At 29.3% G+C, this 57,671-nt stretch carries 56 protein-coding genes and 1 pseudogene (1 of these 57 running past the window's edge); 5 read left to right on the top strand and 52 right to left on the bottom strand.

Going from position 1 to position 57,671, the window contains the following annotated elements:
- From HUU89_RS05565 to HUU89_RS05530, 8 genes are all read right to left on the bottom strand, one after another.
- Positions 1-240, bottom strand: the start of a protein-coding gene (locus HUU89_RS05565) for a Cof-type HAD-IIB family hydrolase (protein WP_175301203.1). 600 nt of this gene lie to the left of the window's left edge; 240 of the gene's 840 nt are visible here — the first part of the coding sequence; the start codon lies at positions 238-240; its stop codon lies beyond the left edge, outside the window.
- Positions 241-331: 91 nt separating this feature from the next.
- On the bottom strand, positions 332-2,425 hold the full coding sequence (locus HUU89_RS05560) for a heavy metal translocating P-type ATPase (RefSeq protein ID WP_175301202.1): 2,094 nt from the start codon (positions 2,423-2,425) through the stop codon (positions 332-334).
- Positions 2,426-2,427: 2 nt separating this feature from the next.
- A complete protein-coding gene (locus HUU89_RS05555) occupies positions 2,428-2,655 on the bottom strand; it encodes a DUF6110 family protein (protein WP_022002136.1) in 228 nt (75 codons plus the stop codon).
- 71 nt (positions 2,656-2,726) lie between these two features.
- Positions 2,727-4,340, bottom strand: a complete 1,614-nt coding sequence (locus HUU89_RS05550; RefSeq protein ID WP_175301201.1) for an amino acid ABC transporter ATP-binding/permease protein — start codon at positions 4,338-4,340, stop codon at positions 2,727-2,729.
- Positions 4,330-6,033 carry an ABC transporter ATP-binding protein/permease gene (locus HUU89_RS05545; protein WP_175301200.1) on the bottom strand — a complete coding sequence of 568 codons (1,704 nt, stop codon included), beginning with the start codon at positions 6,031-6,033 and terminating at the stop codon, positions 4,330-4,332. The genes HUU89_RS05550 and HUU89_RS05545 overlap by 11 nt, the downstream gene beginning before the upstream one ends.
- On the bottom strand, positions 6,026-6,349 hold the full coding sequence (locus tag HUU89_RS05540; RefSeq protein ID WP_175301199.1) for a nitrous oxide-stimulated promoter family protein: 324 nt from the start codon (positions 6,347-6,349) through the stop codon (positions 6,026-6,028). The genes HUU89_RS05545 and HUU89_RS05540 overlap by 8 nt, the downstream gene beginning before the upstream one ends.
- On the bottom strand, positions 6,342-6,704 hold the full coding sequence (locus tag HUU89_RS05535; RefSeq protein ID WP_175301198.1) for a YbaN family protein: 363 nt from the start codon (positions 6,702-6,704) through the stop codon (positions 6,342-6,344). The genes HUU89_RS05540 and HUU89_RS05535 overlap by 8 nt, the downstream gene beginning before the upstream one ends.
- Positions 6,705-6,840: 136 nt before the next feature.
- Positions 6,841-7,644 carry a metal-dependent transcriptional regulator gene (locus HUU89_RS05530; RefSeq protein ID WP_032091490.1) on the bottom strand — a complete coding sequence of 268 codons (804 nt, stop codon included), beginning with the start codon at positions 7,642-7,644 and terminating at the stop codon, positions 6,841-6,843.
- A 182-nt stretch (positions 7,645-7,826) separates the two neighbouring features.
- On the opposite strand from HUU89_RS05530, the gene HUU89_RS05525 reads away from it, so the two are divergent.
- A complete protein-coding gene (locus tag HUU89_RS05525; RefSeq protein ID WP_175301197.1) occupies positions 7,827-8,183 on the top strand; it encodes a hypothetical protein in 357 nt (118 codons plus the stop codon).
- An 11-nt stretch (positions 8,184-8,194) separates the two neighbouring features.
- On the opposite strand, the gene HUU89_RS05520 is transcribed toward HUU89_RS05525, so the two are convergent.
- The 3 genes from HUU89_RS05520 to HUU89_RS05510 all read right to left on the bottom strand — a co-directional run bounded on the left by HUU89_RS05520 (position 8,195) and on the right by HUU89_RS05510 (position 10,415).
- A complete protein-coding gene (locus HUU89_RS05520; RefSeq protein ID WP_147579897.1) occupies positions 8,195-9,067 on the bottom strand; it encodes a MurR/RpiR family transcriptional regulator in 873 nt (290 codons plus the stop codon).
- Between the two features lie 13 nt (positions 9,068-9,080).
- Positions 9,081-9,881: an MBL fold metallo-hydrolase gene (locus tag HUU89_RS05515; protein ID WP_175301196.1), complete on the bottom strand. Its 801-nt coding sequence runs from the start codon at positions 9,879-9,881 to the stop codon at positions 9,081-9,083.
- A 66-nt stretch (positions 9,882-9,947) separates the two neighbouring features.
- Positions 9,948-10,415, bottom strand: coding sequence for a DUF2798 domain-containing protein (locus HUU89_RS05510; protein WP_175301195.1), 468 nt, complete (start codon positions 10,413-10,415; stop codon positions 9,948-9,950).
- Between the two features lie 183 nt (positions 10,416-10,598).
- Here HUU89_RS05510 and HUU89_RS05505 point away from each other — a divergent pair, with 183 nt between their 5' ends.
- Entirely contained in the window at positions 10,599-11,360 is a 762-nt protein-coding gene (locus tag HUU89_RS05505; protein WP_175301194.1) for a ThiF family adenylyltransferase, read from the top strand.
- Between the two features lie 17 nt (positions 11,361-11,377).
- Here HUU89_RS05505 and HUU89_RS05500 read toward each other — a convergent pair whose 3' ends face one another.
- On the bottom strand, positions 11,378-13,267 hold the full coding sequence (locus tag HUU89_RS05500; RefSeq protein WP_032091496.1) for a sensor domain-containing diguanylate cyclase: 1,890 nt from the start codon (positions 13,265-13,267) through the stop codon (positions 11,378-11,380).
- Positions 13,268-13,435: 168 nt separating this feature from the next.
- Between HUU89_RS05500 and HUU89_RS05495 the strand changes: the two genes are divergently transcribed.
- Positions 13,436-13,702: a ThiF family adenylyltransferase gene (locus tag HUU89_RS05495; protein ID WP_217498438.1), complete on the top strand. Its 267-nt coding sequence runs from the start codon at positions 13,436-13,438 to the stop codon at positions 13,700-13,702.
- A 16-nt stretch (positions 13,703-13,718) separates the two neighbouring features.
- Here the strand turns inward: HUU89_RS05495 and HUU89_RS05490 are convergent, their stop codons facing one another.
- Positions 13,719-14,990: a serine dehydratase subunit alpha family protein gene (locus HUU89_RS05490; RefSeq protein ID WP_175301193.1), complete on the bottom strand. Its 1,272-nt coding sequence runs from the start codon at positions 14,988-14,990 to the stop codon at positions 13,719-13,721.
- Between the two features lie 107 nt (positions 14,991-15,097).
- Between HUU89_RS05490 and HUU89_RS05485 the strand changes: the two genes are divergently transcribed.
- Positions 15,098-15,979: a LysR family transcriptional regulator gene (locus HUU89_RS05485; protein ID WP_032091498.1), complete on the top strand. Its 882-nt coding sequence runs from the start codon at positions 15,098-15,100 to the stop codon at positions 15,977-15,979.
- Positions 15,980-16,004: 25 nt separating this feature from the next.
- Here HUU89_RS05485 and HUU89_RS05480 read toward each other — a convergent pair whose 3' ends face one another.
- The 10 genes from HUU89_RS05480 to HUU89_RS05435 form a co-directional block, all read right to left on the bottom strand.
- A complete protein-coding gene (locus HUU89_RS05480) occupies positions 16,005-17,477 on the bottom strand; it encodes a family 1 glycosylhydrolase (RefSeq protein ID WP_175301230.1) in 1,473 nt (490 codons plus the stop codon).
- 174 nt (positions 17,478-17,651) lie between these two features.
- A complete protein-coding gene (locus HUU89_RS05475; protein WP_254697705.1) occupies positions 17,652-18,149 on the bottom strand; it encodes a hypothetical protein in 498 nt (165 codons plus the stop codon).
- An 87-nt stretch (positions 18,150-18,236) separates the two neighbouring features.
- The gene (locus HUU89_RS05470; RefSeq protein ID WP_175301192.1) at positions 18,237-18,713 is read right to left on the bottom strand and encodes a heme-binding protein; all 477 of its coding nucleotides are present in this window, start codon (positions 18,711-18,713) and stop codon (positions 18,237-18,239) included.
- 182 nt (positions 18,714-18,895) lie between these two features.
- Positions 18,896-19,534, bottom strand: a complete 639-nt coding sequence (gene pgmB, locus HUU89_RS05465) for a beta-phosphoglucomutase (protein WP_175301191.1) — start codon at positions 19,532-19,534, stop codon at positions 18,896-18,898.
- Positions 19,531-21,219 carry a glycoside hydrolase family 3 protein gene (locus HUU89_RS05460; protein WP_175301190.1) on the bottom strand — a complete coding sequence of 563 codons (1,689 nt, stop codon included), beginning with the start codon at positions 21,217-21,219 and terminating at the stop codon, positions 19,531-19,533. The genes pgmB and HUU89_RS05460 overlap by 4 nt, the downstream gene beginning before the upstream one ends.
- The gene (locus tag HUU89_RS05455) at positions 21,216-22,583 is read right to left on the bottom strand and encodes a glycoside hydrolase family 1 protein (RefSeq protein ID WP_217498437.1); all 1,368 of its coding nucleotides are present in this window, start codon (positions 22,581-22,583) and stop codon (positions 21,216-21,218) included. Before HUU89_RS05455 ends, HUU89_RS05460 begins: the two co-directional genes overlap by 4 nt.
- Positions 22,576-23,865: a PTS sugar transporter subunit IIC gene (locus HUU89_RS05450; RefSeq protein WP_119363098.1), complete on the bottom strand. Its 1,290-nt coding sequence runs from the start codon at positions 23,863-23,865 to the stop codon at positions 22,576-22,578. Before HUU89_RS05450 ends, HUU89_RS05455 begins: the two co-directional genes overlap by 8 nt.
- 137 nt (positions 23,866-24,002) lie before the next feature.
- Positions 24,003-24,803, bottom strand: coding sequence for a MurR/RpiR family transcriptional regulator (locus HUU89_RS05445; RefSeq protein ID WP_032091505.1), 801 nt, complete (start codon positions 24,801-24,803; stop codon positions 24,003-24,005).
- A gap of 251 nt (positions 24,804-25,054) precedes the next feature.
- A complete protein-coding gene (locus HUU89_RS05440) occupies positions 25,055-25,564 on the bottom strand; it encodes a Gx transporter family protein (RefSeq protein WP_175301188.1) in 510 nt (169 codons plus the stop codon).
- A complete protein-coding gene (locus HUU89_RS05435; RefSeq protein WP_119363096.1) occupies positions 25,548-25,907 on the bottom strand; it encodes a NusG domain II-containing protein in 360 nt (119 codons plus the stop codon). The genes HUU89_RS05440 and HUU89_RS05435 overlap by 17 nt, the downstream gene beginning before the upstream one ends.
- A gap of 41 nt (positions 25,908-25,948) precedes the next feature.
- Between HUU89_RS05435 and HUU89_RS05430 the strand changes: the two genes are divergently transcribed.
- Positions 25,949-26,923: an FAD:protein FMN transferase gene (locus tag HUU89_RS05430; RefSeq protein WP_175301187.1), complete on the top strand. Its 975-nt coding sequence runs from the start codon at positions 25,949-25,951 to the stop codon at positions 26,921-26,923.
- A gap of 14 nt (positions 26,924-26,937) precedes the next feature.
- On the opposite strand, the gene HUU89_RS05425 is transcribed toward HUU89_RS05430, so the two are convergent.
- From HUU89_RS05425 to HUU89_RS05285, 29 genes and pseudogenes are all read right to left on the bottom strand, one after another.
- Positions 26,938-27,723 (bottom strand): RnfABCDGE type electron transport complex subunit B, encoded by a 786-nt coding sequence (locus tag HUU89_RS05425; RefSeq protein ID WP_147579909.1) that lies wholly within the window; start codon positions 27,721-27,723, stop codon positions 26,938-26,940.
- A gap of 12 nt (positions 27,724-27,735) precedes the next feature.
- Entirely contained in the window at positions 27,736-28,308 is a 573-nt protein-coding gene (locus tag HUU89_RS05420; RefSeq protein WP_032091510.1) for an electron transport complex protein RnfA, read from the bottom strand.
- The gene (gene rsxE / locus HUU89_RS05415) at positions 28,305-29,003 is read right to left on the bottom strand and encodes an electron transport complex subunit RsxE (RefSeq protein WP_052011134.1); all 699 of its coding nucleotides are present in this window, start codon (positions 29,001-29,003) and stop codon (positions 28,305-28,307) included. The genes HUU89_RS05420 and rsxE overlap by 4 nt, the downstream gene beginning before the upstream one ends.
- Positions 29,004-29,007: 4 nt before the next feature.
- Complete coding sequence (locus tag HUU89_RS05410) at positions 29,008-29,610, bottom strand: RnfABCDGE type electron transport complex subunit G (protein WP_119363092.1); 603 nt, start codon at positions 29,608-29,610, stop codon at positions 29,008-29,010.
- A complete protein-coding gene (locus tag HUU89_RS05405) occupies positions 29,607-30,524 on the bottom strand; it encodes an RnfABCDGE type electron transport complex subunit D (protein WP_175301186.1) in 918 nt (305 codons plus the stop codon). The genes HUU89_RS05410 and HUU89_RS05405 overlap by 4 nt, the downstream gene beginning before the upstream one ends.
- Before the next feature lie 9 nt (positions 30,525-30,533).
- On the bottom strand, positions 30,534-31,841 hold the full coding sequence (rsxC, locus tag HUU89_RS05400) for an electron transport complex subunit RsxC (RefSeq protein ID WP_119363090.1): 1,308 nt from the start codon (positions 31,839-31,841) through the stop codon (positions 30,534-30,536).
- Between the two features lie 164 nt (positions 31,842-32,005).
- The gene (gene bsh, locus HUU89_RS05395; protein ID WP_032091514.1) at positions 32,006-32,980 is read right to left on the bottom strand and encodes a choloylglycine hydrolase; all 975 of its coding nucleotides are present in this window, start codon (positions 32,978-32,980) and stop codon (positions 32,006-32,008) included.
- A gap of 108 nt (positions 32,981-33,088) precedes the next feature.
- Entirely contained in the window at positions 33,089-34,519 is a 1,431-nt protein-coding gene (pyk, locus tag HUU89_RS05390) for a pyruvate kinase (RefSeq protein ID WP_119363088.1), read from the bottom strand.
- 311 nt (positions 34,520-34,830) lie between these two features.
- The gene (locus HUU89_RS05385) at positions 34,831-35,142 is read right to left on the bottom strand and encodes a metalloprotease family protein (RefSeq protein ID WP_175301185.1); all 312 of its coding nucleotides are present in this window, start codon (positions 35,140-35,142) and stop codon (positions 34,831-34,833) included.
- A gap of 206 nt (positions 35,143-35,348) precedes the next feature.
- Positions 35,349-36,107 carry a Nif3-like dinuclear metal center hexameric protein gene (locus HUU89_RS05380; protein WP_147579913.1) on the bottom strand — a complete coding sequence of 253 codons (759 nt, stop codon included), beginning with the start codon at positions 36,105-36,107 and terminating at the stop codon, positions 35,349-35,351.
- Entirely contained in the window at positions 36,094-36,783 is a 690-nt protein-coding gene (locus tag HUU89_RS05375) for a tRNA (adenine(22)-N(1))-methyltransferase (protein WP_175301184.1), read from the bottom strand. Before HUU89_RS05375 ends, HUU89_RS05380 begins: the two co-directional genes overlap by 14 nt.
- Entirely contained in the window at positions 36,783-38,024 is a 1,242-nt protein-coding gene (gene rpoD, locus HUU89_RS05370) for an RNA polymerase sigma factor RpoD (RefSeq protein WP_032091518.1), read from the bottom strand. The genes HUU89_RS05375 and rpoD overlap by 1 nt, the downstream gene beginning before the upstream one ends.
- A gap of 3 nt (positions 38,025-38,027) precedes the next feature.
- Positions 38,028-39,779: a DNA primase gene (gene dnaG, locus HUU89_RS05365; RefSeq protein WP_175301183.1), complete on the bottom strand. Its 1,752-nt coding sequence runs from the start codon at positions 39,777-39,779 to the stop codon at positions 38,028-38,030.
- Between the two features lie 14 nt (positions 39,780-39,793).
- Positions 39,794-41,167, bottom strand: coding sequence for a glycine--tRNA ligase (locus HUU89_RS05360; RefSeq protein WP_175301182.1), 1,374 nt, complete (start codon positions 41,165-41,167; stop codon positions 39,794-39,796).
- Between the two features lie 122 nt (positions 41,168-41,289).
- Positions 41,290-42,204, bottom strand: a complete 915-nt coding sequence (locus tag HUU89_RS05355) for an alpha/beta fold hydrolase (RefSeq protein WP_175301181.1) — start codon at positions 42,202-42,204, stop codon at positions 41,290-41,292.
- A complete protein-coding gene (locus tag HUU89_RS05350) occupies positions 42,201-44,033 on the bottom strand; it encodes a YgiQ family radical SAM protein (RefSeq protein WP_175301180.1) in 1,833 nt (610 codons plus the stop codon). The genes HUU89_RS05355 and HUU89_RS05350 overlap by 4 nt, the downstream gene beginning before the upstream one ends.
- Positions 44,034-44,111: 78 nt before the next feature.
- Positions 44,112-44,861 (bottom strand): DNA repair protein RecO, encoded by a 750-nt coding sequence (gene recO / locus HUU89_RS05345; RefSeq protein WP_022002186.1) that lies wholly within the window; start codon positions 44,859-44,861, stop codon positions 44,112-44,114.
- Complete coding sequence (gene era / locus HUU89_RS05340; protein WP_032091523.1) at positions 44,851-45,747, bottom strand: GTPase Era; 897 nt, start codon at positions 45,745-45,747, stop codon at positions 44,851-44,853. Before era ends, recO begins: the two co-directional genes overlap by 11 nt.
- On the bottom strand, positions 45,744-46,139 hold the full coding sequence (cdd, locus tag HUU89_RS05335; RefSeq protein ID WP_022002188.1) for a cytidine deaminase: 396 nt from the start codon (positions 46,137-46,139) through the stop codon (positions 45,744-45,746). Before cdd ends, era begins: the two co-directional genes overlap by 4 nt.
- Position 46,140: 1 nt before the next feature.
- Positions 46,141-46,602 carry an rRNA maturation RNase YbeY gene (gene ybeY, locus HUU89_RS05330; RefSeq protein WP_032091524.1) on the bottom strand — a complete coding sequence of 154 codons (462 nt, stop codon included), beginning with the start codon at positions 46,600-46,602 and terminating at the stop codon, positions 46,141-46,143.
- Positions 46,580-48,640, bottom strand: a complete 2,061-nt coding sequence (locus HUU89_RS05325; RefSeq protein WP_175301179.1) for a cysteine peptidase family C39 domain-containing protein — start codon at positions 48,638-48,640, stop codon at positions 46,580-46,582. The genes ybeY and HUU89_RS05325 overlap by 23 nt, the downstream gene beginning before the upstream one ends.
- Before the next feature lie 66 nt (positions 48,641-48,706).
- On the bottom strand, positions 48,707-49,891 hold the full coding sequence (locus HUU89_RS05320; RefSeq protein ID WP_175301178.1) for an aspartate aminotransferase family protein: 1,185 nt from the start codon (positions 49,889-49,891) through the stop codon (positions 48,707-48,709).
- Between the two features lie 2 nt (positions 49,892-49,893).
- Positions 49,894-51,024, bottom strand: a complete 1,131-nt coding sequence (locus HUU89_RS05315; protein ID WP_032091526.1) for a M20 family metallopeptidase — start codon at positions 51,022-51,024, stop codon at positions 49,894-49,896.
- 9 nt (positions 51,025-51,033) lie between these two features.
- Positions 51,034-51,738, bottom strand: a complete 705-nt coding sequence (dapD, locus tag HUU89_RS05310) for a 2,3,4,5-tetrahydropyridine-2,6-dicarboxylate N-acetyltransferase (protein ID WP_022002193.1) — start codon at positions 51,736-51,738, stop codon at positions 51,034-51,036.
- 11 nt (positions 51,739-51,749) lie between these two features.
- Positions 51,750-52,580: a diaminopimelate epimerase gene (gene dapF / locus HUU89_RS05305; protein WP_175301177.1), complete on the bottom strand. Its 831-nt coding sequence runs from the start codon at positions 52,578-52,580 to the stop codon at positions 51,750-51,752.
- A gap of 393 nt (positions 52,581-52,973) precedes the next feature.
- Entirely contained in the window at positions 52,974-54,575 is a 1,602-nt protein-coding gene (locus tag HUU89_RS05300; protein WP_032091527.1) for an ABC-F family ATP-binding cassette domain-containing protein, read from the bottom strand.
- Positions 54,576-55,031: 456 nt separating this feature from the next.
- Entirely contained in the window at positions 55,032-55,976 is a 945-nt protein-coding gene (locus HUU89_RS05295) for an NAD(P)H-binding protein (RefSeq protein ID WP_117792971.1), read from the bottom strand.
- 84 nt (positions 55,977-56,060) lie between these two features.
- On the bottom strand, positions 56,061-56,420 hold the full coding sequence (locus tag HUU89_RS05290; protein ID WP_175301176.1) for a flavin reductase family protein: 360 nt from the start codon (positions 56,418-56,420) through the stop codon (positions 56,061-56,063).
- Between the two features lie 764 nt (positions 56,421-57,184).
- Positions 57,185-57,550: pseudogene (locus HUU89_RS05285) on the bottom strand (type II toxin-antitoxin system PemK/MazF family toxin); the annotation flags it as partial.
- Positions 57,551-57,671: the final 121 nt, after the last annotated feature.

Here is a 57,671-nt window from a genome sequence, read left to right as displayed (position 1 = left end):
ATGACTTTGACAATCAACTACTTTTGAACCATTGAAACATACAAATAAACCATGATGATTTTCCATATCCAATTCTTCAGCAAGTTTTAATAATCCACTTGTTGGTCTTCCTGAAGCTAAAACCAAACGTACCCCTTTATCTTGTGCTTTTAAAAGGGTTTCTTTAGTAAGTGGTGTAATGACTTTTTCATCATTGACTAAAGTCCCATCAATATCCATAATTATTACTTTAATTGCCATAATCTATCTCCTTTTCTATTAGTATAATAAAGCACTTTTACAACTTCAACATACTTTCATAAAAAGAAAAAGAAACAGAAAATATCTGTTTCTAATGTAATAATGAACGTGTTGAACCTGAAGCAATTAAGAATGTACTTCCATTATGAAGCATGGCGAGCATTTGTGGTGTAAGTAAACCTAATGCTCCTAAAACAATAAAGGATGTATTTAAACCAACAATCAAACGATATTGACTATGAATACGTTTAAATAAGCCTTCTGAAATCATTCTTAAAGCGACGATATCATTTAATGAATTTGATACAAGTGTAATATCTGCAAGTTCACGTGCAATATCTGAGCTATCTTGAAGTGAAATCGAAACATCTGCCATGGATAAGGCCGGTGTATCATTAATACCATCTCCTACCATCACAACGGTATTTCCTTCTTTCTTTAAACTTTCAATATAACTTGCTTTATCTTCTGGTAAAACTCCTGCTCTAAAATCATCTAAATTTAATTGTTTCGCAATTGCTTTTGCACAGTTAGGACTATCCCCTGTAAGCATAATGACTTTATCAAAACCAATATCACGAAGTTCTTGAACAACTTCTTTAGCTTCTGGTTTTAAAGGATCATAAATACTAATAATACCTGCAAGCTTTTTAGCAATAGCTAGATAAATAAGGGAACTTGAACCTTTACTTTCAAGTGAAGAAATCAAATCTTTAATTTCTTGTGTCATTTCTACACCTTCATCTTCAAAGACAAAATGACTGCTTCCAATAATAACATCTTCACCATTTAAGCTTGTCGAAATACCATGAGCAATCACATATTTTACTTCCGCATGTTCTTCACGATGTTTTAAGTTTTCAACTTCTGCTTGATGAACGATGGCATTAGCCACACTATGTGGGAAATGTTCTTCTAGACAAGCCGCAATTTTTAAAACTTCTTCTCTTGTATAATCTTGTAAAGGAACGACATCTAGTACAACAGGTTTGGCATGTGTTAAAGTTCCTGTTTTATCAAAAACAATCACATTTGCATCCTTCATGCTTTCTAAATGTTTTCCACCTTTAACTAAAACATTATGCATTGAGGCTTCTTGCATTGCTGAAATCACTGAAATTGATGTTGATAAACGAATCGCACAAGAATAATCCACCAATAAAAGAGCAGTAGCTCTTGTGAGATTTCTTGTAAATGCCCAAACACCAAAGAATCCTAAGAAACTATAGGGAACAATGGCATCAGCCATATGTTCTGCTTTTGATTGAATAGATGCTTTTAATGATTCATTGGTATCAATCATATCAATAATTTTAGCAATACGACTTTCATCTTGTAAGTTTCTAACTTTAACAAAAATCTTTCCTTCTTCAATTAACGTTCCCGCATAAACCGTATCATTTAATGTCACACGTTTGCTTAATGGTTCACCTGTAAAGCTTGATTCATTAACCATGGCTTCACCATCAATGATTTCCCCATCAATAGGAACCATGCTTCCTGTTTGAACAATAACAGTTTGTCCTTGTTTTAAATCAGACATCGCAATTTCTTGTTCTTGTCCATCTTTATAAATCCAAACTTTATCAAATTTATTCATCAAGCTATCACCTAATTGTAAAGTAACTTTTTGACGTGTGTAATCTTCTAATAATTCAGAAATTTTAAGCATCAACATAATATTGCTTGCTGTATTAAATTCTTTGCGTAATAAAGATATCCCAATACTTGTTGCATCTAAAACTGGAACATCAATACGTTTATTTCCAAGTGAAGCAATCCCCGCTTTAAAATAAGCAAGTGCTTTATAGATGGCAATTCCTTTACCAACAACATTTGGTAAAAAGAGCTTAACAGCATATCTCTTAGCAAAAATTTTAATTAATTCATGTTTAAAGCTTTGATCAAGTACTTGTAAATTTTGAGAACAATTTTTAGGAATTTCTCTATTTTGTAAAGTACTTAAATCATAACTTTTTAAATAACCAAATACTTCATTTTTATAATTTTCATCGAAAACCAATAGAAGACTTCCATTTTTATAATGTGCTTCTACATATCTTACATATTCAAGTTTTAAAAAATCGCTTTTTAAAATAGTTGCTTGTTCATTTGTAAAAGCATATTGTCCAAAACGGACACGTAATCTTCCATCGATTTCATGAACTATTTTAAAATTACTCATCATTATTGTGCCTTACTTTTTTCTACTGCTTCAGCATAGACATCTTGAGCATCTTCTTTAATAGAAGTAACAGTTGCTTCTACGTTATCTTTTACTTGCATTCCACTAGCTAATCCTTTAACAGCTAATTCTCTTGCTTTATTGCTTTTAGCGAACTTTGAAGTGACAACAGCAGTAACTGCTCCTCCTACAAATGTCCATAATTCTTTACTTTTAAAAAATTCTTTCATCTTAAAATCCTCCATTCTTTTTTACATTATACGATATTTTCTAAAAAAATAAATAATTTTTTATTTCGTTTCTATTTTTTTATCATTCCTTGCTCTATTTCAATAATTTCATCACATAAAGCAAGAGATGACTTTCGATGACTAACAATAATAATCAATTTTTCATCTTTAATTCGTTTTAAACTTTCTAACAGGGCTGCTTCATTTAAACTATCAATACGACTTGTTGGTTCATCTAATAAAAGAATCGGTGTTTTTCTTAAGAAAGCACGTGCTAGACCAATTCTTTGTTTTTGACCACCCGAAATATTTTCATCATAAATCGTTTGATAGCCTTGTGGTAAAGACATAATAAAATCATGAATTTGTGCTTGTTTACAAGCTTCTATTACATCTTCTTGACTATAAGCAGGATTTAATAAAGTAATATTATGATATAACGTATCTTTAAATAAAAATGTTTCTTGATCAACATAGCTGATATTTTCTTTTAAAGTGTGGCTATTGATATTTTCAATGGATTCATGATCAAATAAAATCTCACCTTCACCTTGATAAATACGCATCAATAATTTCAATAAAGTTGATTTACCACATCCACTTTTTCCAAGAAGACCATAGGTTTTACCAAATTCAAATGTATAATTGATTTGATGTAAAATTTCAGTAGACGTATTTGGATAATGAAATGATAGATTTTTTACTTCGATTGGTAAATTTAAAGTAGTATTTTTATTTGTAATTTCTTTAAGTAATGGTTCTTCATCTAATAGATTTAAAATACGTCTTGCACAAGGGAATACTTGATTCAAATTGTTTGCGAGATTTGCTAGGGCAATCGTTGGTCCAAAAGAAGATGATAGAGCCATCATTGGAATCAACAATTCTTTAGAAACATGATTCTTGATCAATAAAATAGCAATAACAATCGATAAAATAATCAGCCCATCAGAAAGTATTTGTTGAAAACTTTGATGTTTGATTAATTTTTGATGTGTTTGGGTTAAATTATTTTGATAATCCATCATCTGTTCAAAGCGTGTTTCTTGTTGACTAAATTGTATAATTTCTCTTTTTCCTAAGACTGTTTCCAAAACAAAAGTATTATAATTAGCAAGTAAAAAACGATAATTACTTCCCTCTTTTTGACTCACTTTATAAGTGATATATGGAATCAATATACCCATGATACCATAACAAACAAAAGCAAGTATCCCAAAAACAAAATGATAAGAATCTATAAAACAAATCATAATTATACTATAAATAAAGGCAATCATCACTGGCGAAATAGTATGAGCGAAGAAAACTTCTAAGAGTTCAACATCACTTGTCAACATTGCAATAATATTTCCTTTATCTTCATTTTCTAATTTAGCTGGTGCCAGTTCTCTTAATTTTTCAAAGACTAAATGCCGAATATGGGCCAATACTTTAAAGGCAATATAATGATTACATGCTTGTTCTATGTATCGTAAGATTCCTCTTGAAAATGCACAAAGAATAATTAATTTAACAGCAAGTGAAAAGGAAATTACTTTACAAAAAGCGAGAATGATAAAAACGGTAATAAAGGTTGCTGTTAAATGCCCTAACACACCTAAAATAATTGCCAATAACATAATCATAAAAAAAGGACGTACTAATTTTAATAAAGAAATAATTAATTTTGTCTTATCTTTCATTTTCAATAATCCTTTCTAAATTCTTTTGATTTTCCACAAGCTCTCTAAATAAATTAGCTTGTTTAAATAATTCCTCATAACTTCCTTGTTGAATCAATCTTCCCTCTTTCATCACAAAAGTAAGTTGACTTTCTTTACAATGAGCCATGCGATGTGTAATAAAAATAACAATTTTATCTTTAGCTAAACGTTTCATAATTTTTAAAATAATCTCTTCACTTTCACGATCAACATTATTCGTTGCTTCATCAAAAATATAAACATCACTTTCACGCAATAACGCTCTTGCAAGAGCTAATCTTTGTCTTTGTCCACCTGATAGATTTTTAGCTCCTTCATTAAGTTGAAACCTTAATCCTCCTTGATTTTCAAAGACCTCAAATAGTTTTACTTCTTTTAAAACAGCCATCATTTTTTCTTCATCAATACATCCTGACATTGCAAGATGATCAAAGACTGTCCCTTTTAAAATATATGTTTCGTCTTTGATCAACGTTATTTTTTGATAAAGTGTCATTGTTTCTGGTATTGTTTCTTGATTATAAAGAATTTTACCTTTTTGAATTGGATATAAATTCATTAGCAGTGAAGCAATCGTACTTTTCCCTGAACCTGATTCTCCTACAATCGTTAAAAACGTTCCCTTTGATAAAGAAAATGAAACATCTTTTAAAATAATTTTTTCATCATAGCCAAAAGTTACATGTTCAAAAGATAAAGTTGAAATCGATTCTTGATAACTTTCTTGAATATCATCCAAGCTATCCAATAGTTTAAAAATTTTATCTGCTGCCGCGTTTCCATTTTGTCCAATATGAAAATAACTTCCTAACATTCTTAAAGGTAAAAAGAATTCAATAGAAATCATTACAATAAAAACAAACATCATAAAAGTAATATGTTGATTTAAATATTCTTGTAACCCCAAAACAACTCCTAGGCCAAAACCACCATAAGCTACCAGATCCATCACACTAATCGAATTCAGTTGCATAATTAAAACACGCATGGTTTTCTTTCTAAAATCTTCTGCTTCCCTATCCATTTTATCTTGATAATATAAATCACTTTGATAATATTTTAAAGTTGTAAGTCCTTGTAAATTTTCTAAAAAAGAATCCGCTAATCCTGTATAACTATTCCAATATTTCGCTAATAACCTTTTAGCTATTTTTTGTACAACAACAATAGAAACAGGAATAAGTGGTACACATAAAAGCAAGATAAGCGCTACTTTTAAAGACATAAAACCAACAACGATAAATAAAGTAAGTGGTGCCAACATGGCATAAAAGAATTGTGGTATATATTTAGAAAAATAAATTTCTAATTGATCAATACCTTCACTTGTAAGTTGAGTAAGCGTCGATTCTTTAAAAACTGTTGTTTGTTTTTGATGATATATCTTATCAAAAACACTTTTTCTTAACTTTGTTTTAATCGTTTCAGTTAAAGATAATGCTTGTTTATTTTGTGTTGTTTGTAAAAAACATTTTAAAGCAAATAAACAAATCACACTTAATAAATAAAAAACAAGTGAAAAAGATTGTTTTAGATAAAGACAAGATAAAACATAACTATGTAAAAATGTCAGTAGAATATGACAAACTAAAACCAACCATTGAATCAAAACTAACCCATAAACATTTTTCATTTCCGCTTTAAAAGTTTTTAATAATCTTTTATTAAACATTTTTTCTTCTCCTTTCTTTAAGTGAAAGCCATCCATGTTTGATTGTTAGAAGTGGATAGTAAAAAAGCATATATTTTCCAGAAAAGCGCATCACTTTTTTTACTTGGCTTCGATATTCTTTTTGATAACAATGAACTTTACATCCACTACAAAAAGTTTTAGTTTCCATAAAAGGACATTTATCAATACGCAAACAAGCGTACTTATAAAGATCTTCACACATCTTACTTTCTTGAGGATGTTTTCTTTGATAAATATCAATCATTACCTTTAATATTCTTTTTTCATTTTCTCTTTTTTGATCTATTTTATTCATTAATAATCTCTACTTTCTTTAACATAATAAAATGATGAATACTCATTACCATCAATAAACATATCTTTCCAATCCATATAGGTGTAATCATTACAGCAATCAAAAAAATAAGTGTTACTGTAAATAATGACTGATTCCTTTTCTTTTTGGTTGTCTTTCTTTCAATGACCATTTCATTGATATATTTTTGATAAAGTTTTGTTTGAATTAAATATTCATGAAATCTATCTGAACTTTTTGAAAATAAAAAAGCACTTAAAAGTAAAAATGGGGTCGTTGGCAATATTGGTAAAACCACACCAATCGCTCCTAAAATAAATGATATAATTCCAAATATAATAAATAATATTTTCATGTTTCCTCCTATAGTTAGTTATACCTAACTGCTATCATCATATCTATTTAAAATAAAAAAACAAGCATTTGATTTGTTTCACCCATGAAACAAAATGCTGTTTTTTTCATGTTTTATAATACTTTTTCGTGTTTCATCAATGAAACAGTATTTTTAAAAGGGCAAGATTTTCTGGCATATGTCCTTTTAATAAATTAACCTTTAATTTAACCGTAAGCGATGTTTGCATCAATCTTTCTTCTTTTGTATAAAAGAAATTTAAATCTGTAATAGGTATATAGAAACAATCATTTTTTTCAAAACAATCACATTCCTTATTCTGAATAAGATATTTCATCGATTTTAATTTAGAAGAAATCGTAATTCTTTCTTTTAATAATTCTTTTTTCATTTCAATTGGTTGAAATACAAGAAATCCTTGATGGTGCTCAATTAAAAGATAGGCAGGATGCTCAAAACCTCGATTAGCCATTGAATGAACATTTGCATCTTTATAATGAAATAATGTAAAAGAAAAATTATATTTACCTGGTTCTAAATGATGTTCTAAATAATGTCCTGAAAATTCTACAAGGTCTCCCAGTTGATCAAAAACTTTATTAAAATGAATACGACTACAAATGCGTTCAATGGTTTCATCATTAAGTGTCGTATAGAGTTTGATAGCTTCTTGACGAGCCTCTTCTTCATTTAGGTGACTTGTTTCTTGTAGCCAATAGGTTAGATTCTTTATTTTTTCTTGAATTTTTTCAATATATTCTTGTCCTTTTTTTGAAAGCTGACATTTACCTTTATCTAAAGTTAATCCTTGTTCATAAAAAGTATTGATCATTCTTGACATTGTTGCTTTTGAAACATTCATTTTTTTAGCTAGTAATGTGACTGTTATTTTTTTATTTTCATTCATTAATAATAAGCTTTTTATTTTTTCTGTTGTCATTTTAATCCCTCATATTGTAAATTAGCATAAGCTAACTAATATGTCAATGTTAATGATATTAACATTTAAAGCTCTTACATTTTTAGTAATTTGTTAATGGGATTTAAAATGATATCTAAATGCTTTATCTTTTTTATCATTCATTCTATAATATACTTGTATTAAGAAAGAGGGAATAAAATATGAGTATCAATGAAATTAATGAACAAGCAAAAGAATCTTTAAAAAAATATTTTAAGGACAGTCAAGACATCCAACATGATGATGACACTAAAAAACAATTAACAATTGAAGAAATGTATCAATCAGTTGATGATGAAATCAAAGAACAAGAAAAGAAATTAGAAGAATTACATCAAATGCGTCATGCATTACAACATAACGCTAAAGAAGCTTATGAAGCGGTTTATGGGAAAACTGATGAAGCAGCAGAAGTAAAACATACTACTGTTGAAGAAATGGAAAAAGAACATCACGAAAATGTTGAACATCAAATGGAATATGTCAATGAATTAAAAAATAAATCTTTAAAAAAATAGGTCAACTCGACCTATTTTTCATTTATATATTCATCTTCACTTTGACGATCATCAACATATGAAGCAACTACAATTTTCGTTTCTAGATTCTTTTTATAATCATACGAAAAGACACCTGCATATAAAATATCAAATAAATATTTTAAAGAGGTTGTTGAAGCAAAATCACCTATTTTAATATGTAACATTTCTCTTGAAGAAAGATACAAATGAACATCCGCCAATCTTGAAATAGAATTTTCTGCCATACAAGTAATTGAAATAAATGGAATATTTCTTTTATGATAAATTTCTGCAACTTCCACCATTTCTCTTGTTTGTCCTGAATAAGAAATAATGATTGCACAATGACTCTCATCGGCAAGACAGGCACTTCTTTTTTGACCCGTTACTTGATCAATGACTTGAACATCTTTACCAATATACATCATTAATGTTTTAAAATGTTTCGCTAGTAAAACATGATCGAGAACACCATAAACATCAATAACTTGTGCTTTTTGTAATAAGCGAACCGCTTCTTGTAGATCATCATGATGATTAAGTTGCTGTGTATCTTGAATGGTTTCTTTTTCTAATAAAGCAAGATTTTTTGTAATTGTCATCAAATCATCACTTAATAAAAAAGGAATAGAAGCATCTACATCTGTTTCTTCTAACATATAAGAAAGTTCTTTTAAATACGCACTTTTAAATTCATTAAAACCACTATATCCTAACTTCTTAGCAATTCTTACAAGCAAAGGAGCGCTTGTAAACGTATTCCTTGCTATTTCATTAGCAGACATTTTTTCAATATTCATTCCTTGATCAATAATATAATCAACAATTTCCTTCTCTGTTTTTGAAAAATGTGTATTTTCTATTTGATTGACAATGAGCATAAAAATCTCCTTTCTATAATTCTATTGTTTCTAAATCATTAGGAACATAAATCTTCCCACTAAAATAAGCTTTTCCTTCTTTTGTATAAAGTTCTTTACGATTTTCAATATTTTGATCTTCGCTGTGATATAAAACCACATTTTTTACTTTTAATTTTTCAGCAAGCTGACACGCATCTTTAACTGTTGAATGATGTTTTTCATAAGGATGAAAAATATCTGCTTGATCATATAAACAAAAAGCTTCATGTAATAAATAATCACTCTTTAAAGCATATTTTTCATTTTCTGCGTTATAAGGTTCATCCCCACAACATGTTAATTTTCTTTCTTGATCAAGTTCCATCATAAAACCAAATTGTTTAGCTTTCGTTGAATGAATATCAAAGAAAGTTACTTTCTTACCAATAATTTCTTTCGTTTGACCATCGTTTACAACCACAAGATGTAAACGGTCATGAATAAATTTTGTTTGCTTACTTTGTAAAAGCATTTGAGAAATCGTTTCTAACATCTCAATCACTTCTTGATGACCATAAATATAAGCTTCTCCTTCATATTTACCAGCTGCCATATTTTGACAAATCAAACGAATCATCCAAATCATCCCTAATAAATGATCAATATGTTTATGTGTGACAAAAATATGTTTTACATCTTTCCAATTGATCCCTGCTTTTTCAAGTTGATTTAAAACTGTATTGCCCCCACCAGCATCAACCATCAAATAATCATTTTCATTTTCAATGACAAAACAAGTATTATAGCACTTTGTCACAAGTGCATTTCCTGTTCCAAGCATTGTTAATTTCAAGTAAATCCCCCCTCATCCTCTTTTATTTTAGCGAAAGAATTTTTCTTTGTAAAATAAAAATAGAGCCTAAGCCCTATTTTCTCTAAATATTTTTCCAAAGACAAATCTTACGATTGGTCCAGCAAAACATAATTGTAAGAAAAATGCCATTGGGAAATTTAAAACTGTTGTTTGTAACCAAACAGCAATGATTTGACTTCCTGCATTTTTAAATAAAAGTGTTGCTGCAAATGACATACATGGACACATTAAAATAATAGATACCACTGAAATCGCAATTACTAAATGAAATGGATGACCATTTTCTAAATCAACAATTTGAAATGCTTTCTTTTTAGCTAAATGTCCAATAATGAAAAAATCTAAAATAAAAGCAATGGGTCCCATAATCACTAATTCATGAAAAGCATCTAAGAATACTTGATTTGTCATACCTCCTACATTTAAGGCAATGTTATAACAAATCATAAAATAAACCATCATGAAAACCATCATAATTGTAAAAATAATTTCTTGAAATTTTGTTTTTGGCATAAAAAAACCTCCTTATGATAATGAATTGTGTTGTTCGTTATCACTCAGGGAGTGTGCGTTTCCAATAGATACCAAATATTTAATTTAAAGCCGAGTGTTATTCTACAAAAATATTTTTTTAAAGTCAACAAAAAATATTGACTTCATCATATAAATGATCACTATACTTCATAGTGTTTTACTATGATTAAGGAAAACCAATTTTCAAGAACACAATTATTATATGGAAAAGAAGCCATGAATAAACTTCAAAATAGCCATGTAGCCAGTTTTGGTCTAGGTGGTGTCGGCGGTTATGTAGGCGAAGCGCTTGTAAGAAGTGGAATTGGCTCTTTTAATTTAATAGATGATGATAAAATTTGTCTAACAAATCTCAATCGTCAAATCATCGCTACATTTGATACAGTTGGTCAATATAAAACAGATGTCATGAAAGAAAGAATGTTAAAAATCAACCCAAAAGTCAACATTCAAACACATCAATGTTTCTTTTTACCAGAAAATGCTACTGATTTTTCATTTGAAGATTATGATTATATTATAGATGCAGTTGATACAGTTTCTGCAAAAATCGAACTTGTTTTAAAAGCCCAAGAACACAATATTCCCATTATTTCAAGTATGGGAGCTGGAAATAAAGTTGATCCTACCCAATTTAAAATCACAGATATTTATAAAACAAAAGTATGTCCTCTAGCAAAAGTCATGCGTAAAGAGCTCAAAAAAAGACATGTTAAAAAATTAAAAGTTGTTTATTCTGAAGAAAAACCAATTCGCCCAATTGATGATTTATCCATCAGTTGCCGAACACATTGTATACGCCCACCAGGAACAAAACGTAAATGTACAATTAGAAGAGATATTCCTGGAAGTAACGCCTTTGTTCCTTCCACTGTAGGATTAATTATTGCAAGTGAAGTTGTTAAAGATTTAACAACTATTTAAAATGGAAGATACTTAATCTATCTTCCTTTTCTTTTACGTTTATTTTCATACATCTTATAATCTGCAATCTCGATCATTCTTTGTAAATCAGTACTTTCTGTTCCATAACAAACACCATATGAAAATGCTAAATTTACACTATGATCATCTGCTAATAAAACGATTTGATCTCTTATTTCATTTAATTGATTAATATCATTATTTAATTTTTCCATTGAATCATAATGATGGAAAAAAGCAATAAATTCATCTCCACCCAAGCGTCCTACCAAACATTTTTCTCCCGAAATAGTTTTTAAAACATTTGTCATTTGTTTTAAATAAAGATCTCCACAATAATGTCCATAGACATCATTTATTTGTTTTAAGCCATCTAAATCTATAAATATCAAAGCATATTGAGCTATATTTTTATCTTCTAATAACTTATTGATTTTTATTTTTAAACCATTTCGATTATATATTTGTGTTAATTCATCGACATCTCTTTCTATTTCTATTTTCTTTCTTTTTATATAAGAGGTTGTGATATCTATCATAACGCCTAATGTATTATCTTGATCTTTTCGATCATTTATTTGTATATAATGTTTCATTTGAGGAAGATAATAAATATCTTTTTCAACTTGATGTGTATTTATTTTATTTAAAAAATCAATAAAATCATTAATATCTTCTTTAAATTGTGTGCATTGTTGTGAATTTAAAGAAAATATTTCTTTAAACCCATCTGATAAATACAATGTATTTAATTTTTGATTATATTCATAGAACCCAATAAGTTGATTTGTTTGGGTTAAAATATAATCCATTTTTTTATTATTAACTAATAAGCTTTGTTTCATTTCATTAATATAATGACTTAATTTTTGAAATTCTAAACTATTATTAATCGATACTTCCTCATCTAATTGACCTTTAGAAATCTTAGATAATTGATGATTAATTTGATTTATACTATCAATCACATAAACACGAATATACTTAATAATAAGTAATCTAAATAAAATAGATATAATAATTAAACAAACGATCATTTCTAAACAATTTTTAGGTACTTCCTTAAAAAGAACTCTTACAGGAATAATACAATAAATATAATTATTTTTTATTTTCTTTGAAACACAATAGGATAATTGTCCATCAATTTCAGTAAAAAAACCATTTTTTACTTCTTTAATTTGTGTATCTTTCAATCCAATACTAGAAGCTATATCTCCTATATGATGATGTGTTGTACCAACAATCTTATGATTTTTAGAATTGATTGCATAATATTGTGCTTCATTATTTACTCTAAATAATTTAAATAAATAAGATAATTGATTCTTTTTAGTTGCTTTAGAGGCATTTTCATGATTCATACCTACTTGTACAATAAATTCTTTATTCTCACTCCATAAAGCAGAATATTGCATTTTTATATGAGAAGCAGTATTTTCCATAATTTTTTGAGTCAGTTGTAAATTTTGATTAGAAAGTAATGGTTTAAAAAAGCTTAGTTGTTTACCTGAATCAAATGAATAACCATAATATTCAGGATGTGTCCCAGAAATAATAACACCTTGCTTATTAAAAATATGAATTTCATCAACTTCAACATACTGTGCTATTTTCTTTAATTCATCAATATTATATAGAGCATCTGGATTTTCTTGAAGACTATATGCAACAGCTTGAGCATTATCAATACAGGTTTGTCGATATTCTTTCTTTTGTTTATTTAAATCTTTTTGATTTTCATTTAAAATTTGTTCAATATGATAAAAAGTCGTTTGTGCTGTATAATTTGCTTCTTTTTTAGCTGTTATACAGTTAAAAAAAGTAACAATAATCATTAAAAAAAAGATAATAAGTAATGTGATTTTTTTACTTTCCTTTTGAATCAATTCCTTTAAACTTTGCATATTCATGACTTCCTTTAACTATTAAAAAGTATAGCACAACTCATTCTTTTTTACAAAATCAACTCTATAAACAAAAAAGAGATTTGCTTTTGCAACTCTCTTTATAATTCTTTTCCATTAGACTTACATACTTTTTGATCCCCATAGAATGAATCTTAAGGAGGAAGTATGTTAAATCAATTTTCAAGAACACAATTATTATATGGAAAAGAAGCCATGGATAAATTAAAAAATAGTCGAGTTTCTATCTTTGGTTTAGGTGGTGTTGGCGGATATGTTGGCGAAGCTTTAGTAAGAAGCAGAATTGGCTCATTTGATCTAATTGACGATGATAAAATCTGTTTAACTAATCCAAATCGTCAAATTATTGCTACTTATGATACTGTTGGAAAATATAAAACTGATGTAATGAAAGATGGAGTATTGTTAAATTAATACTCCATTTTGATTATTATTCATGAATCATCATCTTTATAATTTCTTTATTTGTTTCCTTCATTCCTTCTCTACCTAATCGCCCGACACTTTGAATCGTTGCCTCAACATCTTCCATCACAAGTCCGTCCCCTGATTTAAATTCTTGTCCATTTTTGTACATATGATAGCCTAAAATAGCCGCATCAATACTAGAAGCAATTTTTGCTGCACAAGAAGCTTTAGCTCCATCACAAACTATCCCCGAAACATTGGCAAGTGTATTAACAATTGTATGAATGACAGCTTGATAATCTTCATCGTATAAATAAGCAATTCCTGCACCAGCTCCAGTAGCGGCACTTACTGCCCCACAGTAAGCTGATAAAGTTCCAATACCACTTTTTTCATGAATCGCCACAAGGTTAGATAGAGCTAACGCTCTAAACATTTTTTCTTTTGAAACCTTTAATTCTTGAGCATAGATAATAACAGGCAAAGAACATGTCATACCTTGATTGCCACTCCCCGAATTAATAACAACCGGCAATTCGCAACCATTCATTCTCGCATCACTACCAGCTGCAGCATAAGCCTTCGCTTTATTTTTTACATCATTGCCAAAAGATTTTAAAAGAACTTTTCCAATATTAGCTCCATAATTATCATTTAAACCTGCACAAGCTATCGCATAATTATAATCTAGTTGTCTTTCTAAAATTTCTTGAATATCAATCAAATCGACAGTCGTTATAAAGTCATAAATATCTTTTATATCTAATAATGAGCGATCTGCTTTTTCCTTTTTTATAATACTTTTCTCTTTTTGAAGTATTTTTCCATTTTTTTCTATACAAACAACATGCATATGAGAATCACTTATTCTCACTTTTACATACTCTTTTTTATTCCAAACCGTTATTATGTAATCAAATACTTTTGAACTATCCAAAAAATGTTCTTCAAAATCTACTTTTTCTATATATTGATCAATTTCTTTCTTTGTTTTTTCATCAATTTGACTTAATACTTCTAAATATTTATCATCATTGCCTCCTATGATTCCAGCACAAACAGCTGCTTTAATTCCTTTTAAATGATGTGTATGAGGAACAATGACACTCTTTACATTTTTTATAATACTCCCACTTGCTTCTACAACAATTTTTGTAGGTAGATGATTTAACACTTTTCTAGCAAGACTTGCTCCATACGCTAATGAAATCGGTTCTGTACATCCCATAGCAGGAATCAATTCTTCTTTTAATATTTGAACATATGTTTGATATTTTTGTTCTGTCTTTTTCATATAAATACTCCTTGATTAATTGATAACTCTAGTTTAATATGAATGTGTTATCAAGTAAATTAAATGATTTTAATAGATATGTTTAATTTTTTTAATAGGAGACTCTTATGGAAATACAAGAACTTATTTCATTTACAACAATTGTTCAACAAGGTAGTTTTTCAAAAGCTTCTAAAAAGTTAGATTATTGTCAAGGATCTATCACCGTTCATATCAAAAATCTTGAAAGAGAACTTGGTGTACAATTGTTTGATCGTTTAGGTAAAAAGGTTACTCTTACAAATCATGGTAAAACATTTTATCAGCACTGTTTGAAGATACTTGATGATATTTCATGTGCGAAAGAAGCCGTTAATCCTTCATTAGAACTTAATGGTCATCTTACAATTGGAACTATTGATTCATTATGTTCTTCCATAGTTCCTCAGCTTATTTGTAAATATCATCAATACCACCCTCATGTATCTGTTTCAATTACAACAGATACAATTGAAGGACTTTTAAAAATGCTTAAAAATAACGATATTGATTTTGCATACTTAGTTGATAAACAACTTTTAGATACAGATTGGCTAAAAATATATCAATCTAAAGAAGAAGTTACTTTTGTAGCATCATGTCATCACCCAATCTGTAAAATCAAACAGCCAACAATTCAAGATATCCTAACTTATCCCATTATTTTAACAGAAAAAAATGCCAGTTATCGTCGCCTTCTCGAAGAAAAGCTTCATGAAGACAATTTAGAAATCAAGCCTTTTATCCAATCTAAAAATACAGATTTGCTTTTAGAACTATTGAAACTTGATCAATATATCAGTTTTTTACCAAAATATATTTTAGAAAATGATTTAAAAAATAAAACAATCATTCAAATTAATATTCCTGATTACCAAATTGATGTCTATCGTCAACTTCTCTGCCATAAAAACAAATGGCTTTCTCATGAAATGAAATCATTCTTTCAATTAATAAAAGAAAAATATTAAAAAAGAATTGCATTTTGCAATTCTTTTATAATTCTTCTCCGTTAGACTGACATACTTTTTGATACCAGTAGAAAGAATCTTTACGTGCACGGTGCAAATCACCATTTCCATCATCATCCATATCTACATAGATAAATCCGTAACGTTTTCTCATTTCACCAGTTCCTGCTGAAACCACATCAATACATCCCCAAGGCATATATCCCATTAAATCAACACCATCTTCATCAACTGCTTTTTTCATTTCAATGATATGTTGTCTCATATAATCAATACGATAAGGATCATGAATTGAACCATCTTCTTCCACTGTATCGATAGCTCCTAAACCATTTTCTACGATCCATAATGGTTTATGATAACGATCCCATAATTCATTTAATACAATACGAAGACCAACTGGATCAATTTGCCATCCCCAATCATTTGCTTTTAAATAAGGGTTTTTAACAGCACTTTCTAAGTTAGAAGCTGTTCTTTTAGCATCTACGTTTACAGTAGCAACACTTGTTGAATAGTAAGAAAATCCAATATAATCTACTGTACCAGCTTTTAATGTTTCTAAATCTCCATCTTCCATTTTTAATTCAATACCAGCATTTTTATATTCAATAAGTTTCCATTCTGGATAGAATCCTTTATTTTGAACATCTGTATAGAATGTACGTAATCTTTTTTCAGTAATACGTTTCCACATATTTTCTGGATTACAATCTTCTGGATAAATTTCTGAATAATTGATCATCATCCCAATTTGAAATTCTGGATTGATTTCATGACCACGAATTACTGTTTTTGCTGCAGCAACAAGCATATGATGAACAGCTTGTGCAACTTTATCTGGTCTAGATAAAGCTTCTGTAATTCCTAAGTTTGTGTAATCTTTACAGAAATTGATTTCATTAAATGTTAACCAATATCTAACTTTATTTTTATAACGATTGAAAATTGTTTCTACATAATTCATATAGAAATCAATTGTTTTTCTATTATACCAACCATCATATTCTGTTGCTAAATGAAGTGGTAAATCAAAATGTACAATTGTTACTTGTGGTTCAATACCATATTTTAACATTTCATCAAAAACATCATCATAGAATTTTAAACCTTCTTCATTAGGTTCTTTTTCATCCCCATTTGGGAAAATTCTTGTCCAGTTAATAGACAGACGGAATGATTTAAATCCCATTTCTGCAAATAATGCAATATCTTCTTTATAATGATGATAGAAATCAGTTGCCACATGGCTTGGATAATATGTATCTTCATCCACATATGGTACAGCACCATCAGGTACTTCAGTTCCACGACGATCAATAAATTTTGTTGATCCATCAGCAAGCTTTAAAGCCATACGTCTAGGAATATTATTTCTTCCATCTCCACCAGTGATGACATCTTGAATAGCAAGACCTTTACCACCACTTAAATATCCACCTTCATATTGGTTAGCAGCTGTTGCGCCACCCCAAAAAAATCCTTCTTTAAATCCCATTTGAATTCCTCCTGTTTGTTCTTTACTTATTATATTCATTTTATTGTATTCGGTTTCATTTTTTTCATAAAATGAAAACTCATTTTTCAAATGAAAAAGAATTCGTTATAACAAAAACAAAGGTAAGGGGTGATAAAAATTAAGAAATCAAATAAGAATGTCCCGCATGAATTTCTATTGCATCAAAACCAATGGTTTGTGTCTTTTAGCAGCCGTTGCATAATCATCTGCAATACTATAAATTTCTTCTACTGTTAAAGCACGAGAAATCGCTCCTCCTGCTTTATTAGGAGTTGCACTCGCAGAAACAGGTTGTATTCCAATACGACTTTCCATGGCACTTGCTCCTGCATGGTTTAATTGAATAGCTATTTTCGTACCATATTGATGAATGGTTTCACATAGTTTATAAAGACGAGGTATATAATTATCGGCATCTATACGTAATTGTGTTGTTCCATTACTTCTTTCTGGATATTTCACACAAGCATTTTCTACAATTAAAAGACCATCGCCTCCTTTAGCACGTCTTTCATAATAATTCATATGTAAAAAACTCATCTCACCATTTTGTTCACCAAAGTTTGTTCCCATTGGTGCCATGACTAATCGATTATCTAATGTCATATTTCTAATAGTGATTGGTTCAAATAATTTTTTATATTGATTCATATCATCATCCTCCATCAGTTAACTCTAACAAATTAAAAATAAGAGATAAATATAAAAAGCATTATATATGTTACAAAAAAAGATATTTCAATTTCTTTCTTGAAATACCTTTTCTAACACTTGAATAATCACTCCATGATCTTCCTGTGGTCTTAATCCCGTAAAAGTAATTGTTCCAACAAATTCATCATTTTCATAAAGAGGAAAACTTCCTCCACAGATCCCATAACTTTCATCATCAATCATATAATCGTAAAGATGAAATTGCATATTATCTAAGAAGATATAATACGAAGAATGTTTCGTTTCATAACAAACTTTTTCTTTTCGATTTAACCACGACGTATTTTCTAGTTCACTGTATTCAGCAATGATTTTATCTCTATAAACAATTCTTGATGCAAAAGGTTTATCATACGCTTTAGCAGCCTCTATGATTTGTTGAATAATTTGAAGTGCAGTATTTTGATTAAATGTTTTAAAGCGATATTCTTCTTGTTTTAATATATTATTTTTATTTAGATGATTTCCCTTATTTACAAAATAGTGATAGTAATCTTTCATATCTCTTTTATTCCTTTGATTTCTATTTTAAAAGGAATCATAAAAAAGACAATTTCAATTACATATCAAATTCATAAGTAAAACAAAAAAGAATATGATCAGCATCATATCCTTAATATTTCCCAAAAATTTCCTAAACTATTTATGGAGGTATTTTGGACTAGGAATCTTTGGAAAATCTATTATTTATTATTTATTTCTAATAAATCCTTAAAAGTATTTAAATGATAGTCTGCATAAGGACTTCCATAAGCACTGGAAATAGCTGCAACGTGCATTGAAGCACTCTTAGCTGCGATACATCCTGCAAGAGCATCTTCCACAACTAAACAGTTCTTATAATTTTTTTCTAATAAATCAGCAGCTTTCATAAATACTTCTGGATGTGGTTTAGAGTATTGTATCATTGTTCCATCACAAATAGCATCAAAATAGTTTTCTAAACCAAGTTGTTTTAAAATAAGTTTTGTATTTTTACTTGATGAACCGATTGCTAATCTATATCCTTTATTTCTTAATTGATCAAGTGTTTCTTTAACTTCAACAGAAAGATCACTAGGTGTCATTTGTTTAAGATATTGTTGATATAAAGTATTCTTTTTATTCGCAAATTCTTCTTTTTCTACTTGAGAATAAGTTTGACTGCTTTTTTCTAAAATAATATCTAAGCTTTCCATACGTGAAACTCCTCTTAATTTTTCATTATCTTTTTCATCAAATGAAATATGAAGTTCATCACTAAGTTTCTTCCAAGCCAAGTAATGATAATGATCTGTTGAACAAATCACGCCATCTAAATCAAATATAATTGTATCTATCATCTTTTGGTATCCCACTTTCCACAAAATGCATCAACTGGACTCACACCTACAAACTTTTCTTTACCTACCAGTTTATTAACTAATGATTGAATAACTACATCATTATGACTATAACCATTGATATATGTTTTAATCATTGGAACATCTAATAAATGATATGGATTGGCAAGCGAAATAAAGAGCGTTGGTATATCTTGTACAAACCAAGGAGCATTGGCAGCCATTAATTTAATCCACTCAACACGTCTTACTGTATAATTACTTGCTGTATCAAAATCAGCAACATAAATAACTAAATCATATTTATCTTTTAAATATGAAACACCTGTTTCAAAAATTTCATGGAAATCAAGTTGATTTTCATCATAAACATCTACATTAAATCCTAGATCATTTAAATAATCTTCTATTTTCTTTTGACTTCCAGATTCTTTAAAACCACCCTTTGAGGTATCTGTTAAATGATACAAGCGAATATTTTTATACTTTTGAGGTGTTATCGGTAAAATATCTTGCTTATTTTTAACTAAAGTAATTGCTTTGCTTGCACATTGATAAGCAAGTTCTTGATGTTCTTTACAACCAACTACATCAATCTCATTTAATGGTTTTTTATTTTCAAATACACCATTTGCCATCTTTGTTGCCAAAATTCTAAGAACTGCTTCATTTAATCTCTCCAATGACAAGAGACCATTTTCTAAACCTTTTTTCATAAATGTATAATCTTCATCGATATCTTTATTAAAAAGAATCATATCACATCCATTTTCAATACTTAAAGGAATTGCTTGACTTCGAGGTAAAGCAACATTATACCCAATCATCGCCGTTGCATCTGTTACAACCATTCCATTAAAAGAAAGTTTTTCTCTTAATAGATTCGTTAAAACTTCTTTTGATAAACTTGCTGGTAAAATATCTTCATCCTTAATTGTCGGATTAAAATATTTAACATAATGAGGTAATAACATATGACCGACCATAATAGTTTCTACTCCTTCATCAATAAACGATGAATAAATATTTCCATAGCTTTCATCCCATTGCTTTACCGTTAAATCATTAACACTACTTACTAAATGTTGGTCACGCATATCAACACCATCTCCAGGAAAGTGTTTGATACAAGGGATAACATTATATTCTCTCAAGGCATTGATTTGTTGTTTAGAATAAGCAATTACTTTTTCTTTATCAGAACCATAAGTTCTAATATTCGTAATTGGATTTAAATAATTAAAGTCAATATCTACAATAGGAGCAAACGACCAATTACATAAAACCGCATTTGCTTCCTTTCCTGCAATCATTCCTAAATGATATGCTTGTTTTAAATCATTCGTCGCAGCAACACCCATTTGTCTAGAAAAATAAGTACCGTCTATACAAATTCCATTTCCACCACTTTCCAAATTAGCAGCTAACATTAAAGGTATTTTACTATAGTTTTGAATTGTTTCATGAATCTGTTTAATTTTTGTTGATTCCAGAGGTCGATACATCATCGCTCCTGGTTTATATTTTTCAATAAATTCTACAATTTCTTTTTCTTCAAAAGATGATCCAATAGGACAAAATACTTGTCCTATTTTTTCATCAAGTGTCATAGAATCTAAAATACTTTGTACTTTTCTAATTTGTTGATCGTTAAGATAAAAAGGTTTACTTTTTAAATCTATCATAATTTTTCACCATTACTTTCAATAACCTTTTGATACCAATAAAATGAATCCTTTTTAATACGTTTACAATCCATTACATCTTCATCTGTTCTATTAACATACACTAAACCATACCTTTTAGAAAATCCTTGATGTGAACTTACCACATCAATAAATGACCATGGACAGTATCCAAAAATTGGATACCCTTCTTCTTTCGCAATTAATACTTCTTTAATATGAGATTTTAAATAGTCAATTCGATAATCATCGTGTATTTGATTATTTTCTAATACATCACTATAAGCCATTCCATTTTCTGTAATAATTATCGGTAAAGAATATCGGTTATAAATTTTATAAATAATACTTCTTATTCCTAGTGGATCTATACCATTTGCCATCCATTTTGTTTTCTTTAAATGCTCATTTGGACATGCTTCAAACATAGAGCTTCTAAAAAATGGTGGTAATTGATAATTGACAGTAGCTGATTTATTTTCCTTTACACAAATAGATGAATAATAATTGATTCCTATAAAATCTGGTTGAGAAGCATGTAAAATCTCATCATCGCCATCTTCTTTAACAGGAGAACAATTCATTTTTTTTAAAATATTTTTAACTCTAAACGAATATTCTCCTTTAACAGACATATCTAAAAGCATATACATCATAAGTTCTTCCGCATCCATCGCTGCCAAAACATCTTCTGGTGAAGAACTATAGGGATATACATTTTGTACAGCATTAACAACACCAATCTTAGCTTTTGGATCAATTTCTTTTAATAATTTCATAGCTTTTTTTTCTGCCAAAGAAGCATGATAAGACATTTGATACATATTTTTTGTTTGTAATACTTTATCACTTTCATGATTACCATTTAAATCACTTGCTGCCATAGCAATAAGTTGTTCATTAATCGTTACCCAATAATTAACAATACCTTTCCATTTTGTAAAGCATATTCTCGCATATTCAACAAAAGCATCAATGCATCTTCTGTTTTTCCAACCACCAAATTCATCTACTAATGCTTGTGGCATTTCAAAATGATAGAGAGTTGGAATAGGTTCTATGTGATTTTCTAAACATAAATGAATAATTTGATCATAAAAATCCAATCCTTTTTGATTAACATGATGCCCATCTGGCATAATTCTTGCCCAACAGAATGAAAAGCGATAAGCTTTTAAACCTAATTCTTTCATCAAAAGAATATCTTCTTTAAAATGATGATAATGGTCACTTGCTACTTTGCAATCTGCAATACCTTCTTTTACTTGTCGAACATCTGTTGTTGATAATCCTTTTCCATCTAAGTTATAACCACCTTCTACTTGAAATCCACTTGTAGAAGCACCCCATAAAAAGTTATTCACCTTGTTCACCTTTTTCCTTTGCTAATGCTTGATTGTCAATTGTTTTAAAGAATGGATAATAAATAATAATTGAAATAACAACAGCTACTAATTGATAAATTCCCCAAGATAAACTTCCTTGCATGATTCCAGAAATAAGTGGTGGCATTGATCCTAAACCTAAAATTCCTATTGGTGCTGTTACAATTCCAAATTGAATTAAAGCATATCCTAAGCAAACTAAAACAATAGGACAAATAATAAATGGAATAAGCATAATTGGATTTAAAATAACTGGTAAACCAAAGATAACTGGTTCATTAACACTAAAGATACCACAAGGCAATGTTAATTTACCAAATGATTTGTATTGATTACTTTTTGCTTTAAAGAACATTAAAATAACGAGTCCAATTGTTGCACCTGATCCACCTAAATTAGCTAAATCCCATAATCCAATATTTAAAACATGTGGAATTGTTTTTCCTGCAGCCATTGCTGCTGTATTATCACCAATATAACTTAACCAAATTGGGAATAAAATTGGTAATACTGTCATTGAACCATGAATTCCAAAGAACCATAATAATTGTGCGATTAGAATAATAATGATAAATGCAGGTAAGTTACCAGTTAATGATTGTAATGGTGTTTGAATAATTGTATAAATACAATCTGTTGCATTTCCATAAGGTGTCACTGCAAATAAAGCTCTAAAAATTAAGAAAACAATCGTAATAATAACTCCTGCTAATAATGATGATAAAGATTCACTTACCATTTCAGGTACAGAATCTGGTAATTTAATAACAATGTTTTTTTCAGTGATTAACGCTAACAATCTAGATACAATAAGCCCTGCAAGTAATGCCACAAAAACTCCTTTTGTTCCTAAATAAGAAATATTAAAGAAACTAATTCCTGAGTCAGCTAATGTTGTTGTATCTAAAGGTACAAGTAACATATATGCAAATAAAGATAAAAATCCTGAAGTTAAAGTATATTTTTTATTTTCAAAAACAGTTGCTCCTCTATAACCAACAGCAAACGCCATATAAACAGCTAATAAATTTGTTGTTACATTTTGCACTCCTGTAAATAATTGATCTAATCCTGTTGAAGCTAATAAATCTGTATAAGGTTGCCATGATATATTTGTTAAAATTGTAAAAACGGCACCTACCATAATAATTCCTAATGTAGACATACATCCACCACTAATCGCACTCAAATATTTATTTTGAGATAGCTTATTAGCTACTGGAACAAGTGTCTTTTCAATAATTGATATTAATTTTTCCATTTTCCTTCTCCTTGTATGTATATGACATTGGCCTTTGTCTATCGTTAGTATAACAAGAATATGTAAAGAATAAGTCGTCAAAAAAACAGTGCGATTTTCAAAAATACACACTGTTTTTCAGATATTGAAAATAAGAATTAATATGTAAAATAAATACAATAATACATGATAATAATTTCTAAACTATATAATAATGACATCCTAGATTCAGTATTTGTATTATCCTGGCTACATAAAATGACTTCTTTATCAATAAATTCATTAATCATCTTATTATGATTATTCATCGTTAAAACAATAAGTTTAATATTTTTTTCAAGAAGTATTTGAATAACTTCACTATGTCTATAAAAATAACCTCCCTCTACACTTAAAATAATCACAACACTATTTTCTTTAAGATTATGCGCCGCTTCTAATTGTTCATCATTGGAAATTGCTACCGTAATATATTTATTCATCAAAGCAAATCTATTTTGTATATGTTGTGCTAGTAATGTTGAAAACTCTAAACCTAACACCAAAACTTCTAAACTATCATGGATATATTTACATACATGATCTAGTTGCTCAAAATCAAGATGATCATATGTAAATTGAATATTATCAATAACATGTTTTGTATAATTTTGAAAAATTTCTTTAACATCTTTTTTATCAGCTTTTATAATTTGAGGAGAATAATCTGTTTTAGATATATCAAGTGTATTTAAACAAGCATTTTTAAATTCTTGAAAAGAATGAAATCCTATCAATTTAACAAAACGTGAAATTGATGCTGGTGATACAAAACATAATTCTGATAACTCATTAATTGTTTTTTCTGGTATAACACTATAATGAGTAAGTAATGCAAGTGCTATATCATAATTCGTATCTTTTTTATATTGTCCATTTACATATCTTAGCAATGTTGATAATACTGAATCTGTATTCATAACTTTCCTCCATCTAACATATGTATTTTAACACAATTTCTATTAATTATAAATTTTCAGCTACTAATTATTGGCTGAATATCACCTATTTTAAGTCATCTTTTACAAACACAACAATTAATTAAAACATCACTTGTATAACATTTAACCCATTCTTTCATCTTTTCTTCTTGTATTTTTGCTACTAAGATTGGAAATAGTTTTCTTTTAATCGTTGCATTGTTTCTATTTTTTGAACAATAAACATACTTCTAACCTCTTTTCTTTAATTGATTTCCTATTTTTAAATAAATGATTTCACCTAAAATGCCTATTACAATACCCGATAGTATACCAAAAAGCATTAGATACGGTAAATAATACATAAATACTGTTGAACTAAAAAAAAGCATTGCTACCAATAATTGTCCTACATTATGAAAAATACCACCCATAATGGAAATAATGATATCAGAAAATAAATTTGTTTTTAAAAATAAATACATGATTATTAAAGAAAGCAATCCTCCTGATAAACTATATAAAAACATATAGAAATTCGTAAAAGTCAAAGAAACAATCAAAATTCTTAAAAACATGACAATAAAAGCCTCTTTTAAGCCAAAACAAAGAAGTAATGTCAAAGTAACGACATTTGCAAGCCCTAATTTAGCTCCTGGAACGCCTAAATAAAGAGGTATTAATGATTCTATATAACTTAAAACAATTGCTATTGCACAAAATAAAGCCAAATAGCATAATTTTTTAATAGACTTTTCCATCTTCTTTTCCTTCATTTCCTTCAATCACTTCCACAACTAAATGATGAGGCAAACAAACAATCGTTGCCCCTTTTTTATTTATTTTCCCTTGTTTAATACATAAATGATCTGGACAAGTTGCTTTTATCATAAAAACCTCATGATTTTTAATTTGTATTTTATTTTCATTATCAATATTAATGATTTGATCATCATCTAAAGAATAATAACCTTCAATTTGATCATTTCTTTTTATGACAATTTTTGCTCCTTGTTGTTTTGATTTAAAAAGAAAAAGTCCTCCTATCAGAACAACAAGAATGCCAAGAATAATCAAATCATTTCTTAACGTTTTATTTTTCATCTTCTTACTCCATGCTATAATATAAAAAAAGGAGGTTACCTATGAAAAAATCAATACTTTCATTACTTATTTTTTCATTTATCCTTTGCGGTTGTAAAAACACAACTCCTCTTTCTAATAAAGAATTTTGTCTAGATACAATTATCCAAATAACCCTTTATGATTCTTCTTCTAAAAATATTTTAAATAACTGTTTTGATTTATGCAAGAAATACGAGCGTATCTTTTCTGCCAATAATAAAAAAAGTGAACTCTATAAAATCAATCATTCTTCCAACAAATTAGAAGCTCAAGAATTATCTGATGATCTCTATAAAGTGATTAAACAAGGGCTTTATTATAGTGATTTATCAAAAGGAAGCTTTGATATTACCATTGGTTCGATTTCTTCATTATGGGATTTTAAAAAGCACACACTTCCTGAAGATCCGTTGATTCAACACCATCTTCACGATGTTTCTTATAAAAATATTATTTTAGAAAATCATAAGATACGTTTTCTAAATACAGAAACAATGATTGATTTAGGGGCAATTGCAAAAGGATACATCGCCGATCAAATCAAAAACTATTTACTTAAAGAAAATGTCAAGAGTGCCCTTATTAATTTAGGAGGTAATATTTTATGTGTTGGTAAAAAACAAGAGAATCCTTTTATTATTGGAGTTACCAACCCACAACAAACATCTGATTCATTGTTTAGTTTAAAAATCAATGATTTATCTGTTGTTACAAGTGGAACTTATCAAAGATTTTTTGAAATTGATTCTAAAAGATATCATCATATTTTAAATCCAAAAACAGGTTATAGTTATGAAAACGGTTTAAGCTCAGTAACGATTATTTCTAAAAAATCAATTCAAGGAGATGCTTTGAGCACGGTTTGTTTTTCTTTAGGAAAAGAAAAAGGACTTGAATTACTTAACTCACTTGAAGGTGTTTCTGGTTGTTTTATTGATGAAAACAATCAAGTAAGTTATAGTAAAGCCTTTAAGCACTATTTAAATAAGGGCTAATGTCCTTTTTCTTTTTATTCAATAATCTTTCTTGGACATTTTTCTTTGCATTTACCACAATGAACACATTTAGAATAATCAATATGTGCTAAAAAGTTTTCAACTGTAATTGCTCCTGTTGGACAAACTTTTTGACACATCATACACCCTAAACATCCTGCCTTACAGTTTTTATTAACTACTGGTCCTTTATCATGGCTATTACATCTTACATGACATAAAGATTCATAAGGAACCATTTCAATAAGATGCTGCGGACAAGCATCCATACATTTTTGACATGATTTACATTTTTCTTTATCAACTTGAGCAACACCATCAATAACATGAATGGCATCAAAAGCACAAGCCTTTACACAACTGCCATAACCCATACAACCAAAACGACACTTTTTATCGCCACTTCCTGGGACAACGGCTGCACTTAAACAATCATGAATACCATCGTATTGATATTGTCTTTGTATTTTATCACACGTTCCCTTACATTTAACATAAGCTACTAAATGTGTATTCTCTTCTACTTCTAAATGGAGAATTTCTCCTATTTTTTTAGCAACTTCATTACCACCTACAGGACATTGATTAATTGGGGCTTCTTTTTTAGCAATTGCACATGCAAGGCCATCACATCCAGGATAACCACAAGCTCCACAGTTATTTCCAGGAAGAACCGCTCTAATTTTTTCTTCATCTTCATTGACTTCTACTTTAAATTTAACACTGGCAAGTGAAAGGAATATTCCAATAAACAATCCTATACTCCCAACAACAATAACTGCAATAATGACTGTATTCATCGTATTTCCTCCTTAAATCAAGCCTGAAAAGCCAATAAAGGCAATAGCCATCAAACCTGCTGTAATTAAAACAATTGGTGAGCCTTGTAAAACATGAGGAATATCATTATCGGCAATTCTTTCTCTTATTCCTGCTAAAATTGTAATTGAAATTGTAAATCCTAAAGCTGTCCCAAAACCGGCTACAACACTTGTTACAAAATCATAATTATTTTGTACATTTGTTAAGGCAACACCTAAAACAGCACAGTTGGTTGTAATAAGAGGTAAATAAACACCTAATGAATTATATAAAGGTGGAAAATATTTTTTTAAAAAGAGTTCTACAAATTGAACAAGTGCTGCAATAATTAAAATAAAAGCGACTGTTTCTAAATATTCAACATGTAACAAAACAAGTAAACGATACAACAAATGAGTTACAGCTGACGCAATTGTAATTACAAAAATAACTGCACCACCCATAGACATTGCGGTTTTGGTTTGTTTTGAAACGCCTAAAAATGGACATAACCCTAAAAACTGCGATAAAACGACATTATTAACTAAAGAAACACTAATCAGTGTTAAAATAAGTGTTTTCATTTTTCAGGATCCTCCTTTAACAAAGATTTATTTATTTGACATTGATTACCGTGACAATGCATACAATCTCCCCCACACTTTAAAGATGAATGAGAAACATTCGTTGCACTAGGTAATTTTAATTTATTTTGAATAGCTGTTAGCAAAGCAAGTATAAAGAATGCTCCTGGTGCCATCACAAAAATCGTTATTGGCTCAAATGAAATTGGTAATGACATTGAAAAGAATGTTCCTGCACCCAATATTTCTCTTACTAAACCTATACAAGTTAAAGCAAAAGTAAAACCAAGCCCCATACCAAGACCATCCATAATTGATAAAAGTGGATTATTTTTAGAAGCAAAAGCTTCTGCTCTTCCTAAAATAATACAATTGACAACAATTAAAGGAATATAAATACCAAGTGTATCATATAAAGATGGAATATATCCTTGTAATAATAATTGTACAACTGTAACAAGAGAAGCAACAATGACAATATAAGCAGGAATACGCATACGACTAGGAATAATATTTCTAAGTGCTGAAATAACAAAATTCGACATAATTAAAACCGCCATCGTCGTAAGTCCCATTCCCATTCCATTCATTGCTGAAGTTGTAACCGCAAGAGTTGGGCACATACCAAGCATTAATACAAAGGTAGGATTTTCTTTAATGATTCCATTATATAAAGGTTTTAAATATTTCTTCATATTTTCATCTTCCTTTCAATAAATCATAAAAATCTAAGGCTCCATTGATTCCATTTGTCATTGCTTTAGAAGTAATGGTTGCTCCTGATAAAGAATCTACTTCATCTTCATTTTGTTTACCATTTTTAACGACTTGGAAATGATCTACTTTTTTCCCTACATACTGATTTCTAAACTCTTCATTTTTAGCATTCATTCCAAGTCCTACTGTTTCATCAATTGATAAAATTTCAACTCCTGTAATTTCTTTTTGAAGGTTGATACCAATAATGATTTCAATATCACCACCAAAACCATCATGATCAATCACTTGAATAATATAACCGATAGTTTGTTTTTGATGATATGCTTTTAAAGCATTTTCTATTTCAAGACCATTTTTACCATAATCCCCTTTAAGCTTTTTAGATAATTTTTTGATATCATTTTCTTTATAAGCTTTAAAAGAAGTTGCTTCTTTCATCACTTTTAAATAAGCATCTTGTTTACTTTGTTGTGATTGGTGTTGAATAGGATTCTTTGTTATTTGATAAACATAACCAAGAAGTCCTCCGCAAATAATAGTAATCACGCACAAAATTAAAATATCTTTTATTATTTTTTTCATTTGACAACACCACCTTTTAATGTGAGTTTATCAATTAATGGTACTAATAAATTAGAAATAATAATGGCATAAGAAACACCTTCTGCACTTGTTCCAAAAAAACGAAATAATCCTGTTAATACACCTAATAAAATACCATAAATAAGTTGTCCTTTTTGATCCATTGGGCTTGTTACATAATCAGTAGCCATGAAAAAGGCACCAAAGATCAAACCTCCACCACATAACTCACAAGCTAAATAATAAGCATCAAAAGGACATGGTGATAAAATCAATGTAAAAATAGAAAATGTTAAAAGATATGTTAAAGGAATGGTTACTTTAATAACTTTTTTAACAATCAAATACATTGCACCTATTAAAAGTGCAATTGCAGAAGTTTCTCCAATTGTTCCAACAGTATTTCCAATAAACATCCTTATTAAATCAAAGCTTTCTCCATTTTTTAAAATTGCAAGTGGCGTTGATGAAGTCATCCCATCAAATACAAAATTTGTCATTCTTCCAGTAAAGGAAATCAATAAAAAACATCTTGCAGCTAACGCTGGATTCATAAAATTTTGTCCTAATCCTCCATAAAATTGTTTAACCACAATAATAGCAAAGAGACCACCAATAACAGGAAGCCATAAAGGAACTGTTGATGGTAAATTTAAAGCAAGAATAAGTCCTGTGACAACTGCTGATAGATCTTTGATGGTAATTGTTTTTTTCATAAAACGTTCATATAAATATTCTGCTAAAACACATGTTGTTATCGTTGTTACAATAATCAATAAAGCATTTATTTTAAATTGAATAATTCCAAATAAAGTAGCTGGTATTAAAGCAATAATGACATCTAACATAATAGAAGATGTTGTAACACGATCTTTAATATGCGGTGAAGCAGAAACATGTAGTAATTGATTCATGAATAACACCTACTTTCTTTTATTAACAGAGACTAAATATTTCATCTTCTTAAATGCCTGTGTCATATTTCTTTTTGCTGGACATGTATAGCTACAACAACCACATTCTATACATTCCATTCCACCATTTAAAATAAAGGCTTCTGTATCATTTTTTGTTGCTATTTGATAAAGTTTTTGAGGAACTAATAAACTCGGACACACGTCTTTACATCGACCACAACGAATACATGCAGAAGGTTCAAAAAGGGATACTTCATCTTGTACAAGTGCAAGTAAAGAACTTGATGTCTTAGTTACAGGTATATCTAAATGAATAAGGGCGCTTCCCATCATTGGACCTCCACAAATAAGTTTTTGAACTTCAGATTTGAAACCTCCTAATTGTTCAACGATCCGTTTAAAACTCGTTCCTATAGGAACTTCAATATTGCTAGGTGTTATTCCATCACCCGAAATCGTCATTACTTTAGAAATTAAAGGTTGATTATAACGAACCGCTTGATTAATAGCAATCACTGTTGCTACATTATCAACAATACATCCTACATCTAAAGGAAGCATTTTAGAATTTAATGTCTTTCCTGTTAAAACCTTAACAAGCATTCTTTCTCCACCTTGAGGATATTTTGTTTTTAGTTCTTTCACAGCAATTCTTTTTTCATCTTTACACTTTTCTTTTAATAAATGAATAGCCTTTTTTTTATTATCTTCAATGGCAATATAACAAAGAGCTTTTGGAAACATTTCTAATAAAACATGAATTCCTGCTATTAGTTCATCTGTTTTTTCAAGCATCAAGCGATAATCACTTGTAAGATAGGGTTCACATTCCGCACCATTAACAATATAATATTGAACTTGATTTGGATCTTTAACAGATAATTTTACATGTGTAGGAAACCCTGCTCCTCCTAGACCAACTATACCTGCTGCCTTAATTCTTTCAATTTTTTCTTCATAAGTTAATTCTTGTTTATTATTATTATTTTCAACTTTTTGATATAATCCATCATTAGCAATAACAATTGATTCTTGCATTTTCCCACTGACATCCATTCTTTCTTCTATTTTTTTTACTACACCTGAAACTGAAGAAATAATAGGACTTGAAACAAAAGCATCACTACAAGCAATAACTTGCCCAACTTTTATCTCATCTTTTACTTTAACAATTGGTTGACAAGGTGCACCAATATGTTGTTTTAAAGGAAATACAACTTCATCACTTGCTTTTATTTTAATAATAGGCAAATCCTTTGTATATTGTTTTTGATCTTTTGGATGTATGCCTCCAATAAATGATTTTAAACTCATAACTTCCATCCCCTTTAACCCTATTTTAGTCCTATTATTTTCAAATTGAAAGCGTTTACAACAAGTTAAAAAATTAACTTGTTTTCTTTGAAATATATGAAATTTATGTGATTTTAATCACATTTAAATATAAAAAAAAGATAGCTTTCGCTATCTTAAAAATACTAATTTTGTTCATAAAATTCTTCATCATCTAGCATTGGGTAACTAGTAAGATGTTGACCATCTAAATTTACTTTATGCATATTAACGGCAGTAATTTGTCTTCTATTATATGTTGTATAATAATAGATTCCCTTTTGACTATTCCAACATGACGTATAAATCGTAATTTCATATTTTCCATCATCTACTTCACAACACCCTCTTTGTTGTTCTACAGAACCTAAAATATGGAAAAATTGGTTAACACTATCTCTTTCATTATCTTTTGATTGTCCGTTCATTTTAGTAAATGCAACTCTTACAAAACGTGACATTGAAGATAAATCACCAGGTAATCCAAGAGCTCCCATTCCTCTAGAATAGGATTTTAAATCTAGTTGTTTAGAAAAATAATTTTGTGGTTGTTTAGGTGATAAAGACATATAATTATTTAAATTAAATAATTGTTTATCAAATGAGGGATTGTTTGCAAGAACACCGACTGGATTTTCATAGATTTTTAATCCTTCTTCGACTGACTCAACAGTTATACATCCACTTTGATCTGCAATGATCCAATGTAATGATGCGGCTGGTAAATGTTCGTTATAAGGTGTCTTCACTAAATTGATTGTTTGAATAAGTTGTTTGGCTTCTTTAAGCGTTGCACATTGACTTAAAACCCAAGGAATGAATTCATATTGAGCAACGTTGACTGCTCCTTCTTTAACCTCTTGATAACAAGCATTTCCGACAAAATTTAATCCTGCCATTCCTAAACCTTTTTCATTAACAGCGTCATAATATAAAGGATATTCATCTAATACATGAGCCATACCAATCATGGCATAATGTTCAATATTTTTTGATCCATGTCTATATTGTAAAGGATAGTTTCTCGGCATAATAGCTATTTTTTCACCATAGGAAAATTCATAATCCAAAGTTCTACCCATATAAAAATCTTTTGTTTGATAAGTTGCTGCTGTACACATATAAAATCTCTCTTTCTTTTCATTGTTTTGCTATTATATAGTATAACCCATTTATTTCATCTTTATGAATTAGAAAAGAAAAACACTCCTAAGAGTGTATTTCGAATATTATTTAACTTCTACAAGTTCTAAATAGCTTGTTGCACCTTTAACTCCTGGTGTTCCACCAGTAACTAAGATTTTTTGACCAGGTTTTACACCATTTTCTCTAGCAATAATACTTGCATAATCAATCATTGAAATACGTGAGTTTAATTGTTTACAAGGTACTGCTTTAACACCCCAGTTTAAAGCTAAAGCTTTAACAGTTTTAAGTGATGGAGTTGCAGCAATAATACGAGATTTTGTACGATAACGAGCCATTTTACGAGCTGTAAATCCAGATTCTGTAAAGGCAATAATTGCTGCTACATTGAATTTATAAGCAATTTCTGCAACAGACATACAAATAGCTTCGCTTGTATCATCTGGTGCTGTACGAATGGCTTGTCTTTGTAAGCTTTGATAATCTAAACTAGATTCAATCTTATGAGCAATTTTTGACATCATTAAAACTGCTTCTTGAGGATATAATCCACTTGCAGATTCACCAGATAACATAATTGCATCTGTACCATCATAAATCGCATTAGCCACGTCAGATACTTCCGCACGTGTTGGTCTTGGATTTTGTTGCATACTTTCTAACATTTGAGTGGCAGTAATAACGATTTTACCACGTTGTTTACATTTTTTAATAATTGATTTTTGAATAAGTGGGACATCTTCAGCAGGAACTTCTACACCTAAGTCACCACGAGCAACCATGATACCATCAGCAATATCAAGAATTTCATCAACGTTTTCAACACCTTCTTGATTTTCAATCTTCGCTAAAATTTGAATATCATTTCTACCATTTTCAATTAATAATTTTTTAATATCAATAATATCTTGTGCTCTACGACAGAATGAAGCAGCAACATAGTCAAAAGGTTGATTTGCACCAAATGTTAAATCTGAAATATCTTTAGGTGATAAATAATCAAATCCTAATTTAATTCCTGGAACATTGATTCCACGTTTATTTTTTACTTCTCCATCATTTGCTGCAACACAAACAATATCTGTTCCTTCAATATGATCAACTAATAATTCAACTTGACCATCGTTTACTAAGATGAAACCACCTGGTTTAACATCTTTATATAAATCTTTATAAGTAATTGTAAATCTTTCACTTGTTCCTTCAATATCTTCTACACAAATAGTTGAAGTTTGTCCTTTTTTAAAAGTTGTTTTTCCACCAACAAAATCACCAGTTCTAATTTCAGGTCCTTTTGTATCTAATAAAATAGCAACATTTGTCGATAATTCTTTATTAATTTCTAATAAAGTATTGATTTTTTCTTCATGTTCTTCATGAGTTCCATGAGAAAAGTTTAATCTCATGACATTCATTCCAGCTTTTACTAATTTAGTAAGCATTTCTTTACTTTCTGAAGCTGGTCCAATAGTACATACAATTTTTGTTTTTGACATAATCTCGTTTTTGTTCATAATTCTTGCCTTCCTTTACTCTCTACATCTTTTAGTATAAACCTATTTTTTTAAGATAACAATGCATAAAATCAATGTAAGCACATCCACTTAAAAAATATTTTTTCTTTCATTATTTTATGAAAAAAGAGTTACAAAAAAAGATAAAATAAAATAAATTAATTTTTTGAAACTTATTTTTATTTATTTTCAGGTATATACCAATAAGAATTCATCTGATATAAATAGGTTCTAGCTCCTTTAGGCATTTGTGTAAGAGCATTGAAAACATTATAATAATCTCCTGCTCCCATCGCTACAGCAATAACTCCCTATAAAGCAAACATCAAATATTTAGTTCCTAGAAAAGATAAGCAGTAAGGAAGAAAACCAAAAACTAAATTTGATAGAAGAGACATAAAAATAAATCTTTTTTTACTCATTGTTTCAGTTCCTAAAACAAAAACCATTCCTTGTTTAAAATTTGTATAAAGATAAACGTCTTCTTTAAAACAAAGGGCATGTAAAAGCTCATGAGGAAACATTGTTAAAATTGGAAAAATAAAAGCAAGCATCATATCATCAAAATAAAGCAGTAAATCATTTTTATATACTAAAAGAATAGGAATAGATAAGATGACCATTAATACAAGTCCTATTGTATTAGCAATAACAGCAAATTCTTTGGACGAACTGACTTCTTTAAATTTTACAGCATTGGGTTGATGTTTTATTTTCGGTAATATTTAAGGATCTAAATTATATTTTCCTTGATAATGTAATTTCATAATAAAGCTCCTTTCTTATAGCCTATCAAATATGAAAAAACTCTTGAGTCATCCCAAGAGTTTTATTCATATTTAAAATAATCAAGACTTTCGTGAATTTGTATTTGAATTGGTAAATCTTCTAATAATTCAGGAAGTTTTTCTTCAATTATAACTTCTAAATGATGACCCGGATCAATTAATAAACAATCATGATCAATAGCATATTTAGCATGACGATATTTAGTATCACCTGTAATATAACAATCTACTTGACCAGTAAGAATTTCTAAGTCGTCTGCTGCACTTCCCCCACAAATAGCAATTGTATGTATCATTTTATTTGTATTTTTACTATATTTTAAATGTTGCAAATGAAATTTATCTTTTACATATTCTATAAAATCTTGTCCTTCCATTGCTTGATTTAAAGTAGCTTTCTTTCCTACTTCATAATGATCATAACAAGCAACATCATGAACACCTAATTTTTGAATCAACCAATCATTCATGGAAATCCCATTTTGTCCTCTATCTAAACATGTATGTAAGCTATAAACAACAATGCCATGTTTAATAGCTCTTTCAATAAATTTTCCTTGATGTAAAGATGTATCCAGGTTTTTTATTTTTTCTAATAAAAAAGGATGATGTGTAATTAACATTTGACAATTATTTTCAATACAGGCTTGTAATGTTTCATTATCAGCGTTTAAAGCAATATAAACTTTTTTAACTTCCTTTTCTCTACTTCCAATTTGTAGGCCACAGCAATCAAAATCCATTTGAAGATTTAAAGGAAAATATTTCTCCAAATGATTCATAATTTCATAAGCTTTCATTAAGTTCACCTTCAATTAATTGTTTTTGTTTTTCTAATTCTAAATATCTTGGATGATTTGATGGCAAATCTTTCATAATCTTTAAATATGTTTGATATTGTTTTTGCCAATAACGAATAAATAATTCATCTTTATTTTTTCTTAAAACTGGACCAAACATCATATCTTCTTGATTATATTGAATATCTTGATTTGTATTTTCTACAACCATCATTTCATAAACATGATGACCATCTTTAATTATCTTTTCATCAATAATTTTAAAATGATTTTTAAATAAGTATTTTCTTAGATGATCCGTATTAGCGTTAGGTTGTAAATAGAATTGTTTAACTTTGTTTAAATACGCTTTATTTTTTTCTAATATTTCTACAATTAGAAATGATCCCATTCCAGCAATCGTTACCATATCAACTTTTTTATCAAGAATAGGATCTAATCCATCTCCTAATAAAGCTTCAACATTTTCTTCGAAATGATATTGCCTAATAGTAGAAAGTGACGCCGCAAAAGGACCTTTTGCGACATCACAGGCATAAGCTTTATCTATAATATTTTTTTCAATTAAATAACATGGCAAATAAGCATGATCTGTTCCAATATCTGCCAAGATATTTCCTTTTTTATGTTTTTCTACCAAATAAGCAAGTAATTCTAATCTTTTTGATAGTTTCATTAACGATCTAAGAAATCCTTTAATCTTTTAGAACGAGATGGATGTTTTAATTTTCTTAATGCTTTTGCTTCAATTTGACGAATACGTTCACGTGTAACGTTAAATTCACGCCCAACTTCTTCAAGAGTTCTTGTTCTTCCATCATCCAAACCAAAACGAAGTCTTAATACTTTTTCTTCACGATCTGTAAGTTCTAATAAAACATCATTCAATTCATCTTTTAATAATTCATTAGCAGCATAATCATCTGGAGACATTGCTCCTTCATCTTCAATAAAATCACCTAAATGTGAATCATCTTCTTCACCAATTGGTGTTTCTAATGAAACGGGTTCTAATGAAATTTTTTGAATTTCACGTACTTTTTCAGGTGTCATACCATCCATTTTTTCAGCAATTTCTTCAGCAGATGGTTCTCTACCTAATTCTTGAATTAATTGTCTTTGAATACGTGTTAATTTATTGATTGTTTCTACCATGTGTACTGGAATACGAATTGTACGGGCTTGATCGGCAATTGCACGTGTAATTGCTTGTCTAATCCACCAAGTCGCATAAGTAGAGAATTTAAATCCTTTTGTATAATCAAATTTTTCTACTGCTTTAATTAACCCCATGTTTCCTTCTTGGATTAAATCTAAGAATAACATTCCACGTCCAACATATCTTTTAGCGATGGAAACAACTAATCTTAAGTTTGCTGCAGCAAGTTCTTTTTTAGCTTGTTCATCTCCTTCAAGAATTCTTTTAGCTAATTCAATTTCTTGATCATGATTTAATAATTCAACTCGCCCAATTTCTTTAAGATACATTTTTACAGGATCATTAATTTTAACATTACTTCCAAGTTGAGTGCTTTCGCTTTCTTTATCATCATCATGTTCTTGATACATATGTAATGTATCCCCTGTCATCATATCGAAATCACCATCAAAATCTAGATCAGGAGTATCATCTGCATCATCTATATCAAGGTCTAAATCATCATCCATTGCAGGAACGCCTGCAAGTAACATATCATCATCTACATCTAATGAATCTAAATCATCATCAGAAATAGTAATTTGATTTTGTTGAATATATTCAAGTAATTCTTCTGCTAATTCATCACTTAAATCATAATTCATTAAATATTCATCAATTTGTTCTTGGGTTAATACATTGTTATTGTTTTTTGCTTCATTTACAACTAATTTTTTTAAATCATCAAATGAAACTGCTTGTACTTTTTTCTTTGCCATAGTTTACTCCTTATCTTTTGATTCTATAATTTCTTGAAGAATTTTTGCTTGTTGACGAGGATCATATGTTTGTGATAGCTCCTGTTCAAGTTGTTTAATTCGTTCAATTTTAAGTTTTTCTTGTATTATTTTGATATAATCATCAATTGCTTGATTTGATTCTAATTGAGGTAAATGTAAAGATGATATTTCTAAAATTCTTTTAACAATATCTTGATCATCAATCATATTAATCAAATCAGCAACTTCTAAAATGACGTACTGACGATAATAATCAATAATATAGGAAGCAATTAAGCGATTAACTTTATCATACATATAGCCTGCTTTTGCTTCATATTGCATCGCATACTTTTTATCCTGCATCATATAATATAACAAATCTCTTTCAGCCTTTTGATACTTATCAATCAATCTTGAAACATGATCATAAGTCACTGGTCTAAAAGGTATTGGTTTTTTTACAAGAGTTTGTTGACTCATTAAATGATGAATTGTTTCTTTAGAAAATCCTGATTTTTTTTCAAGTTGACCAATATAATAATCTTGATCAACAATATCATCCAATTGCATGATGACTTTAACCATGGATTCTAAATAATTTTTTCGATCTTCATAGTTATCAACATTGATACGTTCATAATAATAATTTAATTTAAACTCAACAGCACTTATTGGATTTTTAAAGAGTGCTATTAATTCATCTTTTCCTTTAGCTTCTAGAAATTCATCTGGATCCATTGCATCAGGAATAACCACGATTGATGTATGAAATCCTTCATTATTTAAAGCATCCACACATTTTATCATCGCATTTTTCCCAGCTTGATCACCATCAAGACATAAAACAATATCATTTGATAATCGTTTTAACATTTTTAAATGTTGTGAAGTTAAAGCTGTTCCCATAATTGCGACAGTATTTTTAATACCCGCTTTATATAATGCTATTACATCCATAAAACCTTCTAGAATAATGACTTTACCTTCATTTCTAACATCATTTTTTATACGATGGTAATTGTATAAGGTCTCTCCTTTAATAAAAATTTTAGATTCAGGAGAGTTCATATACTTAGATTCTTTTTGATTTTTTTGATAGATACGACCACTAAAGCCAACAACACGTCCTTCACTATTATGTAAAGGAAACATAATACGATTGGAATAGCGATCGTATCCTACTCCAGATTCTATAACAAGTCCTGATTCATAAGCTTGCATTCTTGAAAAACCAGATTTTTCAAAAGCCTTTAATAAAATATTTTGTTCTGGTGCATAACCAATTTCAAAATAGTCAATAATATCTTTAGATAAATGTCTTTGACTTAAATAACTATTTGCTTCTAAAGCAAGCTTCGTCGTTAAATAATGTTTATAAATACGATTTGCTTCTTCATGCATTAAATAGTATGGTTCTAATTCTTGATTTACATGTGGTTTTTCTTCATAAAATGTAAAATCACCTAAATCAACATTTCCCATTTGAGCCACCATTTTGACAGCTTCCATAAAGGAAATTTTTAAGTAATCTTGTAAGAAAGTAAACACATTTCCACCGTGTGAACATACAAAACATCTATAGATCTGCTTTTCAGGTGAAACAGACATTGATGGATGATCATCATTGTGAAATGGGCACCTTGCTAAATAATTACGTCCTCTTCTTTCTAAAGGAAGATAATTGCCAATAACATCAACGATATCAACGCTTTGTCTTATTTCATTGATTTTTTCATTTGAAAGTCTTGGCATAATGATCTCCTTTATTAGAAAGTAATTTTATCTTGAATATAATCTACTAATTGATCAATTGGTAAACGTACTTGTTCCATTGTATCTCTATCACGAACAGTAACAGCATTATCTTCCATTGTATCAAAATCAACAGTTACACAATATGGTGTTCCAATAGCATCTTGACGACGATATCTTTTACCAATTTGACCTGCAACATCAAATTCAACAGAGAAATGTTTAGCAAGTGTTGCATAAACTTCTTCAGCTTTTTCACTTTGTTTTTTAGTAAGTGGTAAAACTGCTACTTTATATGGAGCAATGGCAGGATGTAATTTCATCACTGTTCTTGTATCTCCATTTTCTAATGTTTCTTCTTGATAACTATCACAGAAAATAGATAAGAATAAACGGTCTGCCCCTACAGATGGTTCAATAACATATGGAATATATTTTTCATTTGTTTGAGGATCTAAATATTCTAAAGATTTTTTAGAATGTTCCATATGACGAGATAAGTCATAATCAGTACGATCAGCAATACCCCATAATTCACCCCATCCAAATGGGAATTTATATTCAACATCACATGTAGCCTTAGAATAGAAAGATAATTCTTCTTTTTCATGATCTCTGAATTTTAAATTTTCTTCTTTTAATCCTAAGTCTAATAAGAATTTTTTACAATAAGCTTTCCAATAATCAAACCATTCTAAATCAGTATCTGGTTTACAGAAGAATTCTAATTCCATTTGTTCAAATTCTCTTGTTCTAAAAATAAAGTTACCTGGTGTAATTTCATTTCTGAATGATTTACCAATTTGACCAATGCCAAATGGTACTTTTTTACGAGAAGTTCTTTGAATATTTTTAAAGTTTACAAAGATTCCTTGTGCAGTTTCTGGACGTAAATAAACAACAGATTTATCATCTTCAACAACACCCATATGTGTTTCAAACATTAATTTAAATTGTCTAACATCAGTGAAATTACTTTTTCCACAGTTAGGACAAACAATATTATGTTCTTTAATATAAGACATTGTTTGTTCATTAGACCAACCTTCACTATGTACAGAAGGATCATATGCTTCAATCAATTTATCTGCACGATGTCTTGTTTTACATTCTTTACAGTCAATTAACGGATCAGAGAAACCACCAACATGTCCTGAAGCTTCCCATACCTTTGGATTCATGAAAATAGCTGAATCTAAACCAACGTTATAAGGAGATTCTTGAATGAATCTTTTCCACCATAAACGTTTAATGTTATTTTTCATTTCAACCCCTAATGGTCCATAATCCCAAGTATTTGCTAGTCCATCATAGATTTCTGAACCTTGATATACAAAACCTGTTGATTTTGCATGATTTACTAATTTATCCATATCTTTAGTTGCCATAATTTTCTCCTTTTTTTACGATATAAATGAATAAAGACTTGGCTTTCCAAGTCTTCTATCTTTTTTTCGCATACAAATAAAATACCCTTATAGTGGATATTTGTCAACCAACTATAAGGGTACTATATATAGGTTCTTTCGTCTAACCAATGCATAATATCATGATAGACATCTCGATAATTATTATCATGTAAAATATCTTGTCTTTTATTATCATAAATCTTATATTGGAGATCTTTTAGACCATTTCCTTTTAATATTTGATAAAGTTTTATAGTATCTTTTCCATTTTTAGTAAGATTATCAAAACCACCTGATAATAAATAAACAGGTAAATAATCAGGTATATGTTTTAGATGATCTTCATCACTTACATATTTTATGTATTCCAATATATCATGATAGGCTTGATTTGTATAAACAAAATCACTTAAAGGATTTTCTTGATAAAGCTGTACTTCTTTTTGATTACTCATTTTATAACAACCATTTAAATTTTTTTGTAAAAATAAATCAACCGCTCTTTTAATGACTCTTGAACGATACATTGGTCCATGTAGTAAAATATTTAAATCAACAATCGTTTTCATACGATAATAAAAATTATTTTTCAGACATGTTCCAAGCAAAATCATTCCATTAATATAATCTCCATACGTCATGGCATATTTAAGTAATACAAGCGAACCAAAATCAACACCAATCATAAAATAAGGAAGGTCTTCATATCTTTTAGCGATAATATGTCTTAAACGTTGCATATCTTCAATCAAAGTATCAAGAGCATTTCCGCTTCCAAAATAGCCTTGTTCAAAATGATAAAGTGATGTACCATGCCCAGGAAAATCAGGCACGACTACAATAAAACCTTCATGACTTAAATATTCCGCAAATTTTTGATAACGGTCTGAATGTTCACATAATCCATGATGAAGTTGAATGATTCCCTTATATCTTAATATCACATTTGGTTGATAAATATCAAATTTAATATGTGTTTGTGTTAAGGAGGTATACGTTTCTGTAAGTTTCATCATTTATGCCCCCTTGTATAAGATCTGTTATAGTTTTGCCTTTTTGTACGTGGTTTAATTAGGCATTTTTTACCAAATCCAATCAAATCTTTTCGATTAGCTTTGATCAAGGCTTCATATACAAGGTCATAGTTTTTAGGATTCTTATATTGAATCAAGGCTCTTTGCATCGCTTTTTCTTTAGGATCTTTTGGAACATAAACAGGTGTCATATCACGAGGATCCAACCCTGTATAATACATCGTTGTTGAAAGCGTTCCAGGTGTTGGATAAAAATCTTGTACTTGTTCTGGTTGATGATGAATATCTCTTAAATATTCTGCCAGTTCGATAGCATCTTCTAAACGGCATCCTGGATGAGAGGACATTAAATAAGGCACTAAGAATTGTTTTTTATTATATTTTTCATTAATACGATAATATTTATCAACAAATTTTTCGTAAAGCCCACGTCTTGGTTTGCCCATCTTGTCTAAAGCATGATTACTGATATGTTCAGGGGCAACTTTTAATTGTCCTGAAATATGATGTTGAACAAGTTCTTCAAAGAAATGATCATTTTTATCATACATGAGATAATCGTAACGAATTCCTGAACGTACGAAAACTTTTTTAACGTTTGGAAGCTGTCTTAATTTTGTAAGTAATGATAAATAATCTTCATGATCAACTTTTAAATTTTTACAAGGTTCTGGCCATAAACATTGTTTTGTAGGACAAGCCCCTTTGGTTTTTTGTTTATCACAAGCAGTATCTCTAAAGTTAGCTGTTGGTCCACCAACATCATGAATGTATCCTTTAAAACTTGGATCCCAAACCATTTTATTAGCTTCTGCAATAATTGATTCATGACTTCTTGCTTGAATAATTCTTCCTTGATGGAACGCTAAAGCACAGAAATTACATGATCCAAAACACCCTCTATTTGAAATAAGTGAGAATTTAACTTCATCAATAGCTGGAACGTGTTGATAACTTGGATGATAATCACGATTGTAATCATAACCATAAGCTCTATCGAATTCTCTTTGGGTAAGTGGTCTATTCGGTTTATTTTGAACCACATACCATCCTTGATAAGGTTCAACTAAGATTTTAGCATTATAATGATCGGTATTTAAATATTGTTTTTGGAAAGATTCAGCGTATTTTCTTTTAGATGTTGTAATTTCTTCGTAACTAGGAAGCATTATATAATCAGCTTCATTTAAATCATCGATATTTTTTGTTTTATAAACTGTTCCATCTAAATACGTTAAATATTTAATATCTAATCCACTATCTAATGCTTCTGCAACTTCAATAATACTGTTTTCTCCCATTCCAAACATTAATAAATCTGCATTAGCATCAATAATAATCGATTTTCTAACCTTATCACTCCAATAATCATAATGAGCTAAACGTCTAAGAGAAGCTTCAATTCCTCCAATTAAAATATTAGCATCAGGAAATGCTTGTCTTGCCATTTGACTATAAACAATAACCGCCCTATCTGGTCTTTTAAAACCTTCACCACCTGATGTATAAGAATCTTTATGTCTTCTTTTTTTAGAAACAGTATAGTGATTGACCATTGAATCAATATTTCCTGAAGAAATTAAAAAACCCAAACGAGGTTTCCCAAATTGCCTAAATTCTTCTACCTTATGCCAATCTGGTTGCGATAAAAAAGCAACCTTAAAACCATTTGCTTCTAATGTACGACAAATAATAGCTGCTCCAAATGAAGGGTGATCTACATAAGCATCACCACAAATATAGACAAAATCTACCTCTTGCCATCCTCTTTCTTCCATTTCTTTTCTATTTATCGGTAAAAATTGTCCCATCTATAAATCCTCCCCTTACTTTTGTTTCTATTATAGTCAAAATATGTTTATAAAAAAAGACAAAAGTGTCTACTTTTGTCATATTTTTGAAAGACTTTGAATCATTTTCTTTGTTTTAAATAAAATCCCCGTCATCTCATCAACATAATAATCCATAATTTCCATTAATAAATCAATAGATTCATCCGGTACTTTAAGTTGATCAATAGAATCAATCGTTAATTTATTAATATGACGAAAAGCCTTTAATGTTACCTTATCTAACTGTTTATCATGAAGTGATAAACAATCATGACAGACAAAGCCCCCATCTTCTAAACTGATTCCTGCTATATGATCTTGTCTTAAACATCTTACACAGCCATCAACTTGTAAAGCCATCCCGCATCTTTTTAAAATAAATGCATTATATAATAGATAAACCAATGGGTAGGGATAACCATGATTTAGAGCATCTAATGATTTTTTTAAAGTATCAAAGATTTCTAAATCCGGTTGATTATCTTCTTCATTCTTTAAAACAAATTCCATAAAATAACTTGCATAAGCTTCTAATTCAAGATTTTCTTTAATATAACGATAAAAATCAACCGAACTTGCTTTAATCATCGTTGATAAACCATTTCTAGGTATAAAAGTAAACTCTGAAAGTGTAAGACTTTGACAAGCCGAAGCATTTTTACTTTTTAATTTTTTTACACCCCGAGCAATCAAAGTCATTTTTCCATAATCTTTAAAATACACAGTGACTAAAGAATCACTTTCTTTATAAGGATGCGTCTTTAAAACAATACCTAAAGAAACAACTTCTTCTTTTTTAATAGTCATCTTCGTTATAACCAAATTCTTTTAAATATTTTTGTTTATTACGCCAATTATTTTCAACTTTAACAAACAATTCCAAATGCACTGTTGTTTGTAAAAAACGTTTCATTTCTCTTTGTGCATTTTGACGAATTTTTTTGATCATACTTCCTTGTTTACCAATCAAAATACCCTTTTGAGATTTACGATCAACAACAATTGTCGCAATAACTTCTACGCTGCCATCCTCTAATTCTGCCATTCTTTCAACAACAATCGCAACACTATGAGGAACTTCTTCTCTTGTAAAATAAAGGATCTTTTCTCTAATAAATTCAGCCATTACAAATCTTTCTGGATGATCTGTCATTTGATCTTTTGGATAATACATCATTCCTTCATTTAAATATGTTTTAATTGTAGAAATCAATGTATCCACATTTTGATCTTCTAAAGCTGAAATAGGAATGATTTCTTTAAAATCAAAAAGTTCTTTCCATTCTGTTAATTTTTTAATAACTTCATCTTTAGAAACAAGATCACATTTATTAAGTAAAAGGAAAACCGGTCCATCCGCTTCTTTTAATCTTTCAATAATAAAACGATCTCCTCTACCAATCGTTTCATTTGCTGGTGCAATAAATAAAACCATATCCACTCCATAAATACTATTTAAAGCCGTCGTATTCATAAAGTTTCCTAAACCATCTTGAGGTTTATGGATTCCTGGTGTATCCATAAAAATGATTTGTGCTTCATTATCTGTATAAATACCTTGAATTGTATTACGTGTTGTTTGAGCAACATCTGACATGATTGCAAGCTTTGTTTTTAATATTTGATTTAATAAGGTAGACTTTCCAACATTTGGACGTCCTACAATACTGACAAATCCTGATTTAAAACTCATAAACTCTCTCCTATAAATACCATTGGTAATAATTCACCAATTGTATGTTTTTCTACTTTTTCTTTATTTGCTAGAAAGATGGGCATTTCTAAATCAACAAGTTCTGATAATACTTGGCGACATGCCCCACATGGAGAAGCAATCGGACTACAATCAGCAACAATTGCTAGTCCAATAATATCTTCTTTGCGATAACCTTTACAATAAGCGCCAAAGACAGCATTTCTTTCTGCACACATTGTTGACCCATAAGCAGCATTTTCAATATTACATCCTTGAACAAATGTTCCATCTTTTAAAGCAATACAAGCTCCTACTTTAAAATGACTATAAGGAACATACGCATTTTCTCTTGCTTTCCAAGCTAAATCGATTAATTTATTTTGATCCATATTATTTCCTTTCAATATTTAAAGCATTCAATATTTCTTTTTGTCTTGAAAACATCACTTTTTCATCTTCTTCATTCATATGATCAAATCCAAGTAAATGTAATAAACCATGTGTAAATAAAAAACACATTTCTCGATAAAATGAATGACCATATTCTTCTGCTTGCATTTTAGCATGATCAATTGAAATAAAAATATCTCCTATTTCTCTTGGCATACCTTCAATATAATATTGTTCACTATCTTCTAAAGCAAAACTAATAACATCTGTACTACGATCAATTTTACGATATTCCTTATTGATTTCATGAATACGCTGATCATCTACAAAAATAACTGATAATTCTAAATCATCATGAATATCTAATTGTTTACATGCTTCTTTAATAATTTCTAAATAAATACTTTCATAATCTTCTTTAAAATCTTCTACTTCATTATTAAGTGCTAAATCTATTTCCATAATCTTCCTCACCCACTATTTTTCCTGAATCAATTATAACACAGTCAAACTGGCAGTTCATCATATTTATTTGATGAGAAACAATAATCACGATGATCTTTTGAAAATTTAGATAATTGATCAATAATTGTAATCTTTCTTGATCTATATTACTAAATGCTTCATCTAAAATCAAAACATCAGGTTCACTTAATAGTGCACGAATAATCATCACGAGTTGTCCTTGTCCCGATGATAAAAAGCCACCCTGTTCATCCAGTTTCAAATCTAAACCATTTACTAAATCATCCAACATAAAATAATGCAATAATTCTATCATTTTATCCTCTAAAAACAAACGATCAAAAATCATATTCGTTCTTAATGATTCTTTATAAAAAACGGGAGTTTTATTTAAATATTTAATATGACTATAATAACTATTTAAATCAAGTTCTTGTAGATTGATTCCATTAATAACAATTTCTCCTTTTGTTGGTTGTAATTGATTCATGATAAGTTTCAAAAGTGTTGATTTACCACTTCCTGTTTTACCTTGAATAAATAATGAACGTTCTATTTTTAATTGAAAATGATCAAAAAGAGGTCGGGTATAACCATAACTAAAACTTACATGTTTTAATTCAATGCTTTTTATCTTTTTGATTTTCTTTTTCCTCTCTCTTTTTTCAGGTAACATTTCTTTATATCTTTCAAAAATAATTTGTAATTCATCATGCATCGCAATAAAGACTGATATTTTCATTAAAGGATTGATCATATAAGAAAGTAATAAATAAACAAGCATCACTGTTCCAAGGGTCATTTGTTGCTTTTTATAAATGATGATTGCCAATAATAAGACAGCCATAATCATGATTTGAATCAAGGCTTCTAATTGAACTTGATGTATATTGGTCATTTCATCATGATGATAGACATTCATAAAGTAAGTATCATAGAGATATCCTAGTTTATTTTTCATCATTTTTTTAACTTTAAACTGAATTGTTTGAAAATAGTTTTCTTGAAATTCTAATAGGCCATCATTTAAATGTTCTTTTTGTTCTAATATTTTTTTATTTTCAATATGTAGTTTTTTACTATAAAAATAAAATACTAAAAAAATAATAACCATCATCAATAAAACAATCAAAAACAAAAAGAATTGAATCGATAAAATAAAAATCAAAATGAAAAGCATTAAAATACTATCAATAAAGATCACATGATAAAATTCTATAAAATATTGACTTAATTCAAATAAATTTTGTGATCTTGATAACAATGTTCCTTTTTCTAAACCATCCATGTAATCATAATCTTGATAAATAAGATTTTGCATGGTTTTTAAAGCATATTCTTGATTAAGTTCTCTGCTTAATTCTAAAATTTGTTGTCTTCTTAAATAATCTAATAAAAGTTTAAAGGCATAGAGCACTGTAAAGCCAAGAGAAATGAAAACAATTTGATAGATTGGATACTTTGAAAAAGAATCAATCATCAATTGATAATAATAAGAAAAAATCATTGTAAGCATTGAAATAATAATGGTTTTAATCATCATCTTAATGATTGTTTGATAATGCTGTTTAAAATGATCTTTTAAAAAATTTTGAAAAGTATAATTCGTTCTTTTAGTAATTGGCATTCCTACATGATCAATCATGATAATAATTCCTGTAAACTGCTTTGAAAAACTTTCATAAGACATTTTTATGAGTCCTTTAGCTGGATCTCCTACTAAAAAATATCCATCTTTAACTTTATAGAGGATGACATAATGATAGAGATCATCTTGTTTTAAATGCACGATTGCTGGACAATTGACTTCTTCAAATAAATGTTTAAACTCACATTGATAAGCTTTTGCTTCTAGATGATATTCTTTTAAAACTTGTATCAATCCATAAACCGTAATGCCTTCTTTTGTAAGACGACAACGCTTTTTAATATTTTTAATTTCATCATCTCTTTTATAAAAGCTTAAGAGCATTTTAATACAGTATGCCCCACAACTGTTTTCATTATCTTGTAAAAAAATAGGATATTTCAACATATATTTATCACCTCATCATTATATATGTCAAAAACATCCTATTTTTCTTTTAATTTTTTCAATTTTTTAAATATTTTTTTCAATTGCTTGATCTAAAATAGCAATTGCTTGATCAACATCTTTTTCAGTTGTAATAAATGGTGGTAACATTCTTATAACATTCGCTCCTGCCATAACAACAATAAGTCCATTATCTAAACAAGTTTGAACAATATCTTTAACTGGTCGATCAAATTCTAAACCAATCATCAATCCTAAACCACGTCTTTCTTTAATACAAGAATATTTATCTTTTAAATCATCTAATTTTTCAATTAAATATTCACTGATATCTTGAACATGATCAAGCATTTTTGTTTCTTCTAAGATTTTAAAGACCGTTCTACATGCTTGACCAGCCATTGGATTTCCACCATAAGTAGAACCATGATCTCCAGGTTCCATCGCAGCAGCAAATTTTTTATTTGCGACAAAAGCTCCCATTGGAAAACCTGCCCCAATTCCTTTAGCTAAACATAAAATATCAGGTAAGATATCGTATTGGAAATAAGTCATGATTGTTCCTGTACGACCCATACCACATTGAACTTCATCTAAAATTAAAGCAATATCTTTTTCATCACAAAGACTTCTTAAACCTGTTAAGAATTCTTTTGAACAAACATAGACGCCACCTTCACCTTGAACAGGTTCAACGATGATAGCTGCTGTTTTTTCATTTACTAATGCTTTAACACTTTCTAAATCATTGATATTGGCATATTTAACACCTTCAATTAAAGGTCCAAAAGCTTCTTGATAATGTGCGTTTCCTGTAAGTTTAACAGATCCTGTTGTTCTTCCATGGAAAGAATGATTTAAAGAAATAATTTCACTATCCGCTTTTCCATGTTTTTGATAATAATATTTACGTGCAAGTTTCAAAGCACCTTCTGTTGATTCAGCTCCTGAATTTGTAAAGAATACTTTATCTAATTTTGTAGCTTTTTTAACACATTCAGCTGCTTCAATTGTTTCAACAGTATTAAAGTAGTTAGAAATATGCATTAATCTATGTAATTGTTTTTCCATGGCTTCTACATAAGCTGGATAATTATAACCAAAAGAATTAACACCAATCCCTGAAAAGAAATCAATATATTCTTTTTGATCAACATCATATAAATGAATGCCATCTCCATGATCAAATGTGACATTATATCTTCCATAGGCATGCATTAAAGCATCCAATGATCTATCATAATAATTCATTTTTAGTCCCCCAATTGTACATTTCTTGCAAGTTTTTCATAAAGTTCAACAGCTTGTACTAAAACCTCTTCATGAAAATTGAAAGTTGGTGTATGTAGACCTGAAGTATATTCTTTACATCTTGTCCCCACATAAAAGAAAACACCAGGAATCACTTTTTGATAATGAGCAAAGTCTTCTGCTAACATCACAGGTTCTTCAAGTTCTTCGAAGTTTGCGCCAACATTCTTTTTAAGTTCTTCATATAAATGTGCATCATTTAAAACAGGTGGGTTAAAAGGTTGACAGGCAAAATCAATTTGACAATGATATGCTTGTTCCATTCCTTGATTAAACCCTTTCATTGCTTCTACAATACGTGAAAAAACTTCTTCACTATACGTTCTAAGAGTTCCATGGAAACTTGTTTGACTAGCCACAATATTTCTGACCGTTCCCCCGTGTATTTCACCTATATTTAAAACACAAGGTTGCATAGGCGAAATCATTCGTGAAATGATACTTTGATAATTACTAATCAAAAAACTCGCAATCACAATTGAATCAATTCCTTCATGATACTTACCTGCATGTGCACTTTTACCATGAACCGTTACATCCAATTCACCACTTTCAGCCATTAAAGGACCTTTACGACAAGCAATTTTTCCTTCATCAACATCTGGGAACATATGTAAACCATAAATTCCTTTAACATGATATTTTTCAAAAATACCTGTATTAATAATTGATGGTGCCCCATTGACCACTTCTTCTCCTGGTTGAAAAATAAGCAAAACATTATGTGGTAGATCTTGAACATCTTTTAGCTTATAAGCAAGTCCAAGAAGTGCTGTCATATGTCCATCATGACCACAGGCATGCATTTTTCCTTGATGTGTACTTTTAAATGATACACCTGTTTGTTCTTCAATTTCTAAAGCATCAATATCACTTCTAAAAGCAAGTGTTTTTTCTTTATGAAAATCAAGATAAACAGCGATTCCCGTCTCTGTTATTTTTAAAGGTTGATACCCCATTTTTTCTAATTCTTCATAAAGATACTTTGATGTTTTATATTCTTGAAAACCGATTTCAGGAATGGCGTGTAAATGACGACGCCATGTCCTTATTTGATCTAATAATTGTTCCATAATCGTATCCTAGATTTTACGTAAATCATCCATTAATTGTGTTTTACCTTCAGTTTTTTCATCTTTTTGTTCTTTGATGATTCTTGCTGGATTTCCAACAACAACCGCACCAGCAGGTACATCTTGAGTAACAATACTTCCTGCACCTACAACTGCACCTTTACCAATATGAACACCTTCGATAACAACCGCATTTGCACCAATTAAAACATCATCTTCTAGAATAACAGGTGACGCACTAGGTGGTTCAATAACACCAGCTAACACTGCTCCAGCTCCAACATGACAATGTTTTCCAACTTCAGCACGTCCTCCTAAAACAGCACCCATATCGATCATTGATCCCTCACCAATTTTAGCACCGATATTGATAACAGCACCCATCATGATAACGGCATTATCTCCAATAGAAACATTTTCACGAATGAAGCATCCTGGTTCAATACGTGCATTGATATTTCTCATATCTAACATTGGAATCGCACTGTTACGACGATCTTGTTCAATAAATGAATCTTTGATTAAATCTTTATTTTCTTCAACATAAGCATTGATGGCATCTAAATCTCCAATAGCAATTTTAAAATGACTATCTCCAAATAAATGGAATGCATCTGTATCAGGTAAATTTTCACCTTTTAAATACATTTTAATTGGTGTTTGTTTCTTTGCATCACCAATATACTTAATAATTTCTTCTGCTGTTTGTAACATAAATTTCCTCCTTATATTTTTATTTTTCCTTCAAACACAGTTGTTGCTGGACCTGTCATAAAAATATGTCCCTCTTGAAGTTCAATATCTAACTTTCCTCCAAGAAGCTCAACTGTTGCTTTTTCTTTACAATAACCATTCAAATAACTTGCATACATAACGGCACAGGCACCTGTTCCACAAGCCATTGTTTCACCGCTGCCTCTTTCCCATACACGCATTTTTAAATAATGATCATTGATTACTTCAACAAATTCAGTATTGACTGATTCTGGAAATATTTGATGATGTTCAAATTGTTTTCCTATTGTTTCAATATCAAAATCTAATGAATCAACATACGTAATGACATGGGGATTCCCCATAGAAACAGCTGTTAAAGCATATTCTTGATCTCCAATCATCACTTTTTCATTAATCATTTTTTCTTGATCAAAAATAACAGGAATGTCTTTACAATTTAAAATTGGTTCTTGCATATCTACTTTTGCGCCAATAACTTCATCCCCATCAAAAATAAGTTCTACAATACGTAAACCTGCCTTTGTTTCAATATTTAAAACCTTTTTATCTGTTAAATGATGGTCATAACAAAATTTAGCAAAACAACGAATTCCATTTCCACACATCATTCCTTCACTACCATCTAGATTGAACATACGCATTTTAAAATCATATTGATCAGACTTTAAAATAACGATCATCCCATCTCCACCAATACCAAAATGGCGATTAGAAATACGACTAATAAATTCAGCATCCATCGGTACTTCTTGATGGATTCCATCAACATAAATATAGTCATTTCCAATACCTTCCATTTTTGTAAAATGTAATTCCATTTTATCACCTCACATTGTTTAAAACAATTTTACCAAAATGATAATTTTTTTCAATCTTCTTTATCATTTAATTTTATGACATCACATAAAAACACATGATTGAACCATTGTTCTATTATAGTTTTCATCTATATTATAACCATGAAAGATCAATCATCTTTCATTAAATAATAAATTCATATTCCCTTCCCAATTATTATTTAAACAAAAAAGTCTTTAAAAAAGGCTTTTTTTGTTTAATAAGAAATATTCAGTTCACAATTGTTTATTATGATAATAGCAAGAAAGATAAATAATATTTAAACATCTTTCTTAGAAAAAATTTTTTTCAAATTTCCTTCCCTTATAAAACATTATATATCGTAAACGAATAAAGGATCCTTCTTGGATCCTTTATTTTGTTTCTAATTCTTCTTTATATTCTAAATATTCATCGTATGTTGATAAACGATCAATCATACCATCTTTATTAAATTCAATAATTCTATTAGCAATTGTTTGTACAAATTGATGATCATGACATGTAAATAAAATATTTTCTTTAAATTGAATAAGACCTTGGTTTAAAGCTTGAATTGATTCAAGATCCAAATGGTTTGTTGGTTCATCAAAAATAAGAACATTAGCATCTTCCATCATCATTTTAGCAAGCATACATCTTACCTTTTCTCCTCCAGATAAAACATTGGCTTTCTTTAAAGCTTCTTCTCCAGAGAATAACACTCTTCCTAACCATCCTCTTAAATCTTGTTCATATACTGTTCCATCTGTAAATTGTCTTAACCAATCAACAAGTGATAATTCACAGTCATTAAAATATTTTGAGTTATCTTTAGGGAAATAAGATTGGCTTGTTGTCACACCCCATTTAAATTCTCCTTCATAATCTTCATCTTCACCCATAATAATTTTAAAGAAAGCTTCAGTTGCTTTATCATCTCCTACAAAAGCAACTTTTTCATTTGGTTGAATAGAGAATGAAACATTATTAATAAGCTTTTCTCCATCTACAACTTTTGTAAGACCTTCAACATTTAAAACAATATTTCCAACTTCTCTTCCTGGTTTAAAACCAATAAATGGATATCTTCTAAGAGATGGTTTAATATCGACCATTTCTAAGTTATCTAATAATTTCTTTCTAGAAGTTGCTTGTTTGGCTTTTGAAGCATTGGCACTGAATCTTGCAATAAATTCTTCCAATTCTTTTTTCTTTGCTTCAGCTTTTTTATTTTGATCTTTCGCTTGTTGAATTTGCATTTGACTATATTCATACCAGAAATCATAGTTTCCAACGTATAATTGAATACGGCTATAGTCAATATCAGCAATATGTGTACAAACTTTATTTAAAAAATGGCGGTCATGAGAAACAACAATAACAGTATTTTTGAAATTTAACAAGAAGTTTTCTAACCAATTAATACTTTTTAAATCCAAGTGGTTTGTTGGTTCGTCTAATAATAAAATATCTGGGTCACCAAATAAGGCTTGCGCTAATAAAACTTTTACTTTTTGATTTCCATCTAAATCTTTCATATACATATCATGAAATTCAGAAGTAATTCCTAAACCATTAAGCATTGTTTCAGCATCAGCTTCAGCGTTCCAACCATCCATATCCGCAAATTCACCTTCTAATTCACCAAGTAAAATACCATCTTCATCATTAAAATCTTCTTTTGCGTACAATCTTTCTTTTTCTTGCATGATTTCATAAAGTCTTTTATTACCCATAATAACAGTTTCAACAACTTTATTTTCATCATAAGCAAAGTGATCTTGTTTTAAAACAGATAATCTTTTATGAGGTTCAATAATAACTTCCCCTTTATTAGGTTCAATTTCTCCTGCTAAGATTTTTAAAAATGTAGATTTACCAGCACCATTGGCACCAATAATTCCATAACAGTTACCTTCTGTAAATTTAACAGAAACATTTTCAAATAATGCTCTATCTCCATATCTTAATGAGACATTTTGTGTTGATATCATATCGTCATTCCTTTCTTTTAAGTAGCTTTGGTATTATGACATAAAACACAAAAAATGTCTATTAAAAGTAGATAAAATGGATTTTCAATATATTTATTTAATTACAAATGACAATCTTGAAATATTTTTTCAATGACTTTTCATATCATCAAAGACGGGTTTTCTTTATAAAATTGATATCCTCTATAATTTAGCGTATCCGCTTTTTCTTTCATCTCTCATAATATTTTTCCTGCTTGTCTTGCATTAATTACTAAAAGTTTCCTATTTGAACTTTCAAGTCATTTTCTAACAACAATCTAACCCTTTCTATAAATGAAGGAACACTTTCATTTATGCTATATTGCCCCGTTTTTCTAAATTATGACATTAAAACATCCATTATCTATATATAGAAATTTAATTTTTGAGCATAAAAAAAGTGAATCCTTTATCGATTCACTTTTGTTAAATATCTTATTTATCTTGAGAATGTCTTTCACCAATTTGGAATTCTTCTTGATGATCAAACATATATCTTACTGAAATAGGTGTATCTCCTGTAAGTTCAGCAAAGTCTTTTGTATGAATATCCATTTTACCTTCTCTAATAGCTTGAGCAAATGTAACCATTCCATCTGATGAAAATGGTGCTTCTGAATCTTTTTGGAATACACCATCTGTTGTTCTAGGAACACCCATAGCATCCCAAATTTGATAGTTTTCTTCATCAGTCACATTCACAAATGGAACATGATTTCCTGTACTGACATCTCCAATAGCACAGAATGTTGAAATTGTCATTAATTCTAAACCATTGATGTTCCATACTTTATGATGGAATTCATTTGATCGATGTAAAGCATAAGCTAATGCTTTAGCACAGTCTTTACGTGAAATATAAGCCATTAAACCATCACCTTGTGAATTTGTAAGTGGTGCATTCATATGTGCATAAGTAAAGTAGTTTGTGACCATTGCTTCAGCATATTGAGAATTTCTCATAAATTGATAATCTAAACCAACTTCTTGAATATATTTTTCAGTATAAATATGATCTTTCTTTTCTACTGATGGATTTGTTTCATCATCAGCATTGACTAAAGATGTATAAATAATTTGTTTAACACCTGCAGCTTTAGCAGCATCTACTGCATTTTTATGCGCATTTTGTCTTTTAGCACCAACAAATGGCATGGAAATCAATGCTAGAGCATCTGCTCCTTTAAAAGCTTCAGCTAATCCATCTGGATTATTAAAGTTTGTGACATGTGTTTCAATTCCTTTTTCAGCATATTTCTTTAGTGATTCTTCACTATATCCACAAAAAATTAAGTTTTCTACTGGTTCTAGTGTTAATAAAACATCAGCAGCTAATTGACCTAAGTTACCATCAACACCAGTTAATAATAATTTACCCATGATTCTTCCTCCTATTTTACAGTTATATGATAACATTTTCACAAGATAATCATAGTCCTTATTTATTAATAAAGACTATAAGTTTTACTTATAGTCTTTAACTAATATTTTTACAATTTCTCCATAGTATTGACTATGAACCCCTTCTTCTTGGTACCATTCATAAACATTTTCATCAACACTCTTTGAATCAAAATCACTTTTACCCATAACCTTACATAAAACAATGACTGAACTCTCTTCAAAATAAGGAGCAACATCTTCATTATTAACAGCCATTCCACACTTTTCCATTTTATTTTCATCTCTACTAGAAACACGTCCAAAATAACCTAATTGATTTTTATGTTCTTGATCCATAAAACATATAGAATAATATTTAGCATGATCAAAAATATGTTTTGAATAACGTGTTTTATGTACATAGACTGTAGCTTTCTCCATAAAAAACCAAATCCAGCCCAACCAATTGTAAGCTCGTTGGTTTCTTTTCCATCACTAGCAATCGCAATGGCTGGTTTTAAAAGGATTAATATATTTGATTAAATCTTTTACTTCTATTTCTTTCATCCAACTCATCTCCTTAAACACCTTTATTAATACCTATAATAAACAAAAATAGGCAATGGATTTGTCAGGTATATTAAATTATCCGGTACGCTATAAATTATCATGGGGAATGTTTCGAAATAATTTAAAATCGTAACATCCGTTTTTTATAAAATCTAACTAAAAAATAGGATATTGATATCTTATCAGTAATATTTATTTCTTACCAATTAATTCCTCAAACGTTATGTTTGAGGAATTATTGTAATTAGATACAATTGCTTCTTATAGTAGAATAATTTTATTATATAGATATTTAAAATTCCTATTTTTATTTTACAAAAGAAAAGACTGTATGAAATTAATTATTTAATTTCGTAACAGCTCCTTTTTAAATTGAATTATTCTTAAATTATAATCATTTAACACTAACAAATAATAATGTTATAAAGACATTTGAACATTGGAAAGAAGAGATACCCAACTTTTTTACATGGATAAATGAAGGACGTATATCCAATGGACCATGTAAAGGTAAAAATAATTATTAAAAAAAATCTTATCCAATGCCAATGGTATGTCCTATTTTCAACGTGCAAGAAAAAGAATCTTATATTCTCAAAATAAATTGGATTGTCAACATTTATACTTAATGAGTCATCAAAGCATCCTAATCTTACGCTCAAAGCCTCTTCAACTTCCTCCATCTCATACTCGTCTAACCGACCTAAACATCTAATTAATCTTGATTTATCAATCGTTCTTATTTGCTTGCACATTATTATAGAATCATGTTCAAGATCCTCTCGGCTGTTAATAAAGACATGTGTTGGTAAATTTTCTTTTTTCCCTACGTGAGATGTCAGTGATGCAACTATAGTAGTGCTACTAAAATAATTTCCTGCATCATTTTGTAAAATAACTACAGGTCTTATCCCACCTTGTTCAGAACCTTGATACGGATTTAAGTCGGCTACATATATTTCACCTCTACTGATTTTTTTATCATTGCATACTCCTTTCATATAATTACAATACTATTTAGTGTTCAACTCGCATAAATATGTTAAAAAAATCTCCTTAAATATAAGGGTATATTAAATTATCCGGTGCTTAGAGGTTCGCTCTAAATTATTAGGCGGAGTA

The organism is Faecalibacillus sp. H12 (genome assembly GCF_013361255.1).
GTDB classification, from domain to species: Bacteria; Bacillota_I; Bacilli_A; order Erysipelotrichales; family Coprobacillaceae; genus Faecalibacillus; species Faecalibacillus intestinalis.
Note: the sequence above shows the minus strand (reverse complement) of the source record. Positions and strands in the feature narration are given on the sequence as shown.

Excerpts from the sequence above, each read along its gene's own strand:
- HUU89_RS05560 (WP_175301202.1), bottom strand. The coding sequence starts at position 2,425 with ATGAGTAATTTTAAAATAGTTCATGAAATCGATGGAAGATTACGTGTC.
- HUU89_RS05555 (WP_022002136.1), bottom strand. The coding sequence starts at position 2,655 with ATGAAAGAATTTTTTAAAAGTAAAGAATTATGGACATTTGTAGGAGGA.
- HUU89_RS05550 (WP_175301201.1), bottom strand. The coding sequence starts at position 4,340 with ATGAAAGATAAGACAAAATTAATTATTTCTTTATTAAAATTAGTACGT.
- HUU89_RS05545 (WP_175301200.1), bottom strand. The coding sequence starts at position 6,033 with ATGTTTAATAAAAGATTATTAAAAACTTTTAAAGCGGAAATGAAAAAT.
- HUU89_RS05540 (WP_175301199.1), bottom strand. The coding sequence starts at position 6,349 with ATGAATAAAATAGATCAAAAAAGAGAAAATGAAAAAAGAATATTAAAG.
- HUU89_RS05535 (WP_175301198.1), bottom strand. The coding sequence starts at position 6,704 with ATGAAAATATTATTTATTATATTTGGAATTATATCATTTATTTTAGGA.
- HUU89_RS05530 (WP_032091490.1), bottom strand. The coding sequence starts at position 7,644 with ATGACAACAGAAAAAATAAAAAGCTTATTATTAATGAATGAAAATAAA.
- HUU89_RS05525 (WP_175301197.1), top strand. The coding sequence starts at position 7,827 with ATGAGTATCAATGAAATTAATGAACAAGCAAAAGAATCTTTAAAAAAA.
- HUU89_RS05520 (WP_147579897.1), bottom strand. The coding sequence starts at position 9,067 with ATGCTCATTGTCAATCAAATAGAAAATACACATTTTTCAAAAACAGAG.
- HUU89_RS05510 (WP_175301195.1), bottom strand. The coding sequence starts at position 10,415 with ATGCCAAAAACAAAATTTCAAGAAATTATTTTTACAATTATGATGGTT.
- HUU89_RS05505 (WP_175301194.1), top strand. The coding sequence starts at position 10,599 with ATGATTAAGGAAAACCAATTTTCAAGAACACAATTATTATATGGAAAA.
- HUU89_RS05500 (WP_032091496.1), bottom strand. The coding sequence starts at position 13,267 with ATGCAAAGTTTAAAGGAATTGATTCAAAAGGAAAGTAAAAAAATCACA.
- HUU89_RS05495 (WP_217498438.1), top strand. The coding sequence starts at position 13,436 with ATGTTAAATCAATTTTCAAGAACACAATTATTATATGGAAAAGAAGCC.
- HUU89_RS05490 (WP_175301193.1), bottom strand. The coding sequence starts at position 14,990 with ATGAAAAAGACAGAACAAAAATATCAAACATATGTTCAAATATTAAAA.
- HUU89_RS05485 (WP_032091498.1), top strand. The coding sequence starts at position 15,098 with ATGGAAATACAAGAACTTATTTCATTTACAACAATTGTTCAACAAGGT.
- HUU89_RS05480 (WP_175301230.1), bottom strand. The coding sequence starts at position 17,477 with ATGGGATTTAAAGAAGGATTTTTTTGGGGTGGCGCAACAGCTGCTAAC.
- HUU89_RS05475 (WP_254697705.1), bottom strand. The coding sequence starts at position 18,149 with ATGAATCAATATAAAAAATTATTTGAACCAATCACTATTAGAAATATG.
- HUU89_RS05470 (WP_175301192.1), bottom strand. The coding sequence starts at position 18,713 with ATGAAAGATTACTATCACTATTTTGTAAATAAGGGAAATCATCTAAAT.
- pgmB (WP_175301191.1), bottom strand. The coding sequence starts at position 19,534 with ATGATAGATACAATTATATTTGATTTAGATGGCGTGATTTGTTCAACA.
- HUU89_RS05460 (WP_175301190.1), bottom strand. The coding sequence starts at position 21,219 with ATGATAGATTTAAAAAGTAAACCTTTTTATCTTAACGATCAACAAATT.
- HUU89_RS05450 (WP_119363098.1), bottom strand. The coding sequence starts at position 23,865 with ATGGAAAAATTAATATCAATTATTGAAAAGACACTTGTTCCAGTAGCT.
- HUU89_RS05445 (WP_032091505.1), bottom strand. The coding sequence starts at position 24,803 with ATGAATACAGATTCAGTATTATCAACATTGCTAAGATATGTAAATGGA.
- HUU89_RS05440 (WP_175301188.1), bottom strand. The coding sequence starts at position 25,564 with ATGGAAAAGTCTATTAAAAAATTATGCTATTTGGCTTTATTTTGTGCA.
- HUU89_RS05435 (WP_119363096.1), bottom strand. The coding sequence starts at position 25,907 with ATGAAAAATAAAACGTTAAGAAATGATTTGATTATTCTTGGCATTCTT.
- HUU89_RS05430 (WP_175301187.1), top strand. The coding sequence starts at position 25,949 with ATGAAAAAATCAATACTTTCATTACTTATTTTTTCATTTATCCTTTGC.
- HUU89_RS05425 (WP_147579909.1), bottom strand. The coding sequence starts at position 27,723 with ATGAATACAGTCATTATTGCAGTTATTGTTGTTGGGAGTATAGGATTG.
- HUU89_RS05420 (WP_032091510.1), bottom strand. The coding sequence starts at position 28,308 with ATGAAAACACTTATTTTAACACTGATTAGTGTTTCTTTAGTTAATAAT.
- rsxE (WP_052011134.1), bottom strand. The coding sequence starts at position 29,003 with ATGAAGAAATATTTAAAACCTTTATATAATGGAATCATTAAAGAAAAT.
- HUU89_RS05410 (WP_119363092.1), bottom strand. The coding sequence starts at position 29,610 with ATGAAAAAAATAATAAAAGATATTTTAATTTTGTGCGTGATTACTATT.
- HUU89_RS05405 (WP_175301186.1), bottom strand. The coding sequence starts at position 30,524 with ATGAATCAATTACTACATGTTTCTGCTTCACCGCATATTAAAGATCGT.
- rsxC (WP_119363090.1), bottom strand. The coding sequence starts at position 31,841 with ATGAGTTTAAAATCATTTATTGGAGGCATACATCCAAAAGATCAAAAA.
- bsh (WP_032091514.1), bottom strand. The coding sequence starts at position 32,980 with ATGTGTACAGCAGCAACTTATCAAACAAAAGATTTTTATATGGGTAGA.
- pyk (WP_119363088.1), bottom strand. The coding sequence starts at position 34,519 with ATGAACAAAAACGAGATTATGTCAAAAACAAAAATTGTATGTACTATT.
- HUU89_RS05385 (WP_175301185.1), bottom strand. The coding sequence starts at position 35,142 with ATGGTCATCTTATCTATTCCTATTCTTTTAGTATATAAAAATGATTTA.
- HUU89_RS05380 (WP_147579913.1), bottom strand. The coding sequence starts at position 36,107 with ATGAAAGCTTATGAAATTATGAATCATTTGGAGAAATATTTTCCTTTA.
- HUU89_RS05375 (WP_175301184.1), bottom strand. The coding sequence starts at position 36,783 with ATGAAACTATCAAAAAGATTAGAATTACTTGCTTATTTGGTAGAAAAA.
- rpoD (WP_032091518.1), bottom strand. The coding sequence starts at position 38,024 with ATGGCAAAGAAAAAAGTACAAGCAGTTTCATTTGATGATTTAAAAAAA.
- dnaG (WP_175301183.1), bottom strand. The coding sequence starts at position 39,779 with ATGCCAAGACTTTCAAATGAAAAAATCAATGAAATAAGACAAAGCGTT.
- HUU89_RS05360 (WP_175301182.1), bottom strand. The coding sequence starts at position 41,167 with ATGGCAACTAAAGATATGGATAAATTAGTAAATCATGCAAAATCAACA.
- HUU89_RS05355 (WP_175301181.1), bottom strand. The coding sequence starts at position 42,204 with ATGATGAAACTTACAGAAACGTATACCTCCTTAACACAAACACATATT.
- HUU89_RS05350 (WP_175301180.1), bottom strand. The coding sequence starts at position 44,033 with ATGGGACAATTTTTACCGATAAATAGAAAAGAAATGGAAGAAAGAGGA.
- recO (WP_022002186.1), bottom strand. The coding sequence starts at position 44,861 with ATGACTATTAAAAAAGAAGAAGTTGTTTCTTTAGGTATTGTTTTAAAG.
- era (WP_032091523.1), bottom strand. The coding sequence starts at position 45,747 with ATGAGTTTTAAATCAGGATTTGTCAGTATTGTAGGACGTCCAAATGTT.
- cdd (WP_022002188.1), bottom strand. The coding sequence starts at position 46,139 with ATGGATCAAAATAAATTAATCGATTTAGCTTGGAAAGCAAGAGAAAAT.
- ybeY (WP_032091524.1), bottom strand. The coding sequence starts at position 46,602 with ATGGAAATAGATTTAGCACTTAATAATGAAGTAGAAGATTTTAAAGAA.
- HUU89_RS05325 (WP_175301179.1), bottom strand. The coding sequence starts at position 48,640 with ATGTTGAAATATCCTATTTTTTTACAAGATAATGAAAACAGTTGTGGG.
- HUU89_RS05320 (WP_175301178.1), bottom strand. The coding sequence starts at position 49,891 with ATGAATTATTATGATAGATCATTGGATGCTTTAATGCATGCCTATGGA.
- HUU89_RS05315 (WP_032091526.1), bottom strand. The coding sequence starts at position 51,024 with ATGGAACAATTATTAGATCAAATAAGGACATGGCGTCGTCATTTACAC.
- dapD (WP_022002193.1), bottom strand. The coding sequence starts at position 51,738 with ATGTTACAAACAGCAGAAGAAATTATTAAGTATATTGGTGATGCAAAG.
- dapF (WP_175301177.1), bottom strand. The coding sequence starts at position 52,580 with ATGGAATTACATTTTACAAAAATGGAAGGTATTGGAAATGACTATATT.
- HUU89_RS05300 (WP_032091527.1), bottom strand. The coding sequence starts at position 54,575 with ATGATATCAACACAAAATGTCTCATTAAGATATGGAGATAGAGCATTA.
- HUU89_RS05295 (WP_117792971.1), bottom strand. The coding sequence starts at position 55,976 with ATGGGTAAATTATTATTAACTGGTGTTGATGGTAACTTAGGTCAATTA.
- HUU89_RS05290 (WP_175301176.1), bottom strand. The coding sequence starts at position 56,420 with ATGGAGAAAGCTACAGTCTATGTACATAAAACACGTTATTCAAAACAT.